General features: G+C 34.6%; 46 protein-coding genes, 1 pseudogene and 1 riboswitch. Of the genes and pseudogenes, 13 read left to right on the top strand and 34 right to left on the bottom strand.

Annotated elements, in window-relative coordinates; genetic code table 11:
• Positions 1–209 precede the first annotated feature (209 nt).
• From BKP37_RS19265 to BKP37_RS09310, 6 genes are all read right to left on the bottom strand, one after another.
• Positions 210–356, bottom strand: a complete 147-nt coding sequence (locus BKP37_RS19265) for a helix-turn-helix domain-containing protein (protein WP_084034631.1) — start codon at positions 354–356, stop codon at positions 210–212.
• A gap of 226 nt (positions 357–582) precedes the next feature.
• Complete coding sequence (locus BKP37_RS09330) at positions 583–1,191, bottom strand: TVP38/TMEM64 family protein (RefSeq protein WP_169823118.1); 609 nt, start codon at positions 1,189–1,191, stop codon at positions 583–585.
• Between the two features lie 264 nt (positions 1,192–1,455).
• Positions 1,456–2,733, bottom strand: coding sequence for a sensor histidine kinase (locus tag BKP37_RS09325; protein ID WP_071309342.1), 1,278 nt, complete (start codon positions 2,731–2,733; stop codon positions 1,456–1,458).
• Positions 2,734–3,635: 902 nt separating this feature from the next.
• The gene (locus BKP37_RS09320) at positions 3,636–5,504 is read right to left on the bottom strand and encodes a PTS fructose transporter subunit IIABC (RefSeq protein ID WP_071309341.1); all 1,869 of its coding nucleotides are present in this window, start codon (positions 5,502–5,504) and stop codon (positions 3,636–3,638) included.
• 19 nt (positions 5,505–5,523) lie between these two features.
• Positions 5,524–6,435: a 1-phosphofructokinase gene (pfkB, locus tag BKP37_RS09315; RefSeq protein ID WP_071309340.1), complete on the bottom strand. Its 912-nt coding sequence runs from the start codon at positions 6,433–6,435 to the stop codon at positions 5,524–5,526.
• Entirely contained in the window at positions 6,435–7,184 is a 750-nt protein-coding gene (locus BKP37_RS09310; protein WP_071309339.1) for a DeoR/GlpR family DNA-binding transcription regulator, read from the bottom strand. The genes pfkB and BKP37_RS09310 overlap by 1 nt, the downstream gene beginning before the upstream one ends.
• Before the next feature lie 420 nt (positions 7,185–7,604).
• Here BKP37_RS09310 and BKP37_RS09305 point away from each other — a divergent pair, with 420 nt between their 5' ends.
• Entirely contained in the window at positions 7,605–8,735 is a 1,131-nt protein-coding gene (locus BKP37_RS09305) for a histidine kinase N-terminal domain-containing protein (RefSeq protein WP_071309338.1), read from the top strand.
• 331 nt (positions 8,736–9,066) lie between these two features.
• Here the strand turns inward: BKP37_RS09305 and BKP37_RS19260 are convergent, their stop codons facing one another.
• Both BKP37_RS19260 and BKP37_RS09300 read right to left on the bottom strand, forming a co-directional pair.
• Positions 9,067–9,261 carry a peptidylprolyl isomerase gene (locus BKP37_RS19260; RefSeq protein ID WP_084034630.1) on the bottom strand — a complete coding sequence of 65 codons (195 nt, stop codon included), beginning with the start codon at positions 9,259–9,261 and terminating at the stop codon, positions 9,067–9,069.
• A 22-nt stretch (positions 9,262–9,283) separates the two neighbouring features.
• On the bottom strand, positions 9,284–9,808 hold the full coding sequence (locus BKP37_RS09300) for an acyl-CoA thioesterase (protein ID WP_071309337.1): 525 nt from the start codon (positions 9,806–9,808) through the stop codon (positions 9,284–9,286).
• A gap of 394 nt (positions 9,809–10,202) precedes the next feature.
• Here BKP37_RS09300 and BKP37_RS09295 point away from each other — a divergent pair, with 394 nt between their 5' ends.
• Entirely contained in the window at positions 10,203–10,499 is a 297-nt protein-coding gene (locus tag BKP37_RS09295) for a ferredoxin family protein (RefSeq protein ID WP_071309336.1), read from the top strand.
• A 106-nt stretch (positions 10,500–10,605) separates the two neighbouring features.
• Here the strand turns inward: BKP37_RS09295 and BKP37_RS09290 are convergent, their stop codons facing one another.
• From BKP37_RS09290 to BKP37_RS21010, 12 genes are all read right to left on the bottom strand, one after another.
• Entirely contained in the window at positions 10,606–13,662 is a 3,057-nt protein-coding gene (locus BKP37_RS09290) for an efflux RND transporter permease subunit (RefSeq protein WP_071309335.1), read from the bottom strand.
• Positions 13,663–13,868: 206 nt separating this feature from the next.
• Positions 13,869–14,390 carry a DoxX family protein gene (locus BKP37_RS09285; RefSeq protein WP_071309334.1) on the bottom strand — a complete coding sequence of 174 codons (522 nt, stop codon included), beginning with the start codon at positions 14,388–14,390 and terminating at the stop codon, positions 13,869–13,871.
• Positions 14,391–14,673: 283 nt separating this feature from the next.
• Positions 14,674–15,333, bottom strand: coding sequence for a TetR/AcrR family transcriptional regulator (locus BKP37_RS09280; RefSeq protein ID WP_071309333.1), 660 nt, complete (start codon positions 15,331–15,333; stop codon positions 14,674–14,676).
• Between the two features lie 71 nt (positions 15,334–15,404).
• Positions 15,405–16,427 (bottom strand): ABC transporter permease, encoded by a 1,023-nt coding sequence (locus tag BKP37_RS09275; RefSeq protein WP_071309332.1) that lies wholly within the window; start codon positions 16,425–16,427, stop codon positions 15,405–15,407.
• Complete coding sequence (locus BKP37_RS09270) at positions 16,424–17,152, bottom strand: ABC transporter ATP-binding protein (protein WP_071309346.1); 729 nt, start codon at positions 17,150–17,152, stop codon at positions 16,424–16,426. Before BKP37_RS09270 ends, BKP37_RS09275 begins: the two co-directional genes overlap by 4 nt.
• Positions 17,153–17,327: 175 nt before the next feature.
• Positions 17,328–17,927, bottom strand: coding sequence for a hypothetical protein (locus tag BKP37_RS09265; protein WP_071309331.1), 600 nt, complete (start codon positions 17,925–17,927; stop codon positions 17,328–17,330).
• 271 nt (positions 17,928–18,198) lie between these two features.
• Positions 18,199–19,746 (bottom strand): glycine betaine uptake BCCT transporter, encoded by a 1,548-nt coding sequence (locus BKP37_RS09260; protein ID WP_071309330.1) that lies wholly within the window; start codon positions 19,744–19,746, stop codon positions 18,199–18,201.
• Positions 19,747–20,250: 504 nt separating this feature from the next.
• On the bottom strand, positions 20,251–21,288 hold the full coding sequence (locus tag BKP37_RS09255; RefSeq protein ID WP_071309329.1) for a ribonucleotide-diphosphate reductase subunit beta: 1,038 nt from the start codon (positions 21,286–21,288) through the stop codon (positions 20,251–20,253).
• Positions 21,289–21,302: 14 nt separating this feature from the next.
• Complete coding sequence (locus tag BKP37_RS09250; protein ID WP_281243034.1) at positions 21,303–23,528, bottom strand: ribonucleoside-diphosphate reductase subunit alpha; 2,226 nt, start codon at positions 23,526–23,528, stop codon at positions 21,303–21,305.
• Between the two features lie 169 nt (positions 23,529–23,697).
• Positions 23,698–23,899, bottom strand: a riboswitch (cobalamin riboswitch).
• A gap of 133 nt (positions 23,900–24,032) precedes the next feature.
• The gene (locus tag BKP37_RS20740; RefSeq protein WP_084034633.1) at positions 24,033–24,209 is read right to left on the bottom strand and encodes a sortase domain-containing protein; all 177 of its coding nucleotides are present in this window, start codon (positions 24,207–24,209) and stop codon (positions 24,033–24,035) included.
• 346 nt (positions 24,210–24,555) lie between these two features.
• The gene (locus tag BKP37_RS09245; protein WP_071309328.1) at positions 24,556–24,774 is read right to left on the bottom strand and encodes an RCC1 domain-containing protein; all 219 of its coding nucleotides are present in this window, start codon (positions 24,772–24,774) and stop codon (positions 24,556–24,558) included.
• Complete coding sequence (locus BKP37_RS21010; RefSeq protein WP_425424982.1) at positions 24,771–24,869, bottom strand: RCC1-like domain-containing protein; 99 nt, start codon at positions 24,867–24,869, stop codon at positions 24,771–24,773. The genes BKP37_RS09245 and BKP37_RS21010 overlap by 4 nt, the downstream gene beginning before the upstream one ends.
• Before the next feature lie 100 nt (positions 24,870–24,969).
• On the opposite strand from BKP37_RS21010, the gene BKP37_RS20315 reads away from it, so the two are divergent.
• Positions 24,970–25,101 (top strand): transposase, encoded by a 132-nt coding sequence (locus BKP37_RS20315; protein WP_084034628.1) that lies wholly within the window; start codon positions 24,970–24,972, stop codon positions 25,099–25,101.
• A 464-nt stretch (positions 25,102–25,565) separates the two neighbouring features.
• Here the strand turns inward: BKP37_RS20315 and BKP37_RS09235 are convergent, their stop codons facing one another.
• Genes BKP37_RS09235 through cydS form a run of 3 tightly spaced genes read right to left on the bottom strand, consistent with a single transcriptional unit; the run spans position 25,566 to position 28,057 of the window.
• On the bottom strand, positions 25,566–26,579 hold the full coding sequence (locus tag BKP37_RS09235) for a cytochrome d ubiquinol oxidase subunit II (RefSeq protein ID WP_071309344.1): 1,014 nt from the start codon (positions 26,577–26,579) through the stop codon (positions 25,566–25,568).
• Positions 26,580–26,605: 26 nt separating this feature from the next.
• Positions 26,606–27,940: a cytochrome ubiquinol oxidase subunit I gene (locus BKP37_RS09230; protein WP_071309326.1), complete on the bottom strand. Its 1,335-nt coding sequence runs from the start codon at positions 27,938–27,940 to the stop codon at positions 26,606–26,608.
• Positions 27,941–27,955: 15 nt separating this feature from the next.
• Entirely contained in the window at positions 27,956–28,057 is a 102-nt protein-coding gene (gene cydS, locus BKP37_RS21005; RefSeq protein WP_407639569.1) for a cytochrome bd oxidase small subunit CydS family protein, read from the bottom strand.
• 309 nt (positions 28,058–28,366) lie between these two features.
• Between cydS and BKP37_RS09225 the strand changes: the two genes are divergently transcribed.
• On the top strand, positions 28,367–29,476 hold the full coding sequence (locus tag BKP37_RS09225; RefSeq protein WP_071309325.1) for a glycoside hydrolase family 88/105 protein: 1,110 nt from the start codon (positions 28,367–28,369) through the stop codon (positions 29,474–29,476).
• A gap of 1,006 nt (positions 29,477–30,482) precedes the next feature.
• Here BKP37_RS09225 and BKP37_RS09220 read toward each other — a convergent pair.
• Both BKP37_RS09220 and BKP37_RS09215 read right to left on the bottom strand, forming a co-directional pair.
• On the bottom strand, positions 30,483–33,560 hold the full coding sequence (locus BKP37_RS09220; protein ID WP_071309324.1) for an efflux RND transporter permease subunit: 3,078 nt from the start codon (positions 33,558–33,560) through the stop codon (positions 30,483–30,485).
• A gap of 21 nt (positions 33,561–33,581) precedes the next feature.
• On the bottom strand, positions 33,582–34,916 hold the full coding sequence (locus BKP37_RS09215) for an efflux RND transporter periplasmic adaptor subunit (RefSeq protein WP_071309323.1): 1,335 nt from the start codon (positions 34,914–34,916) through the stop codon (positions 33,582–33,584).
• Positions 34,917–35,156: 240 nt separating this feature from the next.
• Between BKP37_RS09215 and BKP37_RS09210 the strand changes: the two genes are divergently transcribed.
• From BKP37_RS09210 to BKP37_RS09190, 5 genes are all read left to right on the top strand, one after another.
• The gene (locus BKP37_RS09210; RefSeq protein WP_071309322.1) at positions 35,157–36,608 is read left to right on the top strand and encodes a c-type cytochrome; all 1,452 of its coding nucleotides are present in this window, start codon (positions 35,157–35,159) and stop codon (positions 36,606–36,608) included.
• A gap of 149 nt (positions 36,609–36,757) precedes the next feature.
• Positions 36,758–36,982, top strand: a complete 225-nt coding sequence (locus BKP37_RS09205) for a DUF1858 domain-containing protein (protein ID WP_071309321.1) — start codon at positions 36,758–36,760, stop codon at positions 36,980–36,982.
• Positions 36,983–36,996: 14 nt separating this feature from the next.
• Positions 36,997–38,229, top strand: coding sequence for a DUF438 domain-containing protein (locus BKP37_RS09200; protein WP_071309320.1), 1,233 nt, complete (start codon positions 36,997–36,999; stop codon positions 38,227–38,229).
• Between the two features lie 171 nt (positions 38,230–38,400).
• Entirely contained in the window at positions 38,401–39,030 is a 630-nt protein-coding gene (locus tag BKP37_RS09195; protein ID WP_071309319.1) for a polysaccharide deacetylase family protein, read from the top strand.
• Between the two features lie 75 nt (positions 39,031–39,105).
• A complete protein-coding gene (locus tag BKP37_RS09190) occupies positions 39,106–39,759 on the top strand; it encodes an SGNH/GDSL hydrolase family protein (protein WP_071309318.1) in 654 nt (217 codons plus the stop codon).
• A 93-nt stretch (positions 39,760–39,852) separates the two neighbouring features.
• On the opposite strand, the gene BKP37_RS09185 is transcribed toward BKP37_RS09190, so the two are convergent.
• From BKP37_RS09185 to BKP37_RS09170, 4 genes are all read right to left on the bottom strand, one after another.
• Complete coding sequence (locus BKP37_RS09185; RefSeq protein ID WP_071309317.1) at positions 39,853–42,423, bottom strand: sensor domain-containing phosphodiesterase; 2,571 nt, start codon at positions 42,421–42,423, stop codon at positions 39,853–39,855.
• A 50-nt stretch (positions 42,424–42,473) separates the two neighbouring features.
• A complete protein-coding gene (locus BKP37_RS09180; protein ID WP_071309316.1) occupies positions 42,474–43,364 on the bottom strand; it encodes a sensor domain-containing diguanylate cyclase in 891 nt (296 codons plus the stop codon).
• Positions 43,365–43,439: 75 nt separating this feature from the next.
• The gene (locus BKP37_RS09175) at positions 43,440–45,044 is read right to left on the bottom strand and encodes an ABC transporter permease (protein WP_071309315.1); all 1,605 of its coding nucleotides are present in this window, start codon (positions 45,042–45,044) and stop codon (positions 43,440–43,442) included.
• Entirely contained in the window at positions 45,044–45,955 is a 912-nt protein-coding gene (locus tag BKP37_RS09170; protein ID WP_071309314.1) for an ABC transporter ATP-binding protein, read from the bottom strand. The genes BKP37_RS09175 and BKP37_RS09170 overlap by 1 nt, the downstream gene beginning before the upstream one ends.
• Before the next feature lie 200 nt (positions 45,956–46,155).
• On the opposite strand from BKP37_RS09170, the gene BKP37_RS09165 reads away from it, so the two are divergent.
• Positions 46,156–46,740, top strand: a complete 585-nt coding sequence (locus BKP37_RS09165) for a TetR/AcrR family transcriptional regulator (protein ID WP_071309313.1) — start codon at positions 46,156–46,158, stop codon at positions 46,738–46,740.
• 110 nt (positions 46,741–46,850) lie between these two features.
• Here BKP37_RS09165 and BKP37_RS09160 read toward each other — a convergent pair whose 3' ends face one another.
• The 3 genes from BKP37_RS09160 to BKP37_RS09150 all read right to left on the bottom strand — a co-directional run bounded on the left by BKP37_RS09160 (position 46,851) and on the right by BKP37_RS09150 (position 49,283).
• Complete coding sequence (locus BKP37_RS09160) at positions 46,851–47,594, bottom strand: amino acid ABC transporter ATP-binding protein (RefSeq protein ID WP_071309312.1); 744 nt, start codon at positions 47,592–47,594, stop codon at positions 46,851–46,853.
• A gap of 16 nt (positions 47,595–47,610) precedes the next feature.
• Positions 47,611–48,312, bottom strand: a complete 702-nt coding sequence (locus BKP37_RS09155; protein ID WP_071309311.1) for an amino acid ABC transporter permease — start codon at positions 48,310–48,312, stop codon at positions 47,611–47,613.
• A gap of 80 nt (positions 48,313–48,392) precedes the next feature.
• The gene (locus BKP37_RS09150) at positions 48,393–49,283 is read right to left on the bottom strand and encodes a transporter substrate-binding domain-containing protein (RefSeq protein WP_071309310.1); all 891 of its coding nucleotides are present in this window, start codon (positions 49,281–49,283) and stop codon (positions 48,393–48,395) included.
• Positions 49,284–50,666: 1,383 nt separating this feature from the next.
• Between BKP37_RS09150 and BKP37_RS09145 the strand changes: the two genes are divergently transcribed.
• The 3 genes from BKP37_RS09145 (at position 50,667) to BKP37_RS09135 (ending at position 54,043) form a co-directional block, all read left to right on the top strand.
• Entirely contained in the window at positions 50,667–51,905 is a 1,239-nt protein-coding gene (locus tag BKP37_RS09145) for a saccharopine dehydrogenase family protein (protein WP_071309309.1), read from the top strand.
• 1 nt (position 51,906) lies between these two features.
• Positions 51,907–53,034 (top strand): carboxynorspermidine decarboxylase, encoded by a 1,128-nt coding sequence (gene nspC / locus BKP37_RS09140; RefSeq protein WP_071309308.1) that lies wholly within the window; start codon positions 51,907–51,909, stop codon positions 53,032–53,034.
• A gap of 352 nt (positions 53,035–53,386) precedes the next feature.
• Entirely contained in the window at positions 53,387–54,043 is a 657-nt protein-coding gene (locus tag BKP37_RS09135; RefSeq protein WP_071309307.1) for a helix-turn-helix domain-containing protein, read from the top strand.
• A gap of 225 nt (positions 54,044–54,268) precedes the next feature.
• Here the strand turns inward: BKP37_RS09135 and BKP37_RS21135 are convergent, their stop codons facing one another.
• Entirely contained in the window at positions 54,269–54,406 is a 138-nt protein-coding gene (locus BKP37_RS21135) for a hypothetical protein (protein ID WP_483860433.1), read from the bottom strand.
• A gap of 55 nt (positions 54,407–54,461) precedes the next feature.
• Positions 54,462–54,707, bottom strand: a pseudogene (locus BKP37_RS20070) (IS4 family transposase); the annotation flags it as partial.

The following is a 54,707-nucleotide window of genomic DNA, read 5'->3' as shown; positions in this document are numbered from 1 at the left end:
GATCTATATCCATCTTTCTTGCCACGTTGGCATAAGTTTCACCTTTTTGATTTACTTGATGTCTGATATAATCTATTTGTGCCACTGCTAACATCTCCTATTTTATCCTCCTGTCAAACGTTGTTGGTCCAACGAGGAGTTTAAAGTTATTTTGAGAGGTTGGCAAGTGGTTTTTTTTATCTGTATATGCCCCTTAGGGCCTACACAAATTAAATGCCATTACCTACATATTTAGTTTGCCATAAACACTTATACAATGTTCCTCTTGAAATATTAAACTTTTCTGCAACCTTTGCTTTTGAGTACCCTTGTTCTAACATTCGTTTAATTTCCACATACTTCAACCACTTTTCCACCTTTCAAAGCCCCCCGACAGTTAAATAATATAAAACTATCATACTGTTAGAGGATATTTTGGTAAATAAGTGTTCAAATTTATTTGTCGGAAACTGTCTATTTTAGTTTAGCAGTTACACATCTATATTTTTATCTCTAAAGGCATTTAATACCTAACAATCGTCCTCTTCACTTTATATGCAAAAAAAGAAGGGCATCATAATAAATTATGGTGACCTTCTTCTTTCATTTAAAAATCATAGTTAAGTTTTTATTATTCTCATTGTTAACTATTTTTTTCCTCTTATATTTCTTATAAATGTAGTAAGTTGTAATAAAAACTATAAAAATAAATGAAAGTAAGTAACTATTTACTTCACCCGTTAAAAAACCTAATGGTACAAGGGCAAGGATAAAAAAATATAAAAAGTTACCTATACTTGTAGCTATAATAAAATGAGTAAACTTAATGGAACTGACTCCTGAAATTAGGTTTACAATGCTGGTTGGAAAAAAAGGAAAAATTCTAGCAATAAACACATACATAAATCCCTTTTTTTCAATTTTCTCTTTAAATTCTTGATTTATTTTGTTTGTTACCATTTCTTTAAATAAATAACGTACACTCAAAAATACAATGGCTGAAGCAACAATACTACTAAACCAGCTCCAAATGACTCCATTTAGAAAACCCCAAAATGCAATATTAATAGTTAGAACAACAATGAGTGGAATAATGGTAAAGGTATTTTGTACTGTCATGATAAGAAAAGTAAGAAGTAACATAGATATTATACTATCATTGGCCATTTCTTGAATTTCACCAACATTACCAGCCCTAACGTTATTCAACAATTCTGTCTTTAATACTCCTAAAGACAATATAATTAACAAACACAAAAAGACAAGTAACTTCATCCAAGGTTTGATTACGATCACCTTCCTTCGAGATAATCTTCATTTTAACAAACCAATATGAATAAAGTGTGAATAATCTTAACTACATTTTTAAAATAAACTTCAAATTTCTTTTGGTACTCCACATTGGGCCTTACTCTCATCTCACAGTTATAGCCAGTAGGATTTCCCGTTTGTGAAAACCTGTAAAAAACCTTTAGGTCAGCTTATCTTTTCAAAAGGAACTTCATAACTGTTTACCAAAGGAAAACTAATATAAAAAGTCGTACCTTCGTTGACTTTACTTGTAACAGTCAATTTCCCTTTCATTATTTCAACAATTCTAAAAGTAACCATCATCCCAAGTCCAGTCCCTTCTCCACCTTTAGTAGTAAAGTAAGGCTCCCCTAACCGTGAAAGTTGCTCTTCAGTCATCCCTTGACCATTATCTGTTATCTCAATAGTAAGCCTATCACTTTCTTCAGTCGTTTGAATGATAAGTTTGCCATTACTTTTCATAGCTTCTATACAATTTTTTGTAATATTTAATAAGATCTGTTGAAGAAGTTGTGGATCTCCTTTGATAAAAAATGTACCAATTTTATGTTCTACCTCAATAGAATTCATGTTTGCCAAAGGCATTATGATATTAATGGCCCTTAGTAATTCTTCTTTAATATTCATTACATCAAAAGATTCAGGTATCGGTTTAGCAAAAGTTAAATAATTACGAATAATATCATTAGCCCTATCAATCTCAGCAATTGAGATTTTTAAATACTCTTTTCTTTTATCAGATGACAAATCTACTTGATCCATCATTTGCAGAAACCCCCTGACTACTGCCAGAGGATTTCGGACTTCATGTGAAATAGATGAGGCAAGATAACTGACAATTTCCATTTTCTCTGCTTTAACTAACTTATTATCTATTATTGTCTTTTCTAAAATTAGTTCATATAGGTAAACAACTAATAAAGTCGTACAAATCATAAAGGATAGATAATTAATAACGAATGTGGAGCTAACTGTAACCTGATATACTGACAGAATAAATAAAACAAATATACCAGAGAACAAGGAAAGACTCCCACTTAAAAGTAATTTCTTTTTCATGGATAGCACCTGATAAGTGTGTTTTACTAGGTAAACACTAATTAATATTGTCATACCTATAAACATAGCTGCATAAAAACCTTCTCCACCAAGGAAAAAATGATAAACAGTCGTAGCGACAAAAATAAGAATGTTTCCTAAAGTCCCACTATATAAGCCGACAAAAATAAGTATTATCCAACGTAGATCAAATTGAAACCCTTCGTAAATGTTTATTGGGAATAATAAACAACTAATTCCTCCTACGCATGCTGAAAACAGAAAAATTCTACGCTTTTTTAATGATGAAAGTTCTTTTGACAGCCTTTCAACAAAAAAAGGTACAAATAAAAGAAAACATAGTAAAAAAAGGACATTCAAAAGTAGTGGTTCAATTTCATTCACGTGAATACACCTCTTTAAGGTATTATTTTTTGATTCTTTTAACTTAACTTAAGGATCTACGAGAACTAAAAATAAACACTAACTTCTTAAATATAACCTCTCTGCTTAATATCTTACAAGAAAATGCGTACTTTTGGGTCAGCGACGTGAGAAATTCTTTTCTACTTCTGCTAGTATATTTGTATTATGTAGGATTCTCTACGCAATGAAGCACCAAGTCATTCCCGAAGGATTCAAAAAAAACATTAGAAAATCGCAAGCCCTTTGGTCACGAGTGGCTGCTCCTGTGCCACCCCGTTTGCTCGAGAGCAATTGTTTTCCGTGCGACGAGTAATCGCAGGAGCAAAGCCACTTCGAAGTAATCCAAGTAGTAGCTTCACTAGGTCGGCCTTTGACTAAACCCCGTTCCTTGGCTTCTTACGTGCCTCTGCGTCTTCTAGTACCGGCTTCGTAGTAAGCTTCCTCGAAGCAGCGTTTTGTGCGTCGAGTAATCGCAGAAGCAAAGCTGCATGAAGCTAATCAACGAAGGATTCCAAGAGGTAATTGAAGTCGGTTGCTTGACTGAAGTGACCGAGCTCGTAGGCTGCTTGCGCTAGACAGTTTTCAAGTTAGAAATTTATAAATTCTGATACTGTAAAAAAAAGAAAATCCATACTACTTAGTATTCCACTAGTAGGATGAATTTTCCTTTTATATACATTTTTTCATTTTAAAAATTTATCGACAATAATAATTAATCGCCCCCAAAAGAGTATACTCTCTTGAGAAGCGATTTTCTAATACTTCAACCAGTGACATACGCCACTAATTTTAATTTTTCTTTATCCCACTCTTAAGGGGCAGTTAAGTTAAACTAACAATCAGTAGAGGGATGAAGGCCCCCCACTGATTGAAGTTCAACTTTATTCTTTTGCGTCTTTTTTCCAGAACCCAAGCATGAGTGCCGTAACTGCTGCACCAATTAATATTGCTACAATATAAAGCAATGGATTTCCGTTTACAATTGGAATAACAAACAATCCGCCATGTGGAGCAGGTAAACCAATACCAAACATCATAGATAATGCACCCGCTACTGCTGAACCAACGATGATCGAAGGAATAACACGTCCAGGGTCAGCTGCTGCAAACGGAATAGCTCCTTCAGTAATAAATGAAGCACCCATAATGTAGTTTGTCTTTCCAGCATCTTGTTCCGCTTTAGTAAATTTCTTCTTAAAGAAAGTAGTTGCTAGAGCAATTCCAAGTGGTGGAACCATCCCACCAGCCATGATTGCTGCATGAGGAGCAAAGTTACCCGCATCAATCATAGCAATTCCAAATGTAAATGCCGCTTTGTTAATAGGACCACCCATATCAACTGCCATCATTCCACCTAAAAGTAAACCTAAGAAGACAAGGTTTCCTGTTCCCATTCCACCTAAGAACGATTCAATACTATCATTTAAAGCAACAACAGGCTCAATTACAATGTATAACATAACTGTACCGGTAATTAAAATACCAAATAAAGGATAAAGTAATACAGGCTTAATACCTTCTAAAGATTGCGGTAGACCATTAAATAAACGCTTTAATCCAAGGACTACATAACCAGCTAAGAAACCAGCGATTAATCCACCTAAAAATCCAGCACCACCTGAGGCAGCCATTAATCCACCAACCATACCAGGAGCAAAACCAGGACGTTGAGCAATACTCATTGCGATAAAACCAGCAAGTACTGGGATCATTAATCCGAATGCATTACCGCCCCCAATTGTCATTAATGCTTCGGCAACTGGATGATATGAAGGATGATTAGGATCAAAGGCTTCAATTCCAAAGATGAAAGAAATAGCAATGAGAATACCACCACCGACAACGAATGGAAGCATATTTGAAACACCACTCATTAGATGTTTATAAAAACCAGACTTACCTTTCGTTTCATTTTCAGTTTTATTACCATTCCCTGATGCACGATAAATTGGTGCATCTTGTTTCATAGCTTTTTCAAGTAATTCTTGTGGTTTACGAATTCCTTGTGCAACTGGTACTTGAATAACATGCTTTCCGTCAAAACGATCCATCTCAACATTCGTATCTGCTGCAACGATTATCGCAACTGCGTCTTTAATGTCAGATGCGGTTAGCGCATTACCAACACCTGTTGAACCATTTGTTTCTACTTTAATATCGTACCCTAGTTCTTTTGCTTTGTTTTTCAAAGAATCAGCTGCCATAAATGTGTGAGCAATACCAGTTGGACAAGCAGTTACTGCTAAAATTTTACCAGCGTTCGGCTTATTAACCATCTTCTCTTCCTCCTCATTTTCTGTTTCTTTCGCATTTATTGCTGAAATAACCTCATCTACTGTATTGGCACTTTCTAACTTTTTACGAAACTCATTATCCATTAAGAATGATGATAAGCGAGAAAGTGTTTGTAAATGAGCATTATTTGCTCCTTCACTTGCAGCAATCATGAAAAATAAATGGCTAGGTTGACCATCAAGAGCTTCATAGTCAATACCAGATTTTGAACGTCCAAAAGCAATGGCTGGAGTTTTAACTGCACTAGTTTTTGCATGTGGAATGGCAATACCTTCACCAATCCCCGTCGTACTTTGAGCTTCCCTAGCTAAAATGGCCTCTTTAAATTTTGCTTTATCTGCTAATCTCCCAGCACCATCAAGTTTTGCAACTAGCTCATCAATAACAGTTTCTTTAGAGCTAGCTTTAAGATTCAATTCTATCGTATCTTTTTTTAATAAATCAGTTATCTTCATAGTTTTACCCCCTTGTAAATTAAAGTTGTTCTATATTAATTTCTTTTAATAACGATTCAACAGTGCTTTTTTCACATAGATCATTTGAAAAAGCAGTTGCACTACCTGAAGCAATACCGTATCTGAATGCTTCAAGAAAATCACCTTTTTCCACATAAGCTGCTATAAATCCAGCAACTAGTGAGTCTCCTGCCCCTACTGAGTTTTTCAGTTCACCTTTTGGAACATTTGCAAAAACTGTCGTTTCACTATTAAGTAACAACGCACCGTCTCCACCTAGCGAAACGATAACGTTTTCAGGTCCAAAGTCTAACAGCTTTCTACCATACTCTACCGCTTCTTCAATAGATGAGATTTCTACATTAAAGAACTCTCCTAATTCATGTTGATTAGGTTTTACTAAAAATGGGTGATACGTTAATAGGTCTTTTAATGCATCTCCTGATGTATCAACGATTAAGCGAGTTTTGTTTTCCTTACATTGTTTTGCAAGAAGTTGATAATAGTCCGGCGATAATGTCGGTGGTAAGCTACCAGCCAAAACAAGATAATCTTGATCTGTCATAGACGATATTTTTGCGAATAATTCTTGCTCATTTTCCTTTGAAACCGCTGGACCTTGACCATTTATTTCTGTTTCTACTGAAGACTTCAATTTAACATTCACTCTCGTAGGTTCATTTACTTCAATAAAGTCTAAATGTACCCCCTCCTCTATTAGTGAATTTTCAATGAAGTGACCAGTAAAACCACCAATAAATCCTAATGCTGTAGTTTCTTGCCCTAACCTCTTTAATACGCGGGAAACGTTAATTCCTTTACCACCTGGATAAAACGCTGTGTGATCCGTTCTATTTAAAGAACCGATATTTACGTTTTCAATTTTCACAATATAATCTACAGATGGATTTAATGTACAAGTATAAATCATCATTTCACAACCTTTATCTTCGTTTGCTCCATAAATGGCGCTATTATTTCATCATCAATATCATTTGTTATAATAACCCCTTGTTTTAATTCGGCAATCTTAGAAAATGTAACTTCATTAAATTTTGTACTATCACTAAGAATAAAGCTTTCTTGTGAAAGATCTATAGCCATTTTCTTTACCATTGCTTCTTCAGGGTCGGGTGTTGTATAGCCCAAAGCAGTATGAATACCGTTCACTCCAATAAAACATTTATCGAAACGGTAAGTCATAATTCCTTCTAAAGCACCTCTACCAATTAATGCCTTTGTAATACCTTTTATATAACCACCTGTCAAGTAGGTATGAATTCCTTTATCTAGTAATGCTTCCAAGTGTGTTAATCCATTGGTTACTACTTTAATATCTTTTGCATTAATATGTTGGATCATTTGAAACGTAGTCGTTCCAGCATCTAAGAATATACAATCTCCTTTTTTTATAAGTGAGGCTGCGTATTTAGTAATTAGCTCTTTTTCGTTTAAGTTTTTTGTAGATTTTTCAATGACACTAAGTTCTACGCCTTTTTGCTTTAAAAGTGAAGCTCCACCATGAACTCGTTTTAACTTCCTTTCTTCCTCTAGTTGACTTAAATCTCTACGAATGGTTGATTCTGAAGAAGATGTAGCATCAACAAGTTCCTGAAGTTTCACTACTTCCTTTTCTAGCAAAAGATCTAATATTATTCGGTGTCTCTCAGGAGTTAGCACCTAATCTCACCACCTGTTATTATTGATCTTACATTTATAATAACGTAAGCCTTTTCATTTTTCAACCACTTTCTTTCAAAAACATTCAAAAATGATTATTTTTTTATGCTTACCTTTCAAAATCAACCAACGTTAGTTACAAGTATTTACCACAATTTACATAAAATTAGAACTTCAACTTAGATTACCCATATTCATAGTGTTTATCCCTCTTAAAAGAATTTTATCATTCATTACCCTTACCATTAAGATACTATATCAAGTTACGTTTTAATCGTTCGTAACTAAGTATAGATTTATGCAGCTCGGTTTTGGTCATTAAAGAAATTCACTCTTTTATTAAAATTTCAAAAAATTGAAGGAACAACATTTTTTTTGTAGAAATAAGTATATTAGTACCTATGTAGAAGTGGTGAGGAAATGGTGAAAATCTCTAATTTGATCGACTTTTTCGAAAAAAACAATACTAAATTTCTTGAAGAGTGGTATCATAATATCCGACTAGAATCAAACGATATATATAAAGATGAAATTAAAGAAATTGGGCTATTAATGTATCAACTAGTACAAAAGACATTGGCAAACTCTATTTCAAAAAATGAACTAAAAGAGTTTGCACACAAAGTAGCTAAAAAAAGAGTTGAATCAAATCAAAACATTGGTGATTTCGTTTATAACGTGAATTATGGAAGATCTCTAATTATTAACCAAGTATTTTCTGCAGAGGTCACTAGGAATGAATTACAATTAGCAATTGAAAGAATTAATGTAACCTTTGATCACTTTTGCTATTTCGTTGTAAGAAAGTATACGTTGTTAAAAGAACAACAAATTGAAGAAAAAAATTTATTAATTAATCAGTCTCATAAAGACAAGCTGAGTTTACTAGGTCAAATGTCTTCAAGTTTTGTCCATGAGTTTAGAAACCCGCTAACAGCAGTCATTGGCTTTGTTAAATTATTAAAAACTGATAATCCAACATTAAAATATATTGATATCATTGAACGTGAACTTGACCAGCTAAAATTTAGAATTACACAATTCCTACACACTTCAAAAAATGAAGGCGCCCAAGAAAAACGTAAAGAAATTTTAACTGTTCAACTTTTATTAGAAGATATCATAAAGTTTTTATACCCTAGTATTGTCGATATAGATGTGAATGTATCGACTAACTACGCGAAAGATGCATTTATTATTGCTAATGAAAATGAAATTAAGCAGGTATTCCTTAATATTTTAATGAATTCGATTGACGCTATTAATAAGAAGGAAAAACCAAGAGAAATTACTGTTGAAACTATTCTCGACAAACAAAATGTGCTTATTAATATCACTAATAACGGTCCTTTAATTCCAGATGATACAAGAGAAGTAATATTTGAGCCTTTTTATACGACTAAAGAGTTAGGCACAGGAATAGGGTTATTTGTCTGTAGAAAAATTATCGAGAAACATAACGGAATTATTTCATGTATTTCAAATGAAGAAAAAACAACTTTTAGTATCCAATTACCTGTTTTAAGAAAAGAAACACCCCCACTTGACTAAGTAGTCAACGGGAGTGTTTTTTAGTTTATTATTACTAAGTTTTTAATAAAAGCTTAACTTCACTAGTGATGTATTAATAACCGTATATTCCGGTCTTATTATTTCTGTTTCCCCATGATTTTTTATTCCTCAACAACTTCCGGTAATCTGACTTCGTTAATTTGTTCTGGAAGCATATCAAAGTAATAATCAATATACCTTTCATGAGTTAATTCCGCTAATAAAGTTTCAGTAACATCTTCATATGGTGCGGTTTGTAATTCTTCTAATTGAATAATGTGATACCCATACTCCGCCTTTACTGGCGTACTATATGTATCTATCTCTAAATTTAATAACCATCACTAAACTCTGGAACTAAATTGATTATTTCTACATTTTCATAGCGACCTTCATTTTCTATACTTTCCGTGTCATCAGAGTATTGATTTACCAAATCTACCATTTCAATACCCGCAAGTAGTTGTTCATATACTTCATTTGCTAACTTGAAAGCTTCTTCATCAGAGCGAACTCCATTTCTAATGTTTCAAAGATCATAAAACATATTAAATACTAACACGATCCCATGGTTTATCCATCGATAATTTTTCGGCTAATTGTTTACTTTTAATTCTTCTGTCTTTCCGAATTTTCGCTCGATCTTCTGCTGTTTTATGCAAGTATATTTCCTCTTCGGTTTCAGGAATTACTTTAGGAACTTGGACAGGCGTTTTCGATTTATTTAATGCTACGAATGTTAAAAAAGCTGTAGCAGCAACACGGCGCTCTCCAGTATTTAAATTTTCAGCAATAACCTTTACAAACACTTCCATGGACGAATGCCCCGCCCATGTGACAAATGCTTCTAAACAAACCGAATCAGTAGTCAAAATAGGATGAAGAAAGTCAACCGAATCAGTTGAGGCTGTAACCACTTCACTTCGGCAATGTCTTCTTACTGCAACAGATGCAACTGCATCAATTTTTTTCATAAGAATTCCACCAAAGAGTGTGTTATGGTTATTTGTATCAAACGGTAATACCAAATCAGTTTGAACTACTCTAGATTCTCTAATATATTTTTCTTCCATTGCACCCTCATCCTTTATTTATAAATTTTGAACATTAAAAAATCAAACGTAATTTCTTAATAATCTAACATATTTCCTTGATAAATGTCTAGTTATCAAATTATAGCGTTTTCATTATATATAGAAATAAAAGCTGAACTTCAATCAGTGGTGGGTGTCTTACTGCCCTTTAAAAGTGGGATAAAATAATTTCTTTTCATATTTTTTTACAAATTTACATGATTAACAAATGTATTAATCGCATTTTTTTATACTACTTTTTATATAATTTAATATAGATTTATTCATTTTTTACCTTATCAAGGTCAATGACAATCAAATAGTATAAAAAAAGGAGGATTAGAGTTATTTAAAAATATTTCTCGTTGTCCTTCAAATTGGAGAGTGATGAAACATGAGTGTACCAAAAAAGGCTCAAACAATCGAAGAAAAACAATATCTTGTGCGATTTAAAGCAGACATAAATTCTCATTTACATGTTTTAGATCATGACACTTGTTTGACAAAATGCCCTGATAAAATATGTACAATTTTTTGTCCTGCAGAAGTTTACAAGTGGGAAGAAATTCGTATGCATGTAGGTTATGAAGGTTGTCACGAGTGTGGTAGTTGTCGTATTGGTTGTCCTTATGAAAATATTAAGTGGGAATATCCAAAAGGTGGACACGGTATTGTCTTCCGTCTTGCGTAAAAATATTTCTCTAATATTGAGTTAAACCTGTTTTTGTTCCACCGAAAAGAAAGCGGTACCAACACTATTATTTATCCCCCTCAAGTGAGGGGGACTTTTATTATGATTATTTATCTAGACCTATGTCTCTTTTCATATTACGCCTTTTGGACTTTCTAAATAACAACCTACTTAATCCGTTTTTTAGATCTTCAAATAAAAGATATACAGACGGAATGAGGAGTAATGTAATAAACGTTGCAAATAATAATCCCGAAATAATAACGATCGCTAAAGGAGATTGATAGTTACTCGCTGTACCAGACGCAATTGCTAGCGGAAGCATACCACCAACTGTTGTCAATGTTGTCATAAAAATTGGACGGAGGCGATTTTTCCCGGCTTCAACGAGAGCTTCATTTGGATGATACCCCTGAACACGAAGCTGATTCGTTCGATCAATGAAAAGAATTGCATTGTTCAATACAATACCAATTAAAAACACCATCCCCATTCCCGACAAGATACTTAATTGAGATTGGGTAAGTAGTAACCCGAATAAAGCTCCAGTTACTGTCAATGGAATGATTGACATCACAATGACAGGGTGTATAAAGCTATTAAACTGAACAGTCATAACGACATAAACGAGAAAAATCGCAATCCCTACTATGATAAGCATATCTTGCTGGGCTTCTTTTTGCTCTTGCAAACGCCCAGCTGTTGTAATCGAATAGCCAACAGGAGCTTCATAGTTTTTTAGTACCTCTTCAATTTCACGATTAATTGAACCTAAATCTCTTCCTTCAATATCTGCAAATACTGTTACCATTCTTTCTCCATCTTTTCGTGTCACTTCCGTCGGCACTTCAAATTCTACTAGTCGTAAATAAGTAGATAAATTTTTATTTCCATTAATTGTAGCAATCTTTTGCTTTAATAAATCTTCTTTATTTTTGATATTTACATTTGTTGTTACAAAAATTGGTGATAGTAAATCCTCCCGTTTAAGTTCACCAGCCGGTATCCGAATAGACCAATCTTTCATTTGTGAAAATAGTTGTGTAGCAGTTACACTATCTTTCTTCATATTTTCATATTTGAATTCAATTAGCTCTTCAGCCATGTTTTTGTTTGATGACGATGTAATACCTACCAAACCCTCAACTGATGCAAGTTTCAACTCTAACTCATTTGCTATTTGATCTAGTCTCTCAAACTCTTCACCTTTAATTTCAATATTAACTGGGAAACTTAAGCCAGAAAAATCGGCAGTACCTACATTTTGAACAGGGTAGTCTTTTTGTAGTTCACGTAATCCTCTATTTATTTCTTCGTTAACTTCAGTTTGATGTAGGGTTGCAGTCTCTTCTGGTGTCATGTTAATTAGAACAAAAAATGCATCAACATTATCCATGATTAAATTATTTTCTACATCATCGATCTCATTTAATGTCTTATTGATTTCAATGGCAATTTCTTCCCTATCAGCTGGCGTTAGTCCACTTTCAAGCTGAACCATAATTTCAGCATATCGATTTAAAACATCAGGCATAACTGACATTGGAATTTTAGTGATTAATAATAAAGAGCTTATAAAAACTGCCAAGAATATAACGATAATACTGTATCGATTTCGCTTTTTTCTAGTTACCCAAGAAATTAACCTTCCGTAATTTAATACAATTCGACCTTCCTGGCGCCCATGCTTTTTATTCTTTAATTTCAAGAAATTTTCACTTAAAGTTGGAATAAGTGTAAATGCTACAATAACTGAACTCACTAAAGTAATGACTACGATGATCGATAAAACAATCATAAATTGACCGATTTCACCACCGAGAAGTCCAATCGGTACAAAAACAACGATAGTCGTTAACATTGATGCAATTACTGCTGTTGCAACTTCCTTAACTCCAGCTAAAACTGCATCTAGTTTTTTATAACCTTCCTCTTTTTTTCTATAAATCGATTCTAAAATAACAATCGAAGAATCGACCATCATTCCAATTCCAAGTCCTAATCCAATAAGAGTTAATATATTAAAGCTATAATCAAATAACCACATACCTGTGAACGTTAATAAAATCGATAACGGGATAGATAAACCAATAATAAAAGTTGCACGAAGGTTTCTTAAAAACAATATAAGAACAAGTAAAGCAATAATTCCACCTAACATAACATTTGTACTTACACCTTCAATGGTATCTGTTACATAATCAGCTTGAGCAACCAACTCTTCAAAAACAAAATCATTAACTAGCCCTTCCTCATCTATCTTTTCTAACTCTTGTCGGACACTAGCTGCCATTTCTACCTGTGTAACATCCGATGCCCTACCTATTTGAACAAAAATAAATTCTCTTGTACCATTATTCCATCCGACTGAAGTCGTTGTATTATTTTCCTCGTAGACTTTTGCTACTTCACTTAGTTGTTTTATTCCAGCAACAGTAGGAATTTCAATTGACTTAACATTATCAATAGTTGACAAATTTGTCGTCCACCTCACTGTTGGCTTTCCACTTTCTCCTTCTAACGTAACAATTGATGTATCATTATTTGCCTGATGAATTATTTGGACAACTTGTTGGGGAGAAAGTTGTAAATCTTGAAGTTGATTTAAATCTAATTCTACAAGAACTTCCTTATTTTCTATTCCCTCTAAACTAACTTCTCGAACCTCTGGCAATGCCTCAATACGCGGCTTCACTACTTGCTTTGCAAATTCAGTCATTTTATCCATTGGACCGTCTTTAATCGTCATATAAAACTCATAAGGCTGCTCAGTAGAAAATTGGTAAGTAGATATAAAATTAACCCCAGAAAGTTGATTCTCCAAACCGATCATTGAAGTTTCTATTTCTTTAAATACTTCTTCACCTAACCCCTCTTCTGCTTGGACTGTTATTAGACTAACACCAATGGTAGAAGTACTCTGAATATGTTTAATTCCACTTATATCGTTAAGTACTCGTTCTATTGGCTTAGTAACTTCCTGCTCTACATCTAACGTTGACATTTGCCCTGCATTTACATAGACTTGTGCACCATCAAATGATATGGTTGGAAACAATTCTCGGTCAAGTTTACCAGCCCCATACACACCAATGATTAAAATAAATACAACCATTAAACCTACAATTTTTTTTCTAGACATAAGTAAACGTAATAAACTCATAAGTTCTCCTCCTCTATATCACAAACAATTTTAATTATACACAAAAAGGAAAAAATTGGGTTAAAAATAATTATTTTTTAACAAAATCAATTATTTTTAGGATGGTAATATTCAATCTGTCGCAAGTACTTTCCTAACTATATACCAAGAAGAGATGCAAAAAGTACACGACCAATGTAAGTCGTGTACTCTCTATTTAACTTATATTATGCTGTAGTTTCTACATTGTTTGTTTTCTTAATTAGCTTACCGAATACCAATTGCTTTAAATATGGTAATACCCAACGGTCTCCACCAAATTTTCCAGCATTAGCACCTGCTGCTAAAATAAACATTGAAATTAAGATCATCCACGGATTTGTTGATACTGTTCCCGCAAACATGAAACTGAAGTTCATCACAACTCCGAAAAATGCTGCTGCTGTTGTTAGTACTCCTAAAATTAATCCTAATCCTACTAAGAACTCTCCCCATGCAACCATAAAGCTAAAAAGATCAGCATTAGGAATAGCTACATTTTCTAAAAACGCCACATATTTAGGATACACTATACTTTCTCCACTCATTACCGGATTATTGACTGAACCATTTAAATATCCAGCAGCATTGAAAGGTTCGCCTGTGATTTTACCCCAACCTGCAGTTAACCACTTCCAACCTAAATATATTCTTAACACCGTTAATATTCCAGATGCATATACGTTATTTCTTAATAAATTCATAAACATAAGTCCTTCACTCCTTATTTCATAATAAATTTTGTGTTAGTTAGTGATTACTAACTTACTTTAAGTATAATACATTATTTTGTGAATAGTTGAGCAAAGTTTGACGGATTTGTTACTTTTCTTTGGATAAACTGTGACAATAGTGATAACCTCACAAATAGAAAAAACCTTCCCTTCTTAAATACAGAAAGTAAGGTTTTCTACCGTTGTAGTAGTATCCTATCCTTAAACAGAGTTGTTTTGATGATGATAAGATTTACTTTTAATAGGGTATTTAAACATGTTACTTCACTATTAAACCATTCACTAATAATTGAATCGTACTGTTCATTTCTAGTTCATAATCCCATTTTTTTTCAGGTAACAGCACAAACATTGACACAAGAGTTCCAACAATCGTCGTTATTATTAAACGTATAATTGTATCAGGTGGTAACGGAACAACTTCTCCTTTATCTTGAAATTCAACTATCTTATTTTTAAATTTTTCGTAGATATGATCCTGAAACAATTTCATGTAAGGCTCTTTCAATTCATCGTGAAGCGAAATTTCTTGAAGGAGAATCCTAACAACTAATGAATGTTTTTTTACAAACTCATACCTATTTAAAGCTAACTTTCTAATAAAATCTTTAAAACTTTTATATTCCACTTCAAATATATTTTTAGCAAAATCTTTTGCCATATGTGGCCCGACAAGTTTCGTCATTAAAGGAGAAACAATAGCTATAAGTAATTCTTTTTTAGTATGGTAATGACGAAATATCGTTCCTTCTGCTACTCCAGCTTTTTTTGCAATTTCATTCGTCGATGTCGCTGCATAACCTTTCTCAGAAAAAGTTTCAATAGCGGCTTCTAAAATTTTTAATTGCTTTTCACTGTATTTTACTTCGTTGCTTACATCAAATAATAATAGTTCCCTTAATGAATCTGATTGCGACATATTTATTTTCTCCTTTAATCACTATAAGAGTACTATCATTATAAACCTTTACCCAATATCAGACAATTTCTCTAGATCTTACGGTGTTTTTTTAAAGCAAGATTATTTAATATCATAAAACCAATAGAACATAACATTAAAATTGTTAAGTTAAACACTATATCTGATAATCCTTTTCCTCGTAACATTATATCTCGCATTGCTTCTCCACCATAGGTTAAAGGCATAATAATGCTTAATGATTTAAGCCACGGAACCATCGTATCAACATTAAATAAACCTGAGAAAAATACTTGAGGGACAATGACAATTGGAATAAATTGAATCATTTGTAACTCAGTTTTCGCAAATGCAGAGAGTAAAGTTCCAAGAGTAAGGGCTGTTATTGATAAAATAAGGGTAACTAACAATACTAACCAAATTGACCCTATCATCGTCATTCCCAAAATTTTTATAGAAAAAAAGACGATAATCGTTGATTGTATGGTTGTAAATACCCCAAATCCTAACACATAACCAATAACGATCTCCCAACGCTTCAGTGGTGTTGATAATAATTTTTCTAAAGTACCACTCGTTCTTTCTCTAAGAAAAGATACTCCTGCTATAATAAATACAAAGAAAAAAACAAAGAAACCAATCAAAAAAGGACCAATATTATCAAATGTACTCATATCTTCAGAACCATAATAATAAACGATTTCAGGTTTCGGTTGATTTTCGACATGTGAATTTTGGAGACTTTGTATCGCTATTTGAACCATATGAATTACAGCATTATTAATAGCTGGATCAGTTCCTTCAATAACGATCGTTGGTGAGCTTTCTTGAATAACTAAATATCCATCAATTTCTGTGTTTATTAAAGCAGTTAACGCACCTTTTTCTTCGTTAAACATCACTGCATTTTCAAACTTTTTAGCAATCCTTTCATCCCCACCTACAAACCCAACTGTTGGCTCATATTTTTCTCCAGCAAAAACAAGAGAAACTAACCAAAGGATAAACATAGGCGCGATGATAATCATCGCAATTGTTCGTCTATCTCTTATAAACTGCCGTATAATTCTTATAACTAATGCTTTTACCTTCATACATCAGCACCTCCATATTGTAAAAAAACTTCTTCGATTGAAGATGCATTTGTTTTCTCCTTTAACTCTTCTGGAGATCCAGTTGCTATTATATGACCATCCTGAAGTAATGCTAAACGCTCACACTTTTCTGCTTCATCCATTACATGGGTTGTAACTATTATAGTCGTACCGTTTTCACTTAGCCTCTTAAGTTCGTTCCACACAGACTGCCTTAGTACCGGATCAATCCCCACTGTAGGTTCATCTAAGATTAATATTTCTGGTTCGTGTAACAATGATATAGCTAAGGATAACCTTCTTTTCATTCCCCCAGAATATTGGCTTACTGGCTTCCTCAGATTTTCTGTAAGCTTAACTAAATCCATGACTGAATCAATTCTGGCTTTTCTTATACTACCTCTCAATCCGTAAATTGCGGCAAAAAAATCTAGGTTTTCTAAAGCTGTAAGTTCACCATATAATGCATTTGATTGAGCCATAAACCCAACCTTCTTAAGTAATGATAGGTTCGGCATCAATACATTTAATACACGAATCGTCCCACTGTCTGCATTGTTGATACCTGCAATCATTTTTACTAACGTTGTTTTCCCTGCACCAGATGGACCAAGCAATCCAAAAATTTCACCTTCATTAACATCTAAATTAATGTTTTGTAAGACTAAATTATTTTCAAAGCTTTTACAAACATTTGTTACTTGTACTTTTAAAGAAGTATTCATCATTTGCTGACCTCCCATCATTTAATGAGTGATTACTCACTTTTATTTTATGTAATAATAAGGTCATTTACAATAACTAACTGAAAAAACCTTTATTCCCTGAAAAGAAAAAAAATCCCTACTACCATGTAGTAAGGATTTTTCACATCATTTCCCTATTTTTTTCATAAAGTAATTAATCTGCACTTGCAGAGTATTCTTCAAACCCTTCCTTTGTTTCACGGTAATGCATAATATCTTCATCTGTGAAATAATAAATAGAAACTGAAGAAACCTTATTGTTTTCAAAGTATACGAAAACTTGCGCGTTCATACTTCGCTCTGTCAAACCCGCAACATCGACAGATATAAGCTCGTTACTATACTTGTAGCCATCTTCCGTATAATCATATCTCCATGCATGCATAATCGTATCTTTATGATTAACATTTGGCTCGCCGAGTAATTGCTTCACATCATTAATTTCCTTTCCTACAATAGCTTTACCTTTTAATAAGGTGACAATATCTTGATCAACTTCCGATGCACTTTCTTCCTGATTCAGGTTAGAATCTTCTTGCTTAGATTCCTTCTGTTCGGTTTCTACTTCTTCCTTTGATGTTTCTTCTTCGATACTAACTTCATTATCTATTTCTTCTTTTTCTGCTTCTTCTTGTTCATTTTTTTCTTCTATAGAGTCTTCACTTTCAGGGATTTGCGTTCCTTCATCAGGTGAACAAGCAGTCCCTAGAACTAGTAAGCTTGAAAACAAAATAAAAAATAATAGGTTTTTCATTTTCTTTCCTCTCCTCGTTATTGTTTTTTTAATCAGATCAATTATGATGTTTAGAGATCCAATTAATTAAATCACTCTATATACCTTACAACTTATAAAAAAGTTTTTAACTTTCATATTTTTTTCTTAACCCTTATCTTTCAAGTGTAAAAGAGTGCAAGGGTACACCTTAGTTTACCTACTGTAGTCTGAAAAAATAATCTATTTTATGAAAAAAGACACTTCTATTATTTAGAAGTGCCTTTTGAAACTACCCGTAATTAGTATTTACTTATATAGCAGTCTTACCAACTATTTTTTTCTCCTTTTTATTCACCGCTGTTATATCTTTAGCTTTATTTTGTTCTTTTAAATCTTTATTAAGTCCTTTTACCAATCCATAGCACATGATTAACACGATAAAGGTAAGCGGTAGAGCACTAACAATGATAGCTGTTTGTAAACCGGCTAACCCTCCAGAAGCCATTAATACTAAAGTTGACGCGACAAGAATAATTCCCCACGTAACCTTAACTCGATTGTTAGGGTTTAACTTCCCACCAGTTGTCAGCATTCCTAATACAAACGTTGCCGAATCAGCTGAAGTAACAAAAAATGTTGTTATCAATGCTACTGTTAAAATAGAAAGAACTATTCCGAAAGGTAGATGTTGATATACGTAAAATAACGCTGTTTCAAGTCCCTGACCTGATACATTTAAACCTTGAATTAATTCTAAATATATCCCGGTTCCACCAAAGACCGTAAACCAGAGACCACAAACAACTGTTGGGACTAGTAATACCGCTATTGTGAATTCGCGTATCGTTCTCCCTTTTGAAACACGAGCAATGAACATACCGACAAATGGTGTCCATGAAATCCACCATGCCCAATAAAATACTGTCCACCCTTGTGTAAAGGCTGCTTCATTTCCATCAAAAGGTGATAAACGTAAACCCATAAGAGCAACATTTTGTACATAGCTACCAAGACTTGTAGTAAACATATTAAGTAAAAATAGCGTAGGACCAAGGATTAGCATTGCAAATAAAAGTAATGTCGCTAACGACATGTTAATATTACTTAAATACTTTATGCCTCGAGAAATTCCTGTGTTTGCTGAGATGATGAAAAGAACTGTTATGATACCCATAATTAACATTTGTACCATAAAGTTATTAGGAATACCAATAAGATATTCTAGTCCTGCGTTTATTTGTTGAGAGCCTAAACCTAATGAAGCTGCTACTCCAAATAAAGTTGCAAAAACTGCTACGACATCGACTGTTTTACCAATCGGACCTTTCACCTTTTCACCAAGCACAGGATAAAGTGTAGCGCTCATTAATCCCGGTGCGTCTTTTCTAAACTTTTGATAAGCAAGTGCTAGAGCAACTATTGCATAAATAGCCCAAGCATGTAAGCCCCAATGAAGCCAAGTATAACGCATCCCCATAATTGCAGATTGTTCTGTACTGCCCTCTCCCATTGGTGGTGAAGCAAAATGAGCAATTGGTTCCGCTACACCATAGAATAACAGTCCTATCCCCATACCTGCTGAGAATAACATCGCAAACCATGTCGGTCTACTAAATTCTGGTTTAGCATCTTCTTTTCCAAGTTTAATCTTGCCAAATTTACTAAAGATCATATAAATAGCAAAAACAAGAAAAAATGTAGCTACTAGTTGATAAAACCAACCAAAAGATTCAAGCACAAAGGTTTGAGCAACAACCATTGCTTGACCTAACTGATTAGGAATAAGGACACCAATTAATACAAAAAGAGCAGCGATACCAACCGAAACTTTAAAAACTGTCCTGTCACTTTTATCCATTATTATGACACTTCCTTTCCATAATCGTTCTACTGTTCGTAAAGTTTTTTCTGTACATACAATATGATTTAATTAAACCATAAATTACCGCAAATGTGAAAAGCCATACTCAGCGATATTCTCGAGTTTTCATTGATAGTCATGAATAGCTTTAAATTATTCCCTAAGATATTTCGTATTGCTCTTATTTTAAGTATCATCCTCTTGTTTCCGAAAAACTAGTCATTATATCAAACTTACTAGTCTTAATTTTATTCCATAATAATCAAGAAAAGCGCAAGCGCCTTGGTCACGAGCGAAAGGCACTGGAAGGCCTTTGACAGAAGCCGCTTTTTGGCTTCCGAAAAGGACTGAAGTGACCGAGCTCGTAGGCGCCTGGAGCTAGACAGTTTTCAAGTTAGTAATTTATAAATTCTGATTATGTGAAAAAGAGTTTTTAGCTAATGATGCTAAAAACTCTTGAATTTCATTTCACAGTTACTCGTTTACTTATTAATCATTTTTTTAAAGATCATCAAATCCATTATCAACTGATACTTTTGTATACTGGCGTGATTTTTGTTCAAAGAAATCGCTTTTGCTACTATTAACGTCCTCATAGGCTTTAATCCATTTCATAGGATTCGTCCGATAGCCTTCATATGGTCGCTCAACTCCTAGCTCATTCACACGCTTATTGGCGATAAACTTTATATAAGCCTCAAGATCATTCATTTCGACTCCATCTATTTTTTCTCCAATAATATATTTCGCCCACTTTATTTCAAGTTCAGCAGCTTTACGAAACGTTCGTTGAACAAACCTATGATTAGCTTCACTATTAAGTTCAGGATACTCTTTTCTCAATTCCTTAAAAATATTTGAAAATAAATGAACATGCAGTTGTTCATCACGATTAATATAATTAATCATCGTTGAGGTTGATACCATTTTTTGATTTCGTGCTAAATTGTAAAAGAAACTAAAGCCTGAATAAAAATTTAAACCTTCTAATATAACATCAAATACAATCGATTCTAATAACGTTTGTGGAGTTGGATGTTCAATAAAACGTTCATATCCTTCAGCAATAAAATCATTTCTTTCACGAAGGATTGGATCATGTTTCCAATATTCAAAAATCTCATCTTGCTTATGTTTTTGAACAACACTAGATAAAACATACGAATAGCTTTGATTATGAACCACTTCTTGAAACGAAAGAACAGTCATTAATGCTGACAAACTAGAATCTGTTAAGTATTTGGCCACATGCATCGAATAATCGGTTTGAATACTATCTAAAAAAGCAAGTAAACCAATAATTTTATTAAAAGCTTCTTTTTCAGTTGCTGATAGTTTTTCATATTGCTTGATATCCGCCGACATATTAATTTCAAACGGAGTCCAAAAGTTTGCCAGCATATTTTTATAAAGAGGATAGGCCCACGAAAATCGTACATCATCCCAATTTAAAACGTTAGAACTTTTTCCATTAATGATTCCCGTTGAAGCATTTGGTGCTGTAACATCATAAAGTTTACGTCGTTGCAATATACTCATAAATTAATCCTCCCTTAGCTTGAACAACTTTCACACTCTTCTATCTCACTAGAAGTTGAACGAACATAATAAGTAGTTTTTAATCCTGCTTTCCATGCTGCTATATGAAGTTCTAACAACTCCTTAGCACGTATCGTATTTTTCACATAAATGTTAAATGAGATCGCTTGATCGATGTGTTTTTGTCTTGCACCATTTTGTTTAATACTCCAATGCTGATCGATCATGTGAGCCGGTTTATAGTACCAAGTTGTCGTAGCACTCAAATCAGGAGCAGTAACTGGAATTTTATAATTTTTCTTCTCTTCTGAGTATTCTTTTTTAAATATTGGGTCAATTGATGCAGTCGAACCAGCGATGATCGAAGTTGAAGAGTTTGGTGCCACGGCAAGCAAATAACCGTTTCGAATTCCATTATTCATTACTTCAAACTTAAGTTGCTTCCATTTCTGTGAGTGATAGTCTCTATCATCAAAATATTTACCAGACTCCCATTCAGAGCCTTTAAACATCGGATAAGCACCTTTCTCTTTTGCCAGTTCAAGACTTGCCTTTATTGAAAGATAATTAATTTTTTCATATAAATGATCTGAATATTCAACAGCCTCATTTGATTCCCACTTTATTTGTTTTAACGCAAGTAAATGATGCCATCCAAATGTGCCTAAACCTATGGCTCGATATTTTTGATTAGTGATCTCAGCTTGCAAGACGTTAATACGGTTTAAATCAATAACATTATCAAGCATCCTAATTTGAATTGGGATTAATCGTTCTAGAACGTCATCGAGTACTGCTCTAGCCAATGATATTGAGCTCAAATTACACACAACGTAATCACCTGGCTGCTTTGTTACAATGATTTTTCCGTCTTTTGTGACCTCTTCCTTTACCGTGGTTGCACTCATATTTTGCATAATCTCTGTACAAAGATTTGATCCGTAAATCATCCCAGCATGTTTATTTGGATTTAATCGATTAACTGTATCTCGATAAAACATATAAGGTGTACCCGTTTCTAGTTGGGAAATCATGATCCTTTTAAATATTTCAATTGCAGGGACAACTTCTCGTGATAAAGCTTGATTGGCCATACATTGTTGATACTTTTCTCGGAAACTTCCATGACCTTGCTTCTCATCATAGTAATCTTCTAAAGAAAAGCCCATTATTTGCCGAACTTCATGTGGATCAAACAGATACCAATCATCTCTTTGTTCTACCTTTTCCATAAAATAATCTGGAATACAAACACCAGTAAATAAATCATGTGTCCGAAGGCGCTCATCACCATTATTTAATTTTGCATCTAAATAAGAAAAGATATCTTTATGCCAAATATCTAAATATACTGCAATTGCCCCTTGACGTTGCCCGAGTTGGTCAACACTAACTGCGGTATTATTTAACTGCTTCATCCATGGTAAAACACCCGACGAATTACCTTTAAACTTCTTAATCGAAGACCCTTTCGCACGAATTTTACCTAAATATAACCCTAAACCTCCACCATTTTTACTCACAGTTGCAGCATCCGTATTACTATCAAATATTCCTCTTAAACTATCATCAACTGTATCAATAAAGCAGCTCGATAATTGCCCATAGGTTTTTCCAGCATTCGCCAAAGTCGGCGTTGCAACCGTCATATAAAGATTAGATAAAGCCCAGTACGCTTCTTTCACATATTCTAGTCTTTTTTGCTTCGGTTCTTTCCTCATCAATGTCATCGCAATGATTAAAAATCGTTCTTGTGGGAGTTCATAAAGTAACCCTTCATGTGTTTTGGCTAAATAACGATCAGCTAACGTCTTCACGCCAATATATGTAAATAATTGATCATTTTTTGGAGTTAGTAAACCTTCTAATTCATTAATTTCCATTCGATCATAACAATTTAATAAATCGTTACGATAGATCCCTTTCTCATATAAACTTTCAATGAGCTTATTGAAGGATTGATAGACTCGTCCGCCACGATTTCTTTCAACTTGTTTGTATAAAAGATTTACATAAATTTGTGCTGCAATATACGTCCAATCAGGTTCTTCACTGGTAATATGGTCAAGTGCTTCTAAAATAATCTTGTTTAAGATTTTTTCTTCATTTTGATTATCTAATTTCTCTAGCATTCGAAAAGATTTGTCTTCAAAATTACGATAATTAAGATTTGGAAATTTTTTCATGATTAAAGTTATTTGTTCTTTCCATTTTTGTTCAGGATCTATGACAACGTTCAAGTTATAGCCACCTCTCTCAATTTTTCTTACCTATACTTTCCTAACGTGTAAAAAACCCCTTCCTACGTGGAAGAGGCTAGAGAAACGGCATTATATAATTTATGGGTAGGAAACAACTCCTCCCATATCATTATTCGTACCGTTTCTAGAATCCCAGCCCCCGAAGACTTAGAAACTTGGAAAACAGGCAGGTCTCCTGACTTTTGCTTCACCCTACTTTGAGCCTTCCCATATAAGCACCACAAAAAGTGACAATCTTATATAGTGGTCATCTCATTTCGTCCACAATTACAGTTGCGGGGACAGTTGCGGATTTTCACCGAATTCCCTATTAAGTCTCATAAATAGACACCTATTTTTCCGTAAAATTATGAAATAACATAAAAAATTCTATATATAGTTCTATCCTCGCTCGCGTAAACTATATCTTGTACTCGTAATTTTATATTAGTATTCACTATTTCGCAATTGTTTTGTTTATCAATTTATAAGCTGTTACATTAATTATTTCGGTTTAGCTTCAATCACATAACGAAGTGGTGCAATCCCAACATAACTAAATGGATAACATGTAGTTAGTAGAAGAACTTCTTCATCAATCGTAAAATCTATGACCGTCAGATCATCAGCATCAACAATATAAGTCGTTGTAACTTCATACGTATAAGAACCGCTCTCTATCTAATTTAGGAATAGTTAAAATTCCAAATGCATCTGTAAAATCTAGTTCCTGTTTTATTTCTTGTTGTAATAATGGTAGTGTTTGTCTATCAATAACATCCCCCTCTATACTTAGTACCTCTTTTGCTTCTGTTAATGCAATTACAACTTATTGGTTACCATACCAATCATATACCCACTATATATAGCAGTACCTAGTCCAATGATAAATCCTAGTTTAGTTAGCCATTGAAAAACCATAAACTCCTCCATTTTATATTTTCAAATATGAAAATGATGACTAACTCAGTTAGACCTAACCTCCCGTTATCGCGAACACCCCACGTCCAAACTGTTCCGTCATTTTTTAAGGTAAAGAGAAATTGTTTCCTGCGTGGATTGTTTTTACGTTATCTAATCCCGTAATTTGCACTGGTGAAATAACTGGACTTTCAATGTTGCCTAATCCTAATTGTCCTAAATCATTTCTACCCCAACCCCAAACAGTTCCAGCATTTTTTAAGCCTATAATATGACCACTACCTGTAGCTAAAGCTTTTACATTAGTAAAGAGAGGGATTTTCACTGGAATAATCGCTCCCCATCATCAGTAAAATCAGTACTTCCAATACCTAATTTACCATTTTGATTAACTCCCCATGACCATACTTCACCATCGATGTTACTGCATATGAATTGTTATTAGCTACATAAACAGCAGCTGAACCAATATCAGTATTTGCTGAAACAGGACTGTATTATTGCTGAAATCGGAACGGATATGGGTCAATTTCCTTCATCTAGACATTTAGCTTCTTGGGCTGGTGTATCACCTGGAAATAATGAAAGTGCTGGTAAAAAAAAGTTCCAAAAGCGTTCAAGGAAACCCACATATAAAATCAGCTCTGTGTGAGTTTGCATGGGCAATAACAAGGTCGAAAAAGACTTCAATGGCAAATACTTTTTGGTCTCTTTCTGCTAGACGAGGTAAGAAAAAAGCTTTACAGGCTATAACGCACAAGGTCATTAAAATTATTTATACTTTATTTCTCAATAAACAACACTTCTCAGAACCCTGTCTAGCTGGTTAGATAACCCCTATTTCTATAATCAATTAAGGTTGTTATTTTAAAAAAATGATGTCACACCCTCTAATTTTGGTATTGCCTTTTTTCTAAAAATCCCTGTTTTAAGGCTTTCTAACCTCTTAGTCGTGGGCTCGACAATGTTATTTTCACAGAAAAAGTGCAAGCGCCTTGGTGGCGAGCAGCTGCTACTTTGCCACTTCGTTAGCTTCTCGCAAAGCAACTTCTAAGTAATCAAAGTAGTAGCTTCCAAAAAAAGCCCTTAGCTAAAACTAAGGACTTTCTTCTGTTTTTATCGTACGCCTTTGTTATATTCAGCATTAAATATAAACAATCGAAAGAGCATATATAAAGAAGGAATGAGCAATAGTAACCCACTTATAAAGGCAATAATTAATGAAATACCCATCTCGTCACCGGTGATACTTTCATATATCGTTAATGTAGGGTAGAGGATGTAGGGCAAATGTGTATAACCATAACCAAAAAATGCAAACCCATATTGTAAAGCTACAAAAATAAAAGCTGTCCCAAAGTACTTTTGTTTATAAATTAACCACACTGCACCTATGAAAAAAATTAACGATAACACAAAAAAGTAAAATTCCCCGACCATTGCTTCGAAATGTTCCAAGTTATGTGTACGTAACGTTAAAAAAACTAAAAAACTTAGTAGGATAGTTGGTCCACTCCATATTAACGTAAACTTTCTCATTAGTTTGTAGGCATCGTCATCTTCCGCTCGCTGCGCATAATAAGTTAAAAAGCTAGCACTAATAAATAACACACTAACAATCGATAATAATACAACACCCCAAGAGTAGGCACTGAAAAAAAGTTCAGACAACAATAAGTGTACATGTTCTCCTTCTTGTCCTATAAACCCTCCTTCTGATATCGTTAGCACAATGGATAAAGATGCAGGGATAAACAAACCTGATACACCGTATAAAAATAAATAAATATTATTTTCCCTAACCCCATAATTTGCAAATGCATAAAAAGAGCCTCGTATAGCTAGTAATACCAATGCTATACTCCCTGGAACTAGCAATGCTGTACCATAATAATAGGCTGTATCAGGAAAAAAACCTATCAAACCAACAAAGAAAAAAACAAGAAAGACGTTGGTAACTTCCCATACTGGTGATAAATAACGATCAATAACTACCCTAATACTATGCTTTTTATCAGTTACCCTAGCATAAAAGGAATAAAACCCAGCACCAAAATCAATCGATGCAATCATTAAATACCCGTATAGAAAAATCCATAATACGGTGATACCAATAATTTCAACGGATATGTCGTTCATTGTAACACCCCACGTTTCTATAAAATAATCCCTCTTTTTTCGATCTCAGTTTCTGCTGATTTTTTTGAAAATAAACGAATTAAAATAACCGGTACTAATAAACCTAAAATGAAATACAAACTTGTAAACAAAATTAGCATTTCAAACACTTCCCCTGCTGTCGTAACAGCTTCACCTGTCCTCATAAGTCCAACTATAATCCATGGTTGCCTACCTACTTCAGTCATAATCCATCCTGATTCAATAGCAAGCATTGCTAACGGTCCACCTAGAAATATGCCTCGTAACAACCAAGGGTGTAGCGAATTCAATGCTTTGACATAATAAAAAACAAAATATAGAACTGCAACAAATGCTAAGAACATTCCACTAAATATCATAATGTTAAAAAAATAATGGATATAAAGTGGGGGCCATAAATCCCTTGGGAAATCATTAAGTCCTATTACTTCCGCATCTGGGGAATTATAGGCCAATATACTGAGAGCAGCTGGAATTCCAATACCGTATTTAACCTCTAGTGTTTCCTCATCAAGGATTCCACCTAAAAGCAATTTTGCACGAGTTTCTGTCTCAAAATGCCATTCAGCTGCTGCGAGTTTTTCTGGTTGGTACTTGGCTAAATACTTCCCAGCAAAATCGCCATTTAACATTGTAAAAATCGAAAAAACTAAACAACCTATCATTGAAAAGTGTAGTGCTTTTTTATAATAAACGTGACTTTTTCCTTTTAATAAAAAGTAAGCTGCAATACTTGCCAATACAAACCCTGAAGTCAAATAAGCTGTTGTCAGTACGTGTGCAACTTTTGTTGGTGTAGCAGGGTTAAACATCGCAACTAATGGTTGTACATTCAAAAATGAGCCATCAACTAATGTGAAGCCTCTTGGTGTATTCATGAATGCATTTACAGTTGTAATAAAAAATGCAGATGCAGATGACCCAATTACAACAGGGATGGATAATAACCAATGAAAAATGGGGTTGGAAAAACGGTCCCAAGTATATATATAGATCCCCAAAAAAATTGCTTCAAAGAAAAAGGCAAAAGTCTCCATAAACAATGGTAGTCCAACTAAGTGGCCGGCTTTTTGCATAAAACTAGGCCATAATAAGGATAATTGCAAACCTATAATCGTGCCAGTTACGACGCCAACAGCAACAAGAATTACGTAACCTCTCGTCCACCTTCTTGCTAATAAGATAAAGTATGGATCTTTTCTTTTTATACCAATTAACTCGGCTAAACATATATAAAGCGGTAAACCAACACCGATCGTCGCAAAAATAATATGAAATGCTAACGTTATAAATGTAAGTAAACGGCTTAATAATAACGTATCAAACTCCAATTTTTATTCCTCCTTCTACTTGTAATTTTCTTTACTTTTTAATGCCCATATAAAGAAAACAATAACTGAAATAAAAACGACAAGTACTGGGGCTACCATTATGATAAAAAAATCCACCTTTACCAAACCCTTTCAATTTCTCTTAAATTGCATCACTTATTTTTACCGTTATTGGTAAAAGTATGTAACAATTTCGAAAAATCCCAATAGCTGTAATCAAAAATCTATAGAACTTAATTAAACTAATAAAACATTATTACATTAAAGAAAGTAATACGATTAATAAAATTTTTGTGTCTTTCTTAACTTAAAAAGGTTTTAACGAACAAAAATATATTGACCGCGCTTACATTTACTCTTAATATTAGAATTACAACGTTGTTATTTTTAAGTACTCATCTTTAATCTAATTAAGGGGGAATTATATTGGCATATGAAATAATCGAAAAGTTTAAAAAGCAATATATGGATGGTTGTGACAAGTGGTACGAAACGAAGTGGCACTATGTAGAAGGATGTATTATGAAAGCTTACTTAGATAGTTATGAACAAACGGGGAATGAGGAAGATTATCAATTTGTAAAAGATTTTATAGATCGGCTTGTTGATGAAAATGGTCATGTTAAGCAAATCGACATTAATTATTATACAATCGACCAAATCAGAATGACTGCTATTCTCTTTACTCTTTATAAAAAAGAAAAAGATCAAAAATATAAAAAAGTGCTAGATATAATTTTCAAGCAATTAGAAACATACCCTAGAACGAACACAGGGAACTTTTGGCATAAAACCAACTATCCAAACCAGATTTGGATGGATGGACTTTATATGGGACAGCCATTTTATGTACAGTACATCAAGGAATTCGAAGAGAAAAAAGACTACTCCGATACTTTTAATCAATTTAAACAAACTCGTAACCTTCTATTTGATGATGCAACTCAATTATATTATCACGCCTATGACGAGTCTCGTGAAATGTTCTGGTGCAATAAAGAAACTGGTCTATCTCCACATGTCTGGGCACGTGCCGCTGGTTGGTTTGTGATGGCTCTCGTTGATATTATGGAATTACTTGAAGGCGAAAATGTAAATACCGATGAATTAAAGGATCTCCTCAGTGAAGCTATTGATGGCATGTTACGTTATCAACATAGTAGTGGATTGTGGTATCAAGTAGTAGAATTTAGTGGTCGTAAAGGGAACTACTTAGAATCAAGTGGAACTGCTATGTTTGCTTATGCAATATTAAAAGGTGTACGCCTTGGCTATTTAGCAGATGATTACTCCAAATTCGGTAAATTAGCATTTGATGGAATCATTGACCAATACATTACTGAAGAGAATGGAGAGGTATTATTAGGTGGCATTTGTAAAAGCGCTGGACTTGGCACACATCCAGAGTTAGGTATTGTTCGTGACGGCAGCTACGAATATTATTGCCACGGTGAGCCAATCGTTACTAACAACGGACATGGAGTAGCTCCATTCTTAATGGCGTTTAATGAAATAAAACTATTAAAAACTTATTAATACGAATGTAAAAAGAGTGTGTCCCCAAAGCATAGCTTTTGGTGACACACTCTTTTTACATTTTGATGTGAAACGAAACCTAAACTCCTAAATCAAGGAAAATACTTCTAGCATTTTGCGCGGTTTCTACTCGATTGTGCGCGATTCACCCTTGTTTCTGCGCGATCCAGATCCCTTTCTGCGCGATTACCATTTTTTGCGCGGTTTCTACTCGGTTGTGCGCGATTCACCCTTGTTTCTGCGCGATCCAGATCCCTTTCTGCGCGATTTCTCAAATTTGTGCGCGATTACCATTTTATGCGCGATTTCTACTCGATTGTGCGCGATTCACCCTTGTTTCTGCGCGATCCCGCTACCTTTCTGCGCGATTTCTCAAATTTGTGCGCGATTACCATTTTATGCGCGATTTCTACTCGATTGTGCGCGGTTCACCCTTGTTTCTGCGCGATCCAGATCCCTTTCTGCGCGATTTCTCAAATTTGTGCGCGATTACCATTTTATGCGCGATTTCTACTCGATTGTGCGCGATTCACCCTTGTTTCTGCGCGATCCAGATCCCTTTCTGCGCGATTTCTCAAATTTGTGCGCGATTACCATTTTATGCGCGATTTCTACTCGATTGTGCGCGGTTCACCCTTGTTTCTGCGCGATCCAGATCCCTTTCTGCGCGATTTCTCAAATTTGTGCGCGATTACCATTTTATGCGCGGTTTCTACTCGATTGTGCGCGATTCACCCTTGTTTCTGCGCGATCCAGATCCCTTTCTGCGCGATTCACCCTTGTTTCTGCGCGATCCAGATCCCTTTCTGCGCGATTTCTCAAATTTGTGCGCGATTACCATTTTATGCGCGGCTTCTACTCGATTATGCGCGGTTCACCCTTGTTTCTGCACGATCCTTGAAAATTCAAACATAAAAAATAGAGTACAAATGCTATTACCATTTGTACTCTTGAAAAAAAACGTGCTCTTTTTCTATTATGAAACTTCCGCATCACTATTCTCTTTTTAACGAGTAAATAAACCTTTCCACCAGTTTGTAAAACTATCGGTATAGATATAAATGACAGGTACTAGCACTAAAGTAATTATTGTAGAGAATGTTAAACCAAATACGATAACAGTCGCCATCGGTGCTTGCAACTCAGCACCTTCACCAAACCCAATCGCTAGTGGCACCATGGCTAAAACAGTTGTTAACATCGTCATAAGGATTGGACGTAACCTTGTTGGACCTGCCTCCAAAATGGCTTCTTCTCTAGACATACCTCGACTTCTTAATTTATTAATGTAGTCAACAAGAATAATTGCATTATTTACAACAATACCTGCTAACATAATGATTCCAATAAATGCCGGTGCACTTAACGGCCTGTTTGTTAATAGGAAACCTACCATAATACCAATAAATGTTGCTGGTAAACTAAACATAACAATAAATGGATACAATACTTTTTCAAATTGAAATGCCATCACTGCATAAACAAGAAAGATCGCTAGAACTAACGCAAGAGATAAATCAACAAATGCATCCATCATCATTTCATATTCCCCACCTGTATGATAATCATATCCTTCTGGAAATATATATTGATTTAACTCTTCTTCAATTTCTGCAATGACACTACCTAAATCTCGATCCATAATGTCCCCGCTAATGGATACACCACGAGTTTGATTTTGACGTGTAATAACAGTTGGCCCTTCTGCTTGTACAAATTTAGCTATTTCAGAAAGTGGAACAAGATCTCCTATAGGAGTTAGTATCGGTAAGTTTTGCAAATCTGTATAATTCTCACGATATTGTTCAGGTAAAATAACTTTAATACTAATTTCTTGTCCATCTCTACGCAAAAGAGAAGCTACTTGTCCACTAACACTACTCCTAACTGTGTCCATTACTTCTGCATATGTTAAACCGTGTTGTCTCGCAATATCTCGGTCAACTACAATTTGAATTTCTGGTCGTGTTTCTCCCATTGAATGAGTAACATTAGCCGTTCCTGGTACCGCACTAATAATATCTTTAATATCATCAGCGATTAGTTTAAGGGTATCAAGTTCATCTCCTCTTACTTCGATATCAATCGGGTTGCCACCCATACCATCACTCTCAAATGACCTTACATTGACATCAATATTTGGTAGTGTCTCAGTAAAATCTCTAAAAGCTTCAATTACTTGATTTGTCGTAATATTCCTCTCATTAGTAGGTAACAGACGAATAAAGAAATTACCATCACTCGAACCGCCACCCATGCCCATCATACCGCCTCCACCAATAGACGTTTGTACGACTTCGGTAACACCGGTATCTAATAAAAACCCTTCTATTTCTCTTACACTTTCTAGCTTATCTTCCATCGATGTCCCAGGTGGAACTTCAAACCTTGCTGAAATCTCTCCTTGATCAAATGCCGGCATTAATTCTAAACCAACTAGTTTTACAGTACCTAAACTAGCAATCAGGAGGAAAATCGTCCCGAATACAATCGTCTTCTTATGATGAATAGACCATTTTAATATTTTTTGATAGCGTTTAGTTATTCCGTCAAGTAAGCGTCCAAAAGCTGCACCAATTTTCCTAAATCCTTTAGGGTCTTCGTCGGCCTTTATCTCTGGTAACAATAATCCCGATAACATCGGGACTATTGTTAATGCAACAACGAGTGATGCAATTAACGTAAACCCAACAGTTAGTGCTAATGGCATAAATATTTCAGCTGCGATTCCTTGTGTAAAAACGATAGGTAAAAAAACAACCAAGCTAGTCATCGTTGAAGCAATTACCGCTGAAGATACCTCAGAAGCCCCTTTTATTGCCGATTCAATTCGACTATAACCTCTTTCGCGAAACTTATAGATATTTTCCAAAATAACGATCGAACTATCAACTAATAACCCAATACCTAGAGCCAGACCACCTAAAGTAATAATATTAATCGTTTCACCAGCAAAATAAAGCAAGGTAAATGCTGAAATAATAGCTATTGGAATTGATAACCCGATAATTAACGTACTTCTTAAACTTCTTAAGAATGCTAAAAGAACAAGAATGGCCATCGTTCCACCGATAATCATATTCATAGCAACACTATTAATAGATTCTTTTATAAACATTGATGAGTCCATTATTTTTGTCAGTGTTACACCTTGAGTTAAACTTCTTTGAAGATTATCAAGCTCTCTTGATACGGCATGAGCAACCTCAACTGTATTTGCATCAGCCTGTTTTGAAATATCTATGCTTAACGTAGGTTCACCATTAACATAGGCATACGACGATTGTTCCTTAAACGTATCCTTCACTTCAGCTATATCAGACAATTTAAGAGTTTGTCCTGTCCTTAGAGGGATATTAACATTCTCAATGTCTGTTATTGTACGAAATTCACCGACAATTCGTAATGGCATTTCTTGGCCACCGCGTGTAAGTTCACCAGCTGGCGCACTAAGGTTTTCGCCACCAATCATTTGTACCAGTTGTGATATTGTCAACCCATACCTTTGCATTAATACGAGGTCTGGTTCGACAATAATTTCCCTTTCTTGACCACCGGTTAAGTTGACAGAGGCTACACCTGGAATACGTTCGATTTGTGAGATAATATTATCCTCTGCAATATAAGTTAGTCTAGTTAAGTCCATCTCTGCTGAAATACCAATTTGCATAATTGGCATTTGGTTCGGATCAAACCTCATTGCAGAAGGTGCTCCTGCACCATCTGGTAACATCGGACGAACCATATCTATACGGTCACGAAGATCAAGCATAACACTATCCAAATCAGTATTAAAATCAAACATTAACAAAATCAATGATTGATTTTGTGTTGAAATTGACTGAATGGTTGTTAAACCTTCCGTAGCGCTTAACACTCCTTCTAGTGGCCTAGTCACCAAACTCTCGACCTCTTGTGGAGCTGCACCATTATATGGGGTTGAAACAGCTGCAATTGGTAATTCTAAATCTGGCATTAAATCTACTTTTAAACCAGATAAAGACACCACACCCAACATAATCATGACGAGTGCGATGATAACTACACCAACCGGCCGTTTAACCGATTCATTTATTAGTCTCATTTACGTACCTCCGAATTTCCGTTATACCTCGTTTTCACTACTAGACTCTTTATCCTCGCTTCCTAGTGGTTCATCTAATTCTTCTCCAAAACTTTGACCGATATCGTTACGGATATTAATTAAAGCTTCATCATAAAGCTGATGGATCCCTCTCACAACGACATATTCTCCTTCTTCTAGGCCATTTTCCACACTGATCCATTCTGAAGTTTCATTTCCAATTGTAATCACTCTTTTTTGTACACTTTCTCCATCATGAGTCACATAAACAATACTCTGGTCATTTTCATTCGTTACTGCATCAACATGAACAAGTACTTCTTCCTCAACAATTAAAGGATGAACCATGACTTCTGCAAGCATCCCCACCCTCAGGTTATTTCCTGGGTTAGAAATGGCTACTTCTACAGGATATGCTCGTGATTGTTCTGCAGGCATAATACTAATATAGGTAATACGCCCTTCATACATCTCGTTATTTGATCTAATATAAACCTCAACTTCTTGATTTACTTCAATGTTTGCTAGCATCGATTCATTTACGTTTAGGTGAACTACCGGTTGATCCATTTGAACTACTTGTAAAAGTGGAGCTTGGGGAGAAACCATTGCTCCAACACTTGTATGAAAATTACTAATTTGGCCCTCAATTGGCGCTCTAACAACAGCATGTTTCTTTTGCTTTTCAGCCATTTCTACAGACAATTTTGCTTGTTTCACCGAAGCATTAGCTGCATCAACTTGCTCCGTTCTCTTCGCTTGAGCTAATGCCATCTCAGCTTGTTCCACAGCGGTTTTCGCTTGCTTTTTATCTGCTTCTGTTGGCAGATTACTTTGTATTAAACGATTAAAAATGTCGTGAAACTCTTCAGGCACATTATCTAGATCAATATCGATATCTTCTGCCTCTTCAAGCATCTTATAAAGATCTTTTGCTTGATTTAATTGCATTTGTGCCTGACGAATACTTTGCTCCCTCATTGCTTTTGTTCCATTTAAGTTAGCTTCAGCAGCCTCTAAGCCAGCACGTGCTTGGGAAACATTCAATTCAATATCTGATACATCTATTTCGATTAATAGATCACCAGGTTCAACGATATCTCCGTTTTTTACATGAACAGCTTTTACTTCTCCTGCTACCATTGGAAGTACTGGTAATTGTTTACTAGCCATAACATTCCCAGAAAGGCTTAACTGACTAGTAAGTGTACCCTTTTCAATCTGACTAATCTCAACAGGAAAACGAGCTGGTTCATCTTTTTCCTCTGCTAATGTACTACCATTAGTACTGCAACCTACTAAAAAGAATATTAATGCAAATAGAAAAACAAATCCTTTTTCTTTCGTTAAAGCCATTTTAGTAAACCCTCCATTTTGAAAAAAATCTTTCTTATAACCCTAATAAATTAGTACGTGTCTATATTATCATCTTTAAATGAACATAGTATGAACATTGTTATATATTTTCTAAGAATTTACGTACTTATATTTCCCAATAAAAAATCATTCATTTAAGTGTCACAGTTTAGATAATTATACATTTACTATTTTTGTTAAAATATTTATAAATTAATATATATTAAAGGAGCCATTACGATGAAAAAAAGCTTAATAGTTATAGGTAGTTTAATTTTGTTACTATTAACTGCATGTATTAGTGAAGAAAAAAAAGAAGAAACCGTTGATTCTGAATCAACCTCTGAAACAGTAGAGGATTATTCCCTTGATATTCAGATTGCTGGCGGAACTTATGGAAGCGAATACTTTGCTGTCGTTGCAGGTGGCGCTAGTAATAAAATTTTAATCTTTGATGCAAAGTATCGAAAGTTGGTGACAGCTATTGATACAGGTGGTCCAAAGCTTGAGAGAACAATTCCAGAATATTATCCTAATTTACACGATGTACATGCCATGACATTTACGAATGATTTTTCCATGTTCTTTACTGTTAATTGGTTTGACTATGAAGAACCTTCGTATGTACTAGCTTATGATACAAAAACATTAAAAGAAATATGGAGAACACCGGTAGGTAAAGGCGGACATCATGCAGCGCTTTCTCCTGATGAAAAATATTTATACGTAGCTAATGATCGAAGCGGTACAATTTCTATCGTTGATATCGAATTACAAATAGAAGTCGACACATTACATGTTGGTGAAGGTGCAGATTATATTACACCAGCAATGTATTGGGATGGCATCGTTATTGACACACCTTACCTTTTCGCTACAGTTAACACAGAAAGTAAAGTCGTTGTGTTTGATTGGAAAACAAACGAAATCGTTAAAGAAATCATCGTTGGCGAAACCGAAGGAAAAGTACACGGTGTTAATTTAACACCGGATGGAAAAACAGTATGGGTTGCCGTTGGTGGTGATAATACAATAGTAGTAATTGATGTAGAAACACTTGAGATTACAGATCGAATTCAATTGAAAAATCGTCCTATTCATATATCTTTCAATCCAGATGGAAAATTTGGTTACGTAACCACTGGTGGTCATCAAATCTTCAAAGTAGACACAATGACTCATGATGTTGTCTGGAACCAAACTGGAACAATTATTCCAGCCCATATGGCTGTTAGCCCTGACGGCAAGGAATTATGGACATTAAATCATGGCTTGTCTACAGAACGTTATCCTTATTTAATTGGTGGAAGACCGGTAAGCGGAGTGCAAATTTGGGATACTGAAACCGGGGCATTACTTGCAGAAATGCCTTCTGAAGGTCCACCTCATGAAATCCAATTTATACCTTACCATGCTTTTGGCCTACAACAAGTACAAGATGACTCCGTAACTGTTACAGCAGAGGGTTTATATCAAAGTGCTTGTAGTTCATGTCATGGCGGTAATTTAGAGGGTGGTGGCGGCCCTAGCCTAGAAAACCTTTCAGAAAAAATGACCGTTGATGACATTTCTGAAATCATTCTCAAAGGTAGTGGGATGATGCCAGATGGTCTCGTTGATGATCAAGAAGCTCATTTAATCGCCGAATGGCTTCTTAACAATGGAATAGATAGCGACGTACACAGTCATTAAAAGAAACCCAAGCGATTCGTTCGCTTGGGTTTTTGCTTCGATTTTCAGTTATTTGGTGATTTATATCACCGTATAAGCATCTCCTTCGTGTTAAAATATAGTTGAGAATAAAAATCATTCGCACTTTTTTACTAAGAGGTGAACAAGTTATGAAAGAAATATGTTTAAAAAAATCTATATATCAACTGTGTACCGCCTATCCAGAATTAATTGAATTAATGAAAGAATTAGGCTTTGTAAATATTACAAAACCAGGGATGCTTCAATCCATGGGGAAAATTATGACTATTCCAAAAGGATGCCGTACTATGAAGATCCCTTTAGAAAAAGTAAAAGAGCATTTAACAAGTCATGGATTTAAAATCATCGATTAATGGAGTTGAATTAAATGAGTGAAATGATAAATAACCGTGAAAAACAGGAGTTAAATCAATCTCAAAGACAAAAACTATTAAAAGAGATCATAAAAGAATTACACGACGGAAAAAATGTAGATGAAGTAAAAGAACGGTTTCAACAGGCCATTGATAAAGTAAGTGTCAATGAAATTTCTCAAATGGAGCAAGCCTTAATGATCGAGGAAGGTATTTCTGTAGAAGAGGTTCAACGCCTTTGTTCGGTCCATACAGAAGTTTTCAAAGGTTCTATTGAGGAAATTCACAGCGATGAAGCTCTTGGAACTAAACCAGGACACCCTGTACACACATTTTTTAAGGAAAATCGAGAAATTGATAAATTCGTTAATTTCAAACTTAGTCTTCATAAGGATCAATATCAACGTGATCAAAGTGATGAAAATAAAGAAAAACTTTTTAATGATTTAACAGAACTCCTAGAAATAGATAATCACTATAGCCGTAAAGAAAATTTACTTTTTCCATATTTAGAGAAAGTCGGTATTTTTGGACCAACGAAAGTAATGTGGGGTGTCGATGATAGAATACGAGCAGCAATTAAAGAAGCACGTAATCAACTCAATGACGGCACTCGCCAATTAGAAGAACTAATAACAAAAGTAGAATATATTATTGAAGAAGTTTCAGAGATGATTTATAAAGAGGAAAACATTTTATTACCGATGTCTATGGAAAAGTTAACAGAAGATGAATGGCTTAAGATTGAACGTGAGGGTGATGTGATTGGCTACACATTTATCGACCCACCAACACCATGGCAGCCTGAACGAGCAGATTTATTAGATCAATCCTTTATGAAAGAAGGAGTCATTCAACTAGAAACTGGGATTTTATCTTTAGATCAAATAGAGTTAATGATGAACCACCTTCCAATAGATATTACATTTATTGATGAAAACGATGTTGTACGCTATTTTTCACACGGTAAGGAGCGAATTTTCCACCGTACTAAGTCAATCATTGGTCGAACAGTACAAAACTGTCATCCACCACAAAGTGCTCACATTGTAAATGCATTATTGGACGACTTTAAATCTGGCAAAAAAGATGTAGAGGATTTTTGGATTAATTTCCACAATAAATTTGTATATATTCGCTACTTTGCAGTTCGAGATCAAGACGGTACGTATAAGGGAACAGTGGAATTCACTCAAAATATACAACCAATTCAAGCTATTACTGGAGAGAAACGTTTAATGTCTTAAAAAAATTAATTGTAAAAATCCTTACTAACAGCAACATCGGTTAGTAAGGATTTTTTTGTATAGACGATATACCTATTTATCTACTATTTTCTATTCTTTTTTCTGTCATACCAATTTATACTATTATTAGATTAGTATAGTTAACTTATTATTCTGAAAGGAGAGTTACAAATGGAAGAAATAAAAATTATTAATGAAGTTCAATCGTTACATAAAGCTGTAGCCATTACATTTGATGATGGACCAAATCCTATCTATACTCAACAGTTATTACAAATATTTCAAGAAGTTGGTGGGAAAGCAACTTTTTATATGATTGGTGACCAAATGATAAAACATCCGGAAATTGTAAAAACTGTAGTAGATCAAAAACATGAAATAGGGAACCACTCATATTCTCATCCGAAGTTAACTCAAATACAATTAAGTGACTGCGAAACCGAACTTACACGAACTGATCAAATAATAACAGAAATGACAGGTATAAAACCAGCTACCTTTCGCCCACCCTACCTAGATTACAATGAAGTAGTCATCTCCATATCAGAAAAATTAGGATGTAAGGTAATTGGAGCACTTAACCTTGACGCATTAGATTGGGAACAACCAGGAATTGATTTTATCTTATCGAAAACCCGCAATCATATAAGAAGTGGAAGTATTCTTCTCTTTCACGATAGTCGTGGTGATCGTTCACAAACTGTTGAAGCTGTACGAATCCTTGCCACTGAACTGAAGGAGCAAGGTTATCAACTTGTTACAGTAAGTGAGTTATTACAATTATCAGAAACTGGAGTTTAAGAACTATTTAAATCTTCTAATCTATTGGATATCTTACATTATTGATTAATAATGACACTAGGAAGGTGACATAAAATGAAGCTTGAAAAAGGTCAAAAATTATTGTTTATCGGAGATTCGGTGACAGATTGTGAAAGAACGAAACCAGAAGGGGAAGGTTTATTCGGTGCGTTAGGCAAAGGTTATGTATCTTACATTGATGCACTCATACAGTCTGTTTATCCAGAGTTAAGCATTAGAATTGTTAATAAAGGAGTTAATGGAAACACTGTTCGCGACTTAGCAAAAAGGTGGAAAACTGATGTGCTAAAGCAACAACCTGATTGGTTAACAATTATGATTGGGATCAACGATGTTTGGCGGCAATATGATACACCATTCATTAAAGATTGGCACGTGTACATCGAAGAGTATGAGGAAACGCTGAGAAAACTAATTAATGAAACAAGTCCTCATGTAAAAGGGATTGTACTGATGACACCTTTTTATATAGAAAGTAATGAACAAGACGCCATGCGCCAAACAATGGACCGATATGGTTCAGTTGTTAGCCATATCGCTGAAGAGCACGACTGTATTTTTGTCGATACACAAGCAGCTTTTAACCAAGTCTTAAAGGACCTTTACCCTTCGACGTTGGCATGGGACCGTATTCACCCTACCGCTACTGGACATATGATTTTAGCAAGGGCCTTTTTACGAGAAATTAATTTTGATTGGAACAAGTAATACTGGGTAATCGATGACGATATACAAACAATAAACCCTTGCTGAATAAGCCATAAAATTAGTTATTCAGCAAGGGTTTCTCAAACATACTATTTAGGTACAATATAGCCGTTCAAAATCTTCTACTGGTAAAGGGTGACTAAAGAAGAAACCTTGAACTTCCTCACATTGATTATTTACTAAAAACTTGAATTGTTCTTCAGTTTCTACTCCTTCAGCAACGACTCTTAAATTTAATTGATGAGCTAAATTGATAACGGTATTAACGATTGCAGCAGATTTCTCGTCTATTAAAACCTTCTGTATAAACGAACGATCAATTTTTAATACATCGAAAGAAAAATCGGTTAAATATGAAAGTGAAGAGAAGCCCTTACCAAAGTCATCAAGTGAAATCTTAACCCCCAACTTTTTTAGCTTATTTAATATTTCTATTGTTTGCTCTGTATTTTGCATTAATATACTCTCGGTAATTTCCAACTCTAGTAGTTGTGGATTATAACTGGTATCCTTTAGTACATTGGCAATCATCTCTACAAAATTCTCTTGTTCAAACTGCCGAACTGACAAATTTACCTTTAATACTAAATCATAAAAACCTCGTTGTTGCCACTGTTTCACTTGAAAGCAAGCACTTCTTAAAACCCATTCTCCTATTGGAACAATTGTCCCATTATCTTCAGATATCGGAATAAACTCTCCAGGTGAAATCATCCCTTCGAATGGGTGTTTCCAACGTAATAATGCTTCAACAGAACATACTTTATTTTTCATTGTATTTATGATCGGTTGATAACAAATAAAAAATTGATGATTCTCGATCGCGTATTTCAAATCTTCAGCCAATTTTCTTTTTCTAACAAACTTATTCTTAATCTCTTCTGTATATAATTGAAAATTATTTTTTCCTTTTTGTTTGGCAGTATCCAATGCTAAGTTGGCTTTCCTAACTAATTCCTCTCGATCTTTCCCATGAGAAGGATAAACGCTAACCCCGATACTTACTGGTGTCTTTATACTACGTCCTTCTATAGAAACTTCATCGTTACAAGTGGCCAATATCGTTTTGGATATAAATTCTACTTGCTCTATATTTTCTATATTAGGAAGTAAAATTGAAAACTCATCTCCAGAAACTCTTGCAATAACTGCATCAATTGGTATACATTTACGAATTTTCTCGGAAACTGTTTTTAGAACATTGTCTGCCATAGAGTGACCAAGAGATTCATTTAATTGTTTAAAATTATCAAGATCAAAACATAAAATAGCCATTTTATGTTTTACTTGTTTCATATTATCAAGTTGCTTTTGAATTAATTCATTAAAATAAAAACGATTAGGTAACTTTGTTAAATGATCGTGATAGGCCAAAAATTTAATTTTTTCTTCGTTCTTTTTTCTATCTGTAATATTTCTGGCAATAGATTGGACACAAGTTCTCCCTTCATAAATAACCACACGAGAGGTAATTTCAATGTTTACGCTTTCACCATTACATTTGATAACTTTTACTTCAACTGGATCTAGCATCTCCGCTTCTCCACAATAGTACTGTTTTAATCTATTAATAATAATCGGATGGTCTTTTGGATCAATATATGAATAGATAGAATTCCCAAAAATTGTACTAGGTTTATCGATGCCGATAAGAGTAGCGCCGGATTTATTCGTATAGACAATCTCTCCATTATCGTGAACAAGTATGGCATCTGGTGATGAGTCGACCAATAATCGATATCTTTCTTCACTTTCTTTCAATGCTTTTTCAATTATTTTTCTTTCTTGAATATCCCGACCAACCATAACAATATTTTTTACCTCACCGCTTTTTTCCAACACGGGGACGCCTGTCACTTCAATTGGTACATACTTTCCATCTCTATTCATAATATTAATTATTTTAAAATCATCGGCTTTTTCTTTTACAATTTTCCCAAATTCCTCTGAAAGAAATTTTACATTATTTAATGGTAAATAGTCGAATGAATACTTCCCAAGGAGCTCGTCTGGATCATATCCTAATGTTGTTTTAAAAGAAGGCGATGCATAGGTTATGTACCCTTTCGGATCTAAAATAAGAAGTAACTCTGTAATATTTTCAGCCATTAACTCATATTTTTCACGTTTTTGCTCAACTTTTTGCCTTTCCATCGCAATTCCCGCTAAGTACGTAAATCTTTCAAATACATCAATTTCACTCATTGACGGTTGGTGTGGTTTCGAATAATAAAATGCAAAAGTTCCCAACAATTTTCTTTCTGGGGAATGTATTGGTTTTGACCAACAAGATCTCAACCCAAAAGATAATGGTAAATCTCTATATTTACTCCATAGTCGATCTAAAGAAATATCTGTAACAATCACTGTTTCACCAAAGAACGCTGCTGTCCCACAAGATCCTTCATTTGGTCCTATTTTCACCCCGTTATTTAATGAAGCTAAGTATTCCTGAGGTAAACTTGGTCCGATAGCATTCTTTAATATTTTTTGCTTATCATCCCAAAAAAGGACCGAACACATTACGTCACTAAATATGTCTTCTATACTTAAAATTATTGTTTCAAGTACATGAATTAGGTCTTCCCCTTGAGAGATTTTTTCTAATACTTCATTTTGCTTTATTAAAGATTGTAATAAATAATCATGCTCTACACTTTTCATAACATCAAACCTTTTCATATTTTATCTATAAAAAATTTTGTTGTATTCCATTAACTATCAGAAAAACAATAACAATTACGTCCACATTGCTTAGCTTTATATAGAGCTATATCCGCTTTTTTTAATAATCTATGTGCATCTTTTGCATGAGTTGGAAAGACAGCAATTCCTATACTAATGTGTATATCAACCTTTATGTTTGCATAAATCCAATCTCTTTTCATTGTACTATAAATTCTATTAACAATTTTGATAATATCTTTATTTTTATTAATTCCTGTTAATAATATATTAAATTCATCACCACCTATACGAGCTAGACTGTCATTAACTCTCACACTTCTATGTAACCTTTTTGCAACCTCTATTAAAAATTGATCCCCTATATCATGCCCATACTGATCATTAACTGGCTTCAAATTATCACAATCAATATAAAGCAATGCCAATTTACTTTTCAGTCTATTTGCATTTTCCATTGCACGATTTAGATCTCTATTAAATAACTCTCGATTAGGAAGTCCTGTTAACGAATCATAAAAGGCCAAATGACGAATTTTTTCTTCGTAAAGGTGACGAGCAGTAACATCACGTGTAACGCCAATGATATAAACGACATCATTTTCTTCATTAAAGATAGGACTTAGAACCGTTTCACCATACTTATCTTTTTGGTATCGTGCAACAAAGTTGTTTTCTTTTTTATTGATTATGACTTCTCGATACTTTTCGATTAAAAATTTGGCATCTTGCATCGAAACAACATCCTCTATCTTTAAACCTATCATATTCGAGCAATTAAGTGCTTCTTTTGCTGCATCGTTCACAATTAGATAACGAAATTCACGTTCACTTATAACTTCCATAATAAAAATTAAATCCTTTAAATAGTTAATAAATTTAATAAATTCGTCACGATTAGTCTGAAATAATTCTCTCACAAATTTACCTCCCTACTACAAAAGTTATACGAAAAGCACATTCTTTTCTTACTTAGAATGTGCTTTTTCTTATTATTATTCGTCAATATCACGCTTATTATATCCTAAAAATCCAAGTAAAACGAGAGCAATTGCGACAATTGTTAGCAATAAGACTTTTAAAAAATCGAAGTCTTCTACCGGAAGTTTTGGTACATGACCGAATGGTGAGGCTTTCCCTACCCACTCAGGGAATTGGAGCAAACCACCTAAATAAACAACAAAGAAAGAGTAAGCTAAATACAACCAACTTATACCTGTCATTGAAGGGAAAAGTCCAACAAGGAGAACGGCTACCCCAATCATCACCCACATCGCTGGTAAATAAACCATCCCTGCTCCAAATAACGTTTCAAATGACAGCGGATCATCCATCACTCCTGTTGCAGCTGCCCAAAGACCAATTACCGCGAGGAATAACATCATTGAGCCAAACACAATGGAAATGAAAAAATAACTTCCCATTATCTTTGTACGGGATACCGAACGAGCAAGGATATGTTCAAGATGTCCTCTTTTCTCCTCACCTTTCAGCTTTAATATAAACATTAAAGCAGGGATCGTACATAGCATTGCGATTACCGACATTAGCATCGTTAAATATTGTTCAGTTAACGATAATCCTTCTACCGCTTGTAACATCTCTCTTAGCATTTCGTTACTTTCAAGAAATGTTTCCAAATCACCTAGTACAGATCCATAAGACGTTCCTAATATAAACATTCCAATTGCCCATGCAATAATTCCGGTTTGCTGAAGTCTAAAAGGCAGTCCAATTGGACTTAACAGAAAACGTGACGCATATTTTCTACCGGGCCTTGTCGGTAATAAACCTGCACCTAAATCACGGTTGGCGTTCAAATAAAAAGCAACTCCCACCACTAGAAGTGCTATGACTACTGTAAAAATTATCGGCCACCAATCATTATTAACATACACTTTGGTTTGCAAAACCCAACCAAGAGGCGAGAACCATGAAAGTATCTCGTTACTAACATCCCCGACCGCCCGAATTAAGTAAGCAATCATTAACAAAGTAAAGGCATAACCAATCGTTCCTCTCGTAGTTGACGAAAATTGGGCAAAAAATGCAGTAATAGAAGTGAAGAAAATTCCAGTTGCTCCTAATGCTGCCCCATAAAGGAGTGATCCTTGTAGATCTATACTTTCTATTCCTAAAGAATACAATCCAAAACCAATCAATAAGGCCAAAATAACGTTTACTATAAATAATACAATCACTGTTGAACTTAAATTAGATAATCGTCCAACTGGAAGAGAACGAATTAATTCGATCCGACCTTCTTCTTCATCATCTCGTGTATGTCGTGTTACGAGTAAAATACTCATAATTGCTACAACAATTGCAGTAAATAACAACATTTGATGAGCCATCATCGCGCCTTCCGTATAATTGTCTAATCCAAACCCCGGGCCAACCATTGCTGTCATTGCCGGATTTCTCATTGTCTCAGCAACAATCTGACGCTCTGCTTCTGTTTGGTATAGTCCAGTAAAAGCATTTGCAGTAAGAAGCGTGACCAAAGTTAGCGAAAGTAACCAAATAGGAATACGAATTCGATCACGTCTTAAAATGAAATAAGACAGTCTTCCTGTTTGAGTGTAGAACTGCTTCCACATTAAGATTCACCTCCAACTCCTATATGAGAACTTGGCCTTTCATAATGACGCATAAATAGATCTTCTAATTTCGGAGGTGAACTTTCTAATCTAACTAACCCAAACTGACTCACATATTTCATCACAGCATCTAATTCTTCTGGATCTACTTGAAATGATAAGGCTTGTTCTTTCCTTTCGATATCATAAATCCCTTTTAGATTGTTTAGATCGGTTATCTGTTGCTTTGTTTCCACAAGCAAATTCGTTCTCGTTAAGTGACGTAATTCTTTTAATGTTCCTGACTCAATGATTTTACCTTGACGTATAATACCTACTTTATCACATAGCTTTTCTACTTCAGATAAAATATGACTGGAAAGTAAGACACTTTTCCCTTCTTGTTTAGCATGCATGATACATTCATGAAATACTTTTTCCATTAGTGGATCAAGTCCAGATGTAGGCTCATCTAATATATATAAATCCGCATCCGATGAGAAGGCTGCAACTAAAGCCACCTTTTGTCTATTACCCTTTGAATAGGTTCGACACTTTTTAGATGGGTCTAAATCAAATTTTTGAATTAGTTCCTCGCGGCGACTTTTATTGTTTCCCCCTCGTAACTTCGTAAATAAATCAATGACTTCTCCACCCGTTAAATTCGGCCATAGTGTCACATCACCTGGTACGTACGAAATACGTTTATGAATTTCAACCGCATCTTTCCAGGCATCCTTACCAAATATTTTTGCTTCTCCCCCGGTTGCCTTCAAAATACCTAGTAATATGCGAATAGTTGTCGATTTTCCAGCTCCATTTGGTCCAATAAAACCAAATACCTCTCCTTTGTTCACTTCCATATTTACAGCATTTAATGCCGTAAATTTACCAAACTTCTTTGTTAGATTTGTTGTTTGTAAAATCGTCATTATAAAGCCTCCTCTTTTCCATCAAACTTCTTTGTTTGCTGCAAGACTTTGTTTAAATTATTATAAACACTTAAATTTATGAAATATTTCAACTTACAGATTTCATAATATACAAAACAAACTCCTTTGACAATAGTTTATGAACTATTTCATTTGTCTTATTACATAATTTTTATTAATATAAACTAGAGGTGAAATAAATGGACGGATTTCAACGACGAAGAGAACTAAAGAAACGAAATATTTTAGAAGCGGCATTAGCTCTATTTATGAAACATGGTATCCAAAAAGTTTCCATTGTTGAAATTGCTAAAGAAGCAAATGTTTCTCAGGTTACTATTTATAATTACTTTGAAAGCAAACATAAATTAATTCATGAAGTATTCATTTTTTATATAAATAAAGCAGTCGTTGACTTTGAAAACATTATCGAAGCGAAACTACCTTTTCCTGAAAAAATAAAGAAAATCATTTTTAATAAAAAAGAGGTTGCTAGTCAAATTCACGAAGAATTTTATCACTATATGATGAAGGAGTATACAGAGGGAAATGAAATTGAAAAGCTATACAACGAAAAAGCGATCCCTTACTTTATAAAGCTATTTGAAGAAGGTAAGGAACAAGGATATGTCGACCCTAACCTTTCAAATGAAGCAATTTTATTTTATGTGCATATGTTAAAAGAATATATTCAGAAAGAAGAAGTGTATCAGAAAATATTACCTTTAACTGAGGATATTACGAATATTTTCTTTTATGGGGTAGTAGGAAATAAAGAAGTATAACGGAGAAGTAAAATGTACTCTTAGAAAAAACAAATCCTTACAACCAGTCAATACTGATCGTAAGGATTTTTATTCTAACGCTCTTATCACTTAACACGTATGAGTAAAATCTATTCTTCTTCTAGTAATCGTAAAAATTTCTTTGTTTGCTCCTCTGTTGGTTGTTCAAGAACTTGCTTAGCACTGCCCTCTTCAACAATGTATCCGCCGTCCATAAACAATACCTTATCTGCAACCCGACGAGCAAAACTCATTTCATGCGTCACGATGACCATTGTCTGACCTTCTTTTGCTAGGTCTTCGATCACTCTGAGAACTTCACTGACAAGCTGAGGGTCAAGGGCTGAGGTCGGTTCATCAAAAAGCATGACCTCTGGCTTCATCATGAGCGCTCGAGCAATAGCTGTTCGTTGTTGTTGTCCTCCTGAAAGTGAATCAGGATATTTGTCGCGGTGCTCGAGCATTTCTACTTTATTAAGTAATGCTTCTCCTTCTCTGATTAATTCCTCTTTCTTTTTTTTCTTTACAATTAACGGTGCTTCTATAATGTTTTCGATAACCGTTTTGTGCGGAAAGAGATGAAACCCTTGAAACACCATTCCTGAGAAACTCCGTAACTCGCTTATATCTTTTTTCGTCGGCGCCTTCTTTCCAAACGAAACAGTTTTGTCGCCAATCATAATCGATCCTGCATTTGGTATTTCTAATAAATTTAGACAACGTAGTAAAGTTGTTTTTCCAGAACCAGAAGGACCGATCAGGCAAACAACCTCACCTTTTTTGACTGAGAAGTTAATAGACTCTAAAACAGTCAGATCGTCAAATTTTTTATTTAAATTTGAAACAGTAATCATAAAAAGCTCCCTTCATTTACCTTTTACTCAAATAGCGATTGTATCGTTTTTCTAATCTTTCCTGGAAATAACCGATTACAATACAGACGACCCAGTAAATAAGAGCAGCAGTCGTATACATCGTCATACTCTCAAATGTACGTCCTGACACAAGTCTTGCACTATATAATAACTCTTGTACAGTTATGACCGAGGCTAATGACGTTCCTTTTACAACATCCATAAAAATACTAAACGTAGGTGGTAATGCTATTCGCGTAGCTTGAGGGATGATGATTCTTCGAAGTGTCTGTACATACCCCATCTGTAAAGAAGCAGCTGCTTCCCACTGTCCTCTAGGCACTGACATAATGGCAGAACGCACGACTTCAGCGTTATAGGCAGCGAAGTTCATACTAATTCCGATAATCCCTGCTATAATTGGACTACTAAAATTAATACCAAGTACTGGAAAACCATAATAAAGAATAAAAAGAAAAACAAGTAATGGAGTACCACGCATAAAGGAAATATAAATCCTTGCTGGCCAGCGAAGAAACCAGAACTTAGACATGCGAGCAATTCCTATTAAAACACCTAATATTAATGCAAAGAACATACTAAATAGTGCAATATATAATGTATATTTTAAACCTTCAAATAAAAACGGTAATGATTCCCATGCAAGTTTAGGTTCATATAAATGTTCCCATTTAATTTCATTAAACCAATCAAACAAATTTTCTCCTCCTTCCGAAAAATCTTAATATTGAAAAAAGAAATACAAGGAAATCTCCTTGTACTTCTAGTATCGTTTAATTAATTACCATCTAATCCAATAATTTCCGATTTATCTAATGGTTGAGATACGTCTTCTCCTAGAAATTGTTCCGATAACTCTTTTACTGTACCATCTTCAAGTAATTCTTCTATTACCTCATCAAGACGTTCTTTCAAAGTAAGGTTTCCTTTTAACATAATGATCGCACTTTCTGTTGCGTGATATTTTACATTTTCTGCAACCGCCAGGCGGTCATCACCAAATCCTTCTAATGTACGATGCAGTACTAAACGATCATTTAAATAAGCATCACGGTTTCCATTAATAATATCTCGAAGAATAGCATCGACTCCACCATCATATGCCACACCGTCTGCTCCAATATTATCTGCAAACACTGCATAGTTACTTGTTAACGATCCTAATGCAACTTTCACACCTTCAAGATCGTGCGCTGATTCAAATTTATCTACATCTTCCACTCGAACAATCACAGAGCCATAAGAATATTTGTGTGGAAGTACAAAATCAAATGTCTCTTTACGTTCTTCTGTTATTGCAAAATCATTAGCTGCAATGTGGATTTGTCCATTACGTAATGCAGGTAAAATTCCATCAAAGGACATTGTATTGAATTCAACTTCTACACCTAATCTGTTAGCCATCTCTCTAATTAATTCAACATCAAAACCAGTTAGATTATTGTTCTCATCATAATATGTAATAGGATTATACGTACCTGAAGTTCCTACAATCATCTTTCCAGCTGCTTCTATATCTGCCCACGCAGTATCACGTGCTTCTTCACTCTCTGTTTCCGTTTGTATATCGTTAGTTTCCTCTTCGTTTGGTGTCTCTTCAGCGGGACCACAAGCTACTATTACCACCATCATCAGTAGTATAAACAATAAAGTTATAATTTTCTTCATTTTCAAACGCCTCTTTCTCTCTTGATTTCATAGTATTTCAATCGGAATAAAATAAAAAATACCATTGTATCAATAGCTTGTCAACTATTTGTTACCGCCCTATATTTAGCGAATGGTGCTTTACTAAAAAAGCTATTCATATTTTGTCCAATTTTGTTAGTTTTTTATGAATGGAACTTAATTTTGATACCCCTTTTTAAAAAGACCACCACAGAAATGACAAAAAAGAGACTCATTTGAATGCAATATCCAACAACGAAAACTTAACGACATCCCTTCAAATAGCGACCTTCCGATAAAGTGTTGTGATAAAAATAACCGAGAGACCAGATCCTTTATTAGATAGATTTATTAATATTTTCTTACAGTTAATATGGAATAACGGACCAGGTGACCGAGAAGATTAATAAAGTGATAATATTTTAATAATAGCGGTATCTCTGTCCTAATGAACGCCAACGTTATTATTTTTTTTGCTCTCCGCGGTAAAATTTTTCAAAATGAAGCGCTGAGCCTTTCCGGAATTTGTGTATATTTTTTTGTTTCATCTACTTCAATAGTTAGTTCATTAAGGATTGTATTTTCACTATAGTTTTCACTACTACGCCACTTAACTTGTAAACACGACTAACTACTGTTCCACTTAGTTCATTATGAATATGTAATTCAAAATTCCCTACTGTATCTCCACGTAACTACAATACTACCTTCCATTTTTATGCATTATTATCATCATCTGGAACGAGTCTCGATTTATTAAACTTCAATTTATCATTTCAATATTTTCATCTCAAAAAAAATTTTATTTTACTATTGAAATCTGTATAATTTATGTTAATCTAAAGGAGCATTATTTGGAAAACTAATATTTAAAAAATATCATGTATTTCCAAGCAGATAATTTTGACCACTTCCATCAAGAAGTTAAGGCCATACGGACAGCCGGGTCAAATGCCGATTGGCAACTTAGTTGCTTTATTGATTGAGTTAAAAGCTCAAATTTTATAAGTTGGTTACTTTACAACCAGTGCATATAGGCACACAACTTGTGAAACGATCAATAAGAGTGATAACAGTAATTATTTGCTATATAAACTCTGATCTCGTACTGATATTTTTTGAATATTTAAGAGCTTCCTAATGAAAAGTTCTAGGAATTTGTTATTATATTTATGACCTTGTATCCTAAATATATTGATGCTTTTTTATATTGAAAATTATATCTAAAGCAAGTGTTGTGCGCATTATGCGTTTGCACTTGCTTTTTTGTTTTAAAAAATCTTTTTGAGGGGATATTTTAACAAAGAATTGCTAACTACCTAATATAGGTTGTATGCACCACCTCTCAAGGTTGCAAAATCTATTTAGTAAGGAGAGATAAGAATGGGAAAAGCACTTATTATTGGTTGTGGTGGAGTAGCATCAGTAACTATCCACAAATGTGTTCAAAACAGTGAGGTATTTGAAGAGATTTGTATCGCGAGTCGTACAAAATCAAAATGTGATGACTTAAAAGCAAAATTAGATGGTGGAAAAACGAAAATTACAACTGCTCAAGTTGATGCAAATAATGTTGATGAGTTAATTGCCTTAATTGAAGAGGTTAAACCAGATATAGTAATGAACTTAGCTTTACCTTATCAAGATTTAACAATTATGGATGCTTGCCTTGCGACTAAAACTCATTATTTAGACACTGCCAATTACGAACCGGAAGATACAGCAAAATTTGAATATAAATGGCAGTGGGATTACCGTGAGCGCTTTGAGAAAGCTGGAATTACTGCTCTTTTAGGTAGCGGCTTTGATCCAGGTGTAACAGGGGTATTTTCAGCCTATGCCTTAAAGCATCATTTTGATGAGATTGAATATATTGATATTCTTGATTGTAATGGTGGAGATCATGGCTATCCATTTGCAACAAACTTCAATCCTGAAATTAATATTCGCGAAGTTTCTGCAAATGGACGTTACTGGGAAAACGGTAAGTGGATTGAGACTGAGCCAATGGAAATCAAACGAGTTTACAACTTTCCAGAAGTTGGGGAAAAAGATATGTATTTATTATACCATGAAGAGTTAGAGTCGCTTGCTGTGAACATTCCTGGAATTAAACGTATCCGTTTCTTCATGACATTTGGTCAAAGCTACTTAACTCACCTTAAATGTCTTGAAAATGTTGGGATGACTTCAATTGAGCCGATTGAATACGAAGGGAAACAAATTATTCCACTTCAATTCTTGAAAGCTGTATTACCTGATCCTGCTTCACTTGGACCAAGAACAGTTGGAAAAACAAATATCGGTTGTATCTTTAAAGGGAAAAAAGACGGAAAAGAAAAAACTTATTATGTATACAATGTTTGCGACCATCAAGAATGCTATAAAGAAGTGGGCTCACAAGCTATTTCCTATACAACTGGAGTTCCTGCAATGATCGGTGCAATGATGATTATGAATGGAACATGGTGTAAACCAGGCGTTTATAATATCGAGGAATTCGATCCAGATCCTTTCATGGATGCTTTAAACAAATGGGGCTTACCATGGCAAGAAGATCATAACCCAGAGCTTGTAGATACTGAGCCTGTAAAAAAGTTAGATCCGGAGTACGTTCGTTAAGATGCGGTTTGAAGAATTACCGACACCGTGTTATGTAGTTGATGAAGGTCTTTTGGAAAAAAATTTGAAAATCCTTAATGGAGTTATGAAACGTACAGGATGTAAAATTGTTTTAGCACAAAAAGCATTTTCCATGTCTAAAATGTATCCTCTCATTGGAGAGTATTTAAATGGAACAACAGCTAGCGGCTTATTCGAGGCTCGCCTAGGTCACGAGGAAATGGGTAAAGAAAATCATGTCTTTTCCCCTGCCTATCGTGATGATGAAATTGATGAGATTATCTCAATTTGTGACCACATTATCTTTAATTCATTTTCTCAACTTGATAAGTTTAAGGACAAGGCTTTACAAGCTGGTAGAAAAGTGGGCTTGCGCATTAATCCTGAATGCTCCACTCAAGAAGGGCATGACATCTATAATCCATGTTCACCTGGGTCTCGCTTTGGTGTGACGATCGAGCATTTTCGCCCTGACTTGTTAGACGGTGTATCAGGATTGCATTTTCACACACTATGTCAACAAAACTCTGACGATTTAGAAGTAACTCTAAATGCAGTCGAAGAAAAGTTTGGTCCATGGCTCTCACAAATGGAATGGATTAACTTTGGTGGCGGGCATCATATTACAAGAGAAGATTATGATATCCCATTGTTAGAAAAATGTATTAAAAGAATGCAAGAAAAGTACGGTTTAGTCGTATATCTTGAGCCAGGAGAAGCAGTTGCTCTCAATGCAGGATACTTAATTACAACAGTACTTGATACGCTTCAAAATAAAATGGAGATTGCCATTTTAGATACTTCTGCATCTTGTCACATGCCAGATGTTCTAGAAATGCCTTACCGTCCACCGCTTTTTGGTTCAGGTGAAGTTGGTGAAAAGCCATTCACGTATCGACTTGGTGGTCAAACTTGTCTTGCAGGAGATGTTATCGGGGATTATTCCTTCGATCAGCCATTAAAAAGTGGTGATCGCTTAGTTTTTGGTGATATGGCCATCTACTCAATGGTGAAAAACACCACGTTTAATGGAATGCCATTACCAGCTATTGCCGTTAAAGGTAAAGATGGAAATTGTTACATTGCAAAACAATTTGACTATCAAGATTTTAAGATAAGACTCGCATAAGAATGTAATAGAAACTTAAAGGGAGTACATTCTTGAAAATGAGCTACCCTAACAGAGTATATAAGAAAAGCGCAAGCACCCTTGCTCATCGACGTCATAAGCTGTACTGAGTCGAGTGAGATATAGGAAGGAGAGTCGAAATCGTTAGACTTTCGTTCTCGACTTATCGTAGACGAGACGAAGGAAGCTTTCTAGTCGATAGGGCGCTTGCGCTAGACAGTTTCAAAGTAAGGAATTTTATACTTTCTTACCTCGTAAAAAACCAAGTTCATAATTATGAATTTGGTTTTTTTGCTCAAGTAGATATAGTACCATATAGGTGTAACGGTCTATAACCGCTCGTAAGGGGGACATGATCTTCATCTACCCAAACGATGTTCACCGTACGACGAGCTCAGAAGTACTTATGTGTGAACGAATTCTAGTTAACTTTACTGATGAGTTCCTTACGACACAGTTGTCAACAGGGCACGTACCCTTATTGAAAGAGATTTGCGGAGCTCCATTAATTCGCTTTTCCGTTAACATGCAGGCAATAGTTGAAGAACTGCTTCAAAAATTAATACGTGAGTGTGAGACAAAACAGGTTGCTTATGAAACTTATGTCCAAGCACTCTTAACCCAACTGCTCATTCATATGCATCGATATTCAATAAAAGAAAATATAGAGAAACTCTCCTCACTGCATCCGATGCACCAGAAAATATCGGAAATATCGACTTACTTGAACGATCATTATCATATGAAAATCACGTTAGAAAAGGTCGCAAAACACTTCTATATTACTCCATCTTATTTAAGTCACACATTTAAGAAAATTACAGGCGGCTTTCAATACAAAGAGTATTTGCAAATTATTCGTTTACGAGAAGCGAAACGATTGCTCAGAGAAAGCGATGAACAAATTGCAGATAAAACGGGATATGAACATCCAGCCAATTTCACTGTAATCTTTAAGAAAATTACTGGAATTACTCCATGCCAATATCGGAAAAGCTATCGAACGTAAACTAGAAACTGAAAAAAGGTGTCTGCCCCGTAAAGTAAAACTTTATCGCAGGCAGACACCAAATCGTTTTAGCAACAAATCTACACCTTCGTATCGTCGATAATATAATCTAAGAAGTAACCTTATCTTATTGCGCAGTTTCGTTGTACTGCGCAACAAATGGCTTTGTTGTTTTTCGTTTTTCTTCTTCAACATACGCACTAGTTAGTGAAACAAAGAACTTTTTTAATTTGGTAAGAAATTAAAATTAGAGACCCCTTCTACCTCACATCTTATTCGGAAGAATGTTATCAACAACGGGTGAGTATCCGAATGGAATTTCAAATTCTCTAATCTCCTTTTACCAAGTCTTTTATCAATCATCGCTAAAGAATGAACAATAATATCTTCGGAAGTTAAAGCATCTTTAATTGATAACTCAAGTTTCGCACCAAGAAATTGGCACTAAAGCCTTGATATAGTTGGGCAAGTGACTCACCCACTGTACTATTTGATTTTTTATTAAGTTTTGTACTGCTTTATTTGACTCCTTTGATACTTCTTCAAGAATGAGAAGAAGTTCACAAAGTGCTGTCGCCCAGTCTATATCTTGTAATTCGTCTGTTAAATCATAAAAGAGACCACCAAATGTACGTTGATCGTTACTACAACGTTGCTGCCAAGC

The organism is Anaerobacillus alkalilacustris (genome assembly GCF_001866005.1).
Lineage (GTDB): Bacteria > Bacillota > Bacilli > Bacillales > Anaerobacillaceae > Anaerobacillus > Anaerobacillus alkalilacustris.
This window is presented reverse-complemented; position numbering and strand designations above follow the sequence as displayed.

Excerpts from the sequence above, each read along its gene's own strand:
- BKP37_RS09190 (WP_071309318.1), top strand. The coding sequence starts at position 39,106 with ATGAAGCTTGAAAAAGGTCAAAAATTATTGTTTATCGGAGATTCGGTG.
- BKP37_RS09205 (WP_071309321.1), top strand. The coding sequence starts at position 36,758 with ATGAAAGAAATATGTTTAAAAAAATCTATATATCAACTGTGTACCGCC.
- BKP37_RS09200 (WP_071309320.1), top strand. The coding sequence starts at position 36,997 with ATGAGTGAAATGATAAATAACCGTGAAAAACAGGAGTTAAATCAATCT.
- BKP37_RS09220 (WP_071309324.1), bottom strand. The coding sequence starts at position 33,560 with ATGAGACTAATAAATGAATCGGTTAAACGGCCGGTTGGTGTAGTTATC.
- BKP37_RS09150 (WP_071309310.1), bottom strand. The coding sequence starts at position 49,283 with ATGAAGAAAATTATAACTTTATTGTTTATACTACTGATGATGGTGGTA.
- BKP37_RS09265 (WP_071309331.1), bottom strand. The coding sequence starts at position 17,927 with ATGAAAAACCTATTATTTTTTATTTTGTTTTCAAGCTTACTAGTTCTA.
- BKP37_RS09175 (WP_071309315.1), bottom strand. The coding sequence starts at position 45,044 with ATGTGGAAGCAGTTCTACACTCAAACAGGAAGACTGTCTTATTTCATT.
- BKP37_RS09135 (WP_071309307.1), top strand. The coding sequence starts at position 53,387 with ATGATCTTCATCTACCCAAACGATGTTCACCGTACGACGAGCTCAGAA.
- BKP37_RS09255 (WP_071309329.1), bottom strand. The coding sequence starts at position 21,288 with ATGAGTATATTGCAACGACGTAAACTTTATGATGTTACAGCACCAAAT.
- BKP37_RS21135 (WP_483860433.1), bottom strand. The coding sequence starts at position 54,406 with ATGATTGATAAAAGACTTGGTAAAAGGAGATTAGAGAATTTGAAATTC.
- BKP37_RS09145 (WP_071309309.1), top strand. The coding sequence starts at position 50,667 with ATGGGAAAAGCACTTATTATTGGTTGTGGTGGAGTAGCATCAGTAACT.
- BKP37_RS09210 (WP_071309322.1), top strand. The coding sequence starts at position 35,157 with ATGAAAAAAAGCTTAATAGTTATAGGTAGTTTAATTTTGTTACTATTA.
- BKP37_RS09295 (WP_071309336.1), top strand. The coding sequence starts at position 10,203 with ATGAGTGTACCAAAAAAGGCTCAAACAATCGAAGAAAAACAATATCTT.
- BKP37_RS09160 (WP_071309312.1), bottom strand. The coding sequence starts at position 47,594 with ATGATTACTGTTTCAAATTTAAATAAAAAATTTGACGATCTGACTGTT.
- BKP37_RS20315 (WP_084034628.1), top strand. The coding sequence starts at position 24,970 with ATGGGTCAATTTCCTTCATCTAGACATTTAGCTTCTTGGGCTGGTGTA.
- BKP37_RS09300 (WP_071309337.1), bottom strand. The coding sequence starts at position 9,808 with ATGGAAGAAAAATATATTAGAGAATCTAGAGTAGTTCAAACTGATTTG.
- BKP37_RS09275 (WP_071309332.1), bottom strand. The coding sequence starts at position 16,427 with ATGAAGGTAAAAGCATTAGTTATAAGAATTATACGGCAGTTTATAAGA.
- BKP37_RS09285 (WP_071309334.1), bottom strand. The coding sequence starts at position 14,390 with ATGTTTATGAATTTATTAAGAAATAACGTATATGCATCTGGAATATTA.
- BKP37_RS09170 (WP_071309314.1), bottom strand. The coding sequence starts at position 45,955 with ATGACGATTTTACAAACAACAAATCTAACAAAGAAGTTTGGTAAATTT.
- BKP37_RS09185 (WP_071309317.1), bottom strand. The coding sequence starts at position 42,423 with ATGAAAAGTGTAGAGCATGATTATTTATTACAATCTTTAATAAAGCAA.
- BKP37_RS09260 (WP_071309330.1), bottom strand. The coding sequence starts at position 19,746 with ATGGATAAAAGTGACAGGACAGTTTTTAAAGTTTCGGTTGGTATCGCT.
- nspC (WP_071309308.1), top strand. The coding sequence starts at position 51,907 with ATGCGGTTTGAAGAATTACCGACACCGTGTTATGTAGTTGATGAAGGT.
- pfkB (WP_071309340.1), bottom strand. The coding sequence starts at position 6,435 with ATGATTTATACTTGTACATTAAATCCATCTGTAGATTATATTGTGAAA.
- BKP37_RS09270 (WP_071309346.1), bottom strand. The coding sequence starts at position 17,152 with ATGAATACTTCTTTAAAAGTACAAGTAACAAATGTTTGTAAAAGCTTT.
- BKP37_RS09305 (WP_071309338.1), top strand. The coding sequence starts at position 7,605 with ATGGTGAAAATCTCTAATTTGATCGACTTTTTCGAAAAAAACAATACT.
- BKP37_RS09280 (WP_071309333.1), bottom strand. The coding sequence starts at position 15,333 with ATGTCGCAATCAGATTCATTAAGGGAACTATTATTATTTGATGTAAGC.
- BKP37_RS09215 (WP_071309323.1), bottom strand. The coding sequence starts at position 34,916 with ATGGCTTTAACGAAAGAAAAAGGATTTGTTTTTCTATTTGCATTAATA.
- BKP37_RS09320 (WP_071309341.1), bottom strand. The coding sequence starts at position 5,504 with ATGAAGATAACTGATTTATTAAAAAAAGATACGATAGAATTGAATCTT.
- BKP37_RS09165 (WP_071309313.1), top strand. The coding sequence starts at position 46,156 with ATGGACGGATTTCAACGACGAAGAGAACTAAAGAAACGAAATATTTTA.
- BKP37_RS09290 (WP_071309335.1), bottom strand. The coding sequence starts at position 13,662 with ATGAGTTTATTACGTTTACTTATGTCTAGAAAAAAAATTGTAGGTTTA.
- BKP37_RS09195 (WP_071309319.1), top strand. The coding sequence starts at position 38,401 with ATGGAAGAAATAAAAATTATTAATGAAGTTCAATCGTTACATAAAGCT.